Origin of the sequence: Methylobacterium sp. 190mf (genome assembly GCF_900107945.1) — a bacterium.
GTDB lineage: Bacteria > Pseudomonadota > Alphaproteobacteria > Rhizobiales > Beijerinckiaceae > Methylobacterium.
Genome location: NZ_FNVI01000019.1, coordinates 54445 through 109943 on the forward strand (window position 1 = coordinate 54445; position 55499 = coordinate 109943).

A 55499-nucleotide genomic window follows, 5' to 3' on the forward strand; every position below is an offset into this window, starting at 1 on the left:
GCCGTAGTTCCAGACGTCGCCGATCTCGGTCGGGCTGATCTTGCGATCGGGTCCGATGAGCGCGAGCAGGTACTCCTTCGGCTCGCGGCCGGCGGCGTGCGCCAGCTCCGACACGAAGGACTGGATCGCGAAGGCGTGCGGGATGTTCGACACCGAGCGGAACCAGCCGATGCGGGCATGCGCGGCGGCCTCGGGGTTTTCCAGCCGCATGTTCGGGATGTCGAGCGGCGTGTTGACCAGCCCCATCCCGAGCTCGAACGGCAGCTCGTGCTTCGGGTCGGGCGCGAAGATCGAGCCGATCGTCGGAGCCACCGAGCGGTGCAGCCACGCCACCGGCATACCCTTGTCGTCGAGGCCGGCCTCCAGCCGCTCCACCGAGATCGTGTGGTAGAAGCCGTGGTGGAGGTCGTCCTCGCGGGTCCAGGCCAGCTTCACCGGCGCGCCGTCGACGGCCTGCGAGCAGAGCGCCGCCTCGACCACGTAATCGGGCTTCGACTTGCGCCCGAACCCGCCGCCGAGCAACGTGACGTTCACCTTGACCTTGTCGTCGGGCAGCTTGAGCGCCTTCATCAGGCGGTCGTTGGCGGCCTGCGGACCCTGGACGCAGGCCCAGGCCTCGCAGAACCCGTCCTTCACCCGGGCTACCGCCGCCGGGGGCTCCATGGGGGCCTGGGCGAGGTGCGGCACGAAGTACTCGGCCTGGACCTTGGTCTTGGCCTTGGCCATGGCGCCGTCGACGTCGCCCTGCGTGCGCACGACCTTGCCGGGCTTGCGCGCGGCGGCCTCCAGCTCCTTGCGGAACGCGTCGGTATCGTAGCCGGCGTTCGGGCCGTCGTCCCAGGTGATCTTGAGCGCGTCCCGGGCCTTCAGGGCTGCCCAGGTGTTCTTGGCCACCACGGCGACGCCGCCGAGCGGCATGAACTCCGAGGGGATCGGGGTGGCGTCGATCTTGAAGATCTTCACGACGCCCGGGACCTTCTTGGCCTCGCTGTCGTCGAAGGACTTCACCGTGCCGCCGTAGACGGCCGGGCGCGCGACGACCGCGTACAGCATCCCGTCGAGCTTGGTGTCGAGGCCGTAGATCGCCTTGCCGGTGGTGATGTCGAAGTTGTCGATCAGCCCGACCTTGCCGGTGCCGATGTAGCGGAAGTCCTTGGGGTCCTTCAGCTTGACGTCGGTCGGAACCGGCAGCTCGGCGGCGGCCTTGGCGACCGCTCCGTAGCCGAGGGTGCGGCCCGACTTGGCGTGGGTCAGGGTGTGGTTGACAGCCGTCACCTCGGAGGCAGGCACGCCCCACTGCTTGGCCGCCGCCTGGATCAGCATCAGCCGCGCGGCGGCGCCGGCGTGGCGGAAGTGCTGGAAGAAGTGGCGGGTCGAGCGCGAGCCGTCGGTGTCCTGGTTGCCGAAGCGGGTCTCGTCGCCCCAGGCCTGGACCACCTTCACCTTCGACCAGTCGGCCTCCAGCTCGTCGGCGACCGTGAAGGCCACCGAAGTGCGGATGCCCTGACCCATGTCGGAGCGGTGGTTGGTCACGGTGACGGTGCCGTCCGGCGCGATCGCGACGAAGACCTTCGGGTCGTCGCGCCAGCCGTGCGGCATGCCGTCGGCGCCGAATTTCTGCTCCTTCTGCTCCTGGGTCTGGGTCTCGTCGGCCCGAGCGGGGCGGAGCGAGAGGGCCAGCACCAGGGCGCCGGCACCGCCGAGGATGCCGCGGCGGCTGACATTGTCGAGGGCCGGCCTGGTGCCGGCGGCGAGCTCAGCGGTGAGCTTGGCGTCGTGGATCACAGGCGCTCTCCCTTGCTGGCGGGCGCCGTCTGGCCGGCGGCCTGATGGATCGCGGCGCGGATGCGCGGGTAGGTGCCGCAGCGGCAGATGTTGCCGCTCATCGTGGTGTCGATGTCGTCGTCGGTGGGCTTCGGCGTGTCCTTGAGGAGGGCGGCCGCCTGCATGATCTGGCCGCACTGGCAGAAGCCGCACTGGGCGACGTTCTGGTCGCGCCACGCCACCTGCACGGGATGGTTGCCGTCCGGCGACAGACCCTCGATGGTCACGACCTCCTGGCCGGCGGCCGCCGAGACGGGCGTGATGCAGGCGCGGGTCGCCGCGCCGCCGAGATGGATGGTGCAGGCCCCGCAGAGCGACACGCCGCAGCCGAACTTGGTGCCGGTGAGCCCGAGCTCGTCCCGCAGGTACCACAGCAGCGGCATGTCGGGGTCGCCGTCGAAGCTGCGCGCAGCCCCGTTCACGGTGAGTTTGATCATCGTTGCGTCCTGTCTGGCGGCGCCGGAGCGGCGATCAGTCGGGTCCGAGCCGGGCCGGGGGCCTCGGCCGGCTTAGCCGGCTCACGTTCCCCGGTGCGGACAGGCCGCGGGGCGAACGCTCAAGCTCAGAATAATAAATATTCTAAGGCACGCGGCGGGGTGGGCGCAACGCGGGGACGCGGCCGGTCATCCCCGAGCCTCTGCGCCCCGGGCACGCCGCGTGCGGCGGCGCACATGGGCGACCATCGATGCGGAGACGCGGGCCAGTCGATTCAGGCCGGCGTTCCGGTCAGCCGCGCGCCGTGGCCGCGGTTGGTTCGAAGCGCGAACGCATCGTTACGCCCCGACATAGCGTGTCGATCCTCAGTCGTTTCGCTCGCGAGGACGGCGTTTCGCGTCCAACTCAGATCCCCTGGCACTGACCCATTCTGGTAGCAATCGAGGCACGTCGGTCGTAGACCGTCACGGCACGGTCTCCAGATCCGTCCTGCGGAACTCGTCGGCCGTGGCCAGGATCGGCGTGCGGTAGAACCGTGCCGCCGCGTAGTGGAGACAATCGCCGAGGTTGAGGCCGTGGCGGCCGGCCCGGTATCGATGCGCGGCCGACAGGGCGAGCGCCGTCGTCTCGATGGCCGGCGGCAGGTCGCAGATCTCGATGCCCCTGGCTTCGAGAAATTCGAGGACGATCGGCCCGACCGCCTCGACCGTCATGTCGAACTTGTCGGGCCGCGCGAGGGCCAGCACCGTTTCGAGGACGGCAACGGGCGACGTTCTGCACTGGCGTGCCGAGGCGAGCGCCGTGGAGATCCGCTCGGCCTCGGGCTCGTCGGCGAGCAGGGCCACGATCGCGGACGCATCCACGAACATCAGACGCTTTCCCACATCGCGTCATACGCGTCCCGCGCGAGAGGCACGCGGGCGGTCTCGCTGAGCGCGACCCCGTGCTTCTGACGCACCCGTGCGGCGGTCTCCCGCGGGGACTCCTCCCGGTGGCGGCGCTCGATCGCCTCGCGCATGGCGATGACGATCGCCTCGGTGATGCCGACTCCCACCAGGGCGGCGAACCGGCGTGTCAGCGCGTCGGCCTCGGGATTGTTGACGTTGATCGGCATGCGGTCGGCCCTCGGGCACGATGTAGATAAGCTCTTCCGCCGATCTACACCAGCGTGCGGCCCTCAGACCGTCACCTGCGTCCCGACCTCCACCACGCGCCCGGTCGGGATCTGGAAGAAGTCCGTCGCGTCGTTGGCGTTCTTGGCGAGGGTGATGAAGATCCGGTCCTGCCAGAGCGGCATGCCGGAATGCGCCGCCGGCCGGATCGAGCGGCGCGATAGGAAGAACGACGTCGCCATGATGTCGAACTTGAAGCCCTGGCGGCGCAGCAGCACCAGCGTCTTCGGGATGTTCGGCGTCTCCATGTAGCCGAACTTCATCACGACCTTGTAGAAATGCGGGCCCACCGGCTCGATCCGCACCTTGTCGGCCTCGTTCGAGCGCGGCGTGTCCACCGTCTCGACGGTGAGGATCACGTTCTTCTCGTGCAGCACCTTGTTGTGCTTGAGGTTGTGCAGGAGCGCCGCCGGGGCGATCTCGGGATCGCTCGTCAGGAACACCGCGGTGCCGCGCACGTGGTGGGGCGGGCTCTTCTCCAGCATGCCGACCAGCTCGACCAGCGGCACGTCGGTCTTGCGGGTCTTGTTGAACAGGATCGTCACCCCGCGCACCCAGGTCCACATCAGGATGATGAGGCCGCCCGCGAGCAGCAGGGGTACGTAGCCGCCCTCCACGACCTTGATCAGGTTGGAGAGCAGGAACAGGAACTCGAGGACGATGAAGGGCAGCATCACGGCGGCCGCCGCGACCGGCGACCACTTCCACATGCGCCACATCACCAGGAAGGTCAGCGAGGCGGTGAGCAGCATCGTGCCGGTCACCGCGATGCCGTAGGCCGATGCCAGCGACGACGAGGTCTTGAACAGCACGGCGAGCAGCACCACGCCGAACATCAGGAGGGCGTTGATCTGCGGCAGGTAGATCTGGCCGGCATGCGACTCGGAGGTGTGGCGGATCTCCAGCCGCGGCAGCAGGCCGAGCTGGATCGCCTGCCGGGACAGCGAGAAGGCGCCGGTGATCACCGCCTGGCTCGCCACCACGGTGGCGATCGTGGCGAGCACCACCATCGGCAGCAGGCCCCAGGCGGGCACGAGCTGGAAGAACGGATCGGCCGTGTCGGGCTTCTCCAGCACCAGGGCCGCCTGCCCGAGATAGTTGAGGGCGAGCGCCGGGAAGACGAGGCAGATCCAGGCCACCTGGATCGGCTTGCGGCCGAAATGACCGAGATCGGCGAACAGGGCCTCGGCCCCGGTCACCGCCAGGAACACCGCCCCCAGGGCGATCAGCGCGCCGCTGCCGTGGCCGAGCAGGTAGTGCACGGCGTGCCAGGGATTGAGCGCGCGGAACACCTCCGGGTGCAGGGTGATGTGCGGCAGCGCCGCGAGCGCCATGGCGAGGAACCACACGACGGTCACCGGCCCGAAGAAGGCCGCCACCTTCCCGGTCCCGCGGTTCTGCACGAGGAACAGCGCGACGATGATCACCACGGTGATCGGCAGGACGTACTCGTCGAGGGCGGGCGTGACGAGCTTCAGGCCCTCCACCGCCGAGAGGACCGAGATCGCCGGCGTGATCACCGCGTCGCCGTAGAACAGCGAGGCGCCGAGGAGCCCCAGCATGAACACGATGCGCGAGCCGCCGAGCGCCTTCCGGGCCAGCGCCATCAGCGAGAGGATGCCGCCCTCGCCGTTGTTGTCCATGCGCAGCAGGATCGCGACGTACTTGACCGTCACGATCATGAAGAGGGCCCAGAGGATCAGCGACACGGTGCCGATCACCTCCTCGGGCAGCAGGATGCCGTCGGTCCGGGCCGGGACCAGGGCCTCGCGGAACGCGTAGAGCGGGCTGGTGCCGATATCGCCGTAGACGACGCCGACGGAGCCGACCAGCAGCGTCCAGAACCCGGCATGGCCGTGCTGGGTCTCGGCCTTCTCGGGGGCGTCGAGGCTGCCGGCGGTGGCCGGCCCGTGCGTCGGCGCCGGGGCGCCGGTCTCGTCGGCGGCCTGGGCGGCCGCGCGCGCGGCGTCGGGGGCTGCGGGCGCGGGCTGGGGGGCTACGCCGGGTGCGAAGGTTTGGCTCATGCGGATGTCGGAAGCTCGGGCGTGGCCGGCGCTTCGCGGTTCGGCTCAGGGGCCAGTCGGGGCCGGGCAGAAAACGCGAAGACTCCGCCGAACCGTGCGGGCCGGCCACCGGGCCGACCGCTCGCGGGATCGTGCGGCCTTGCTATCATGCCCTCGTGCGCCCGGAAACCGTGTGCACCCGCGAAGAACGCGGAGCTGGGTCTCGGCACGGCGGGCCACGCCGCCAACGTTAACCGGACGCGCGGCGCCCCGGAGCGACGGCGGGAGGCGACGCGGTCTCCGTCTCGCGGGACCTGCGCGTCGGCCCGCCCGTCACTCGGCGGCGGTGCGGTTCCCGCCCTGGCCGAATCGGCGCTCGATGTAGTCGATCACGATCGTCTCGAAGTCCTTGGCCAGCGTCGGGCCGCGGAGCGTCATCGCCTTCTTGCCGTCGATGAAGACCGGCGCGGTCGGGGTCTCGCCGGTGCCGGGCAGCGAGATGCCGATATCGGCGTGCTTCGATTCGCCCGGGCCGTTCACGATGCAGCCCATCACGGCCACGTTCAGCCCCTCGACGCCCGGATAGGTCTTCTTCCACTCCGGCATGGAGGTGACGATCCAGTTCTGGATGTCGCGGGCGAGTTCCTGGAACGTGGTCGAGGTCGTGCGGCCGCAGCCCGGGCAGGCCGCCACCATCGGCACGAAGGTGCGGAACCCCATGGTCTGCAGGAGTTCCTGGCTGGCCTTGACCTCGACGGTCCGGTCGCCGCCGGGCTCGGGGGTCAGCGAGTACCGGATCGTGTCGCCGATCCCCTCCTGGAGCAGCACGCCGATGGCGGCCGAGGCGGCCACGAGACCCTTCGATCCCATGCCGGCCTCGGTGAGGCCGAGATGGATGGCGTAGTCCGAGCGGCGCGCCACCTCGCGGTAGACGGCGATCAGGTCCTGCACCGCCGAGACCTTGGCCGAGAGGATGATCTTGTTCTGCGGCAGGCCGAGCTCCACGGCTCGGTCGGCCGAGCTGATCGCCGAGCGGACCATCGCCTCGCGCATCACCGCCCGGGCGTCGATCGGCCGCGGCGCCTTGGCGTTCTCGTCCATCAGGTGGGTGAGCAGCTCGCCGTCCAGCGAGCCCCAGTTGGCGCCGATCCGCACGGTCTTGTTGTGCTTGATCGCCTGCTCGATGATCGCCGAGAACTGCGTGTCCTTCTTGTCCTTGAAGCCGACGTTGCCGGGGTTGATCCGGTACTTGGCCAGCGCCTCGGCGCAGGCCGGGTGGTCGGCGAGCAGCTTGTGGCCGATGTAGTGGAAGTCGCCCACCAGCGGCACGTGGACGCCGATCCGGTCGAGGCGCTCGCGGATCTTCGGCACCGCGGCGGCCGCCTCGTCGCGGTCGACTGTGATGCGCACGAGCTCCGAGCCGACCCGGGCGAGCTGGGCGACCTGCGCCACCGTGGCGTCGATGTCAGCCGTGTCGGTGTTGGTCATCGACTGGACGACGATCGGGGCGCCGCCGCCGACGGTGACCGCGCCCTCGCCCTCACCGACCGTGACGCCGACGGTGCGGTGGCGCGGGGCGGGGCCGGCGATCTCCGGTCCGCCGCCGGCCAGCGGGTTGTCGGCGGGGTTCTCGGAACGGGTGGCTTCCATGACTTCCATCGTGGACTTTCGCGGGCGCGCCTCGCGGGTGCCGGAGCCGTGACGGCTGCCGGGCCCGGTCCCGGGGACACGCCTCGCCGGAACTTCGGGGCTGCCGCGGGTTAGCTGCGGACGACCCGGCGCCGCGTCAACCCGGCGCCGCGCGGGGCAGCATCGCGCAGGACAGCATCGCGGCTGTCATGTCGTATCCGGGCGCGGATGTCGAGTTTCCTGCACGTCCCGGCGGCACCCGCCGCCGTCGCTAGCCGGTTTTCGTCGGACTCTGTTGCCGATTCGCTCAGGCCGGGACAGGTGCCGGCGCGGGGCGGGCACCCCGCCGCGATCCCGTCGCACGGTTGATGCTGCATCGCAGCATCCCATCTGTGTGGTGGATCAGGAGGCCGACATGAGCGAGCAATTCGGTGGCGCCGAGCCGCACAACCCCGCCACCGCCGTTCCCGAATCGCCCGTCACCGACGCGATCGAGGCGCAGCCGACGCAGGTGCCGGGCCCCGCGCTCGCCGGGCCCAAGTTCGAGAAGCCGGTGGCGCTCGCCCTCCAGGGCGGCGGCGCGCACGGCGCCTTCACCTGGGGCGTGCTCGACGCGCTCATCGAGGACGGCCGCCTCGGCTTCGAGGCGGTGACGGGGGCGAGCGCCGGGGCGATGAACGCCGTCGTCCTGGTGGATGGCTGGCTGAAGGGCGGCCCGGACGGGGCCCGCGAGGGTCTGGAGCGGTTCTGGCGCGAGGTCAGCCTCGACGGCGACCTGGGGCCGGCCCAGCGCAACCTCGTGAGCGGCCTGTTCAGCCTGTGGAAGGGCAACCCGGTGGCCGAGTTCTGGGCCAAGATGCTGGCGCCGAGCCCCTACGTGTCGAACCCGCTCAACATCAATCCGCTGCGCAAGGCGCTCGCCGAGCAGGTCGATTTCGACCGCCTCCGCGAGGCCGACACGGCGGGCCTGTTCGTGTCGGCGACCAACGTCTGGACCGGCAAGCTCGCGGTGTTCGAGCGCGAGCGCCTGACCGTCGACCACCTGATGGCCTCGGCCTGCCTACCCACGGTCTTCCAGGCGGTGGAGATCGACGGCGTGCCCTACTGGGACGGCGGCTACCTCGGCAACCCGCCGCTCTACCCCCTGCACCGCGGCGCCCAGACCCGCGACATCCTGCTCGTGCAGATCAACCCCGTGGAGCGGCGCGAGACCCCGCGCACGGAGGCCGAGATCCGCGACCGGCTCAACGAGATCACGTTCAACGCGAATCTGATGCGCGAATTGCGGGCGATCGACTTCCTGGACGGGCTGATCGAGGAGGGCACCCTCGGCCAGGGCCAGTACCGCCGGGTCCTCGTGCACCGGATCGACGGCACCGACGCCCTCGAAGACTATAACGCCGCCTCCAAGCTCGACGCGCGCTGGACCGTGTTCAAGCGCCTGCGCGACAAGGGCCGCGCCGCCGCGCAGGCCTGGCTCGCCGAGAACTACGAGCGGATCGGCCGGGATTGCACGGTCGACCTTCAGCAGACGTATCAGTGATGGGCCCTTCGGGCCGTGTACGAATAATTGATATCAAGACAATTTTCTGTCGAGATCTGTCAAAGATTGTCGGATCTGGCAGATTATCGGCCTGATGTTCGGTGGAAGGAAGGGAGTTTGCGTATATGTATTTTGGTCTGACTTCGAGTTAATAAAAATTTTTCTTCATAAGCGACGATGAAGCGTCTACGGGCAGAGCGCGGTTGATGAGGCGGCGACTCACTCACCGCGGGGAGAGCCCGAGACATGTCATTTCGTATGTCTGACTACAGGATCAGCATCAAGATCGCTCTTGTCATGGGCACGATGCTCATCGTTACATTGGTCGTGGCCGGCATAACCTTGCGGAACATCGGTGACATCCGGGAAGCTCAGGACCGGATCGAGCATACGCAGGCGGTGCTGGAACAGGTCGAGCGGATGAGCCTCGCGATGGTGAATCGGGAGACCGGCCTGCGCGGCTACCTGATCGCCGCGGAGCCGCGCTTCCTCGAGCCCGAGACGGCCGGACGTGAGGCCTTCGCGGCGGCCTGGTCGGAGATGCGGCGGCTGGTGGCGGACAACCCCGCGCAGCAGGCACGCTTGACGGACCTGAAGTCGCTGGCTGATCGCTGGGGCAGCGCGTTCGCGGATCGCGAGATCGCCCTGATGCGCGATGCCGCGACGCGGGAAGAGGCGCGCCGGATCATGATCTCGGGCGTCGGCAAGGCGATCATGGACGAGATCCGCGCCAAGACGGCCGAGATCGCCGACACGGAGCGCGCGCTGATGAACGGCCGGGCTCAGGCCGCGGCGACGGCCATCGCGGCGACGCGTTCAGCGAGCCTGATCGGCCTCGGCCTGATGGCCGGCATCGGGCTGATCGGTCTGGCGCTCCTGCAGATCGGCATCGCCAAGCCGGTCCGCGCCATCACGGCCGCGATGACCCGGATGGCGGCGAACGATCTCCGGACCGAAGTGCCCGGAGTCGGCCGCGGTGACGAGATCGGCGCCATGGCCGATGCGGTCCGAGTCTTCCGCGACGGCCTCGTCCGAGCCGCGACCCTCGAAGCCGAGGCTGCGCAGGCCCGTGCCGCCCTCGATGCGCAACGCAAGGCCGCGATGGTCGAGATGGCCGACGGCTTCCAGGCGGCGGTCGGCGGTGTGGTGCGGGCCGTCTCGTCGGCGGCGAGCGAACTCGAATCCACGGCCGCGCGCATGAGCTTCGCTGCGGCCGAGACGGCCGACCAGTCGACGACGGTCGCGGCGGCGGCCGAGCAGGCGGCCACGAATGTCAGCACGGTGGCTGCCGCCGCCGAGGAACTCGGCACGACCATTCACGAGATCGGCCGTCAGGTGCAGACGGCGGCCGACTTCGCCGACACGGCCGTCGCGGAGGCCGGACGATCCGCGGACCTGATGCGCAGCCTGCGGGAGAGCGCGACGCGGATCGGCGACGTGGTCGGCCTCATCTCGGGCATCGCCGGCCAGACCAACCTGCTGGCCCTCAACGCCACGATCGAGGCGGCCCGCGCCGGCGCGGCGGGTCGCGGCTTCGCGGTGGTCGCGAGCGAGGTCAAGGAACTGGCCGAGCAGACCGCCAAGGCGACCGAGGAGGTCGCCCGACAGGTCGGCGAGATCCAGTCCTGGACCGGGGACGCCTCCGACGCGATCACGCGGGTCGTCAGCCGCATCAACGAGATCAGTGCAGTGTCGAGCGGGATTGCCGCGGCGGTCGAGGAGCAGGGTTCGGCGACCCAGGAGATCGTCCGGAACGTCGGGCAGGCGGCACTCGGGACCGGAGCCGTCACCAACAACATCACGGCCCTGGCCCGCTCGGCGGAGGGGGCTGGGAGCGCCGCCGCACAGGTGCTCGAGGCGGCGTCCGGGCTGCTGGGGCAGGCTCAACAGCTCGACGTGGAAGTGGGCCGCTTCCTCGACACGGTCCGGACCGGTTGAGGCCGCCCGCCGGCCTTCCGATCCGCGGCGGTCGAGCCTGCGTCGAAACGACCGTCGCGGCGCATGAAACCGTGGCGGGTCGGGCGCGTTGCCGCGCGGAAAATCGCGCGCTCAGTGGCGCGACGAGGTCGCGAAGAGGTCACCGCCATGACGCTGCTGCGCCGCGAGGCCCTGATCCTGATCGGTGCCGGTCTCGCCGGCGGCGCCCGCGCCGCGGAGCAGCCCGCCGGCACCGCGCGGGCCACGGATTTCGCCTTCGAGACCCCGGAGGCCGCGCCGATGCCGCTCTCCGCCTACGCGGGGAAGCCGATTCTCGTGGTCAACACCGCGACAGCTTGCGGCTATGCCGGGCAGCTCACCGGGCTGCAGACGATCTGGACGCGGTTCGGCGATCGCGGGCTCATCGTGCTGGGCGTCCCGTCGCCGGATTTCGGCAACCAGGAACCCCTGGACGGCCAGGCCATCGCGGAGGCGGCGCGGAGGAATCACGGCGTCACCTTCCCGCTCACGGCCAAGACCCGGGTGAAGATGCCGGGCGCCCACCCGTTCTACCGCTGGGCGGCGGCCGAGCGCCCCGCCGAGACGCCGCGCTGGAACTTCCACAAGTACCTGATCGCCCGCGACGGCAGCCTCGCGGCGGCCTTCGCCACGCAGGTCGAGCCGACCGATCCGCGGGTGATCTCGGGGATCGCCGCCACCCTCGACCAGGCCTGACCGCGACGCCGGGCCGGCAGGCGGGATTAAACGTGCGGCCCCCGCGTTCACACATCATGGCATCGGACAAGAACAAGCGCGCGGACCTCCTCGACCTGCTGGTGCCCCTGCGGCGCTACGCGCGGTCGCTCACCCGCGACACGCTGCGGGCCGACGACCTCGTGCACGACACGCTGGTGCGGGCCCTGGAGATGCAGGGCTCGCTGCGGCCGAACACCAATCTGCGCACCTGGATGATGACGGTGCTGCACAACGCCTTCATCGACGAGCAGCGCCGCCGGCAGGTCGAGGCGCGGCACGCCGACACACTGGTCCGGATGACCGAGGACATGGCGCCGCCGGCCCAGGAGGGTCAGGTGCGCCTCGCCCAGATCCGGCAGGCCTTCCTCAAGCTGCCGGAGGAGCAGCGCGCGGCGCTCCACCTCGTCACCCTGGAAGGCATGGCCTACGCCGACGCGGCGGCCGTCCTCGGCATCCCGATCGGCACGCTGATGTCCCGTCTCGGCCGCGGCCGGGCGGCTCTGCGGGCCTTCGAGGAGGGGACGCGGACCGACCGCAGCTCCGACGAGGCGGAGCCCGCCAAGACACCCGAGACGCGGCGCGGACCGCCCTCCACCCTCCGGCTCGTCGTGTCCGACGAGCCGCGGGAAAGGTCCGCCTGGCCTCTGCGACGCGCCGTCGGAGAGAGCTGAGCGCGGAGCTGATGAAGGACCGGCACCCGCGGGCGCCGGTGCCGACTGACGATTGCGACCGGCGGATCGCCTCCGGGCACGCTGGATTCGAGGACTTCACGATGATCGATCCGATCACAGACGACGATCTCATCGCCTTCGTCGACGGCCAGATCGACCCGATGCGCCGTCTCGACGTCGAGGCGCACCTCGCGGCCAATCCCGAGGCCGCGGCCCGGGTGATGGCCGAGATGCACGATCGCGACGCCCTCAGGGCCTGCTTCGAGCGCGTTCCGGGGCCCGGGCCGGACCGGAACATGGTCCTGGCGCGCCGCTTCGACCGGAACCTGCGCTGGCGCCGCGTCGCCTCGCGCCTGAAGCGGGCCGCCGCGATCGCGGTGCTCGTGGGCGCGGGCTGGCTGGCCCACGACGAGATCGGCCGCTTCGGCGTTCCCGACACCCTGGCGGCGACCCCGGATCCGGCCCTGATCGCCGACGCGCGGCAGGCCCGGGTCGTGGCGCAGCTGCGCAAGAGCATCGGTGGCCAGGCCGACGATCCGGTCTACGACCGGGCGCGGCTCCGCTCGGCGACCGGCATCGACCTGCCGGCCCTGCCGGACGGCTGGCGGGTGCGCGACATCCAGGTCTTCCCCGCCCGGCACGGCACCGGGATCGAGGTCGCCTTGGAGACCGAGCGCTTCGGCGAGGCGTCGCTGTTCGCCACCCGCGGCATCCGCGGCGGACCGACGACGCTCATCACCGGCTCGGACGACGGCGACGTCGTCTCGTGGAACGCGGGCGACACCGCCTACGCCCTGAGCGGCCCGCGCAGCGACGCGGACCTGCGTCAGGCGGCGAGCCTCCTCGGCGCCGGTCCGGCGACCCGCTGAGCGCCGCGCCGGACTCCCGCCCGGGGCCTCGACAGGGCGCCCCGGCGGGTGCCAAAGATCGGCCATGCAGGCCGCGGATCCAGCACGGGACCCAGCACGGGACGATGACGGGCTCGCAGCCCTGTTCGAGGCGGCGCGCGCGGTGCGCGCGCACGCGCACGCGCCCTATTCCCGCTTCCCCGTCGGGGCCGCGCTGCGCGACGAGCGCGGCGCGATCCACGCCGGGTGCAACGTCGAGAACGCCGCATACCCGGTCGGGACCTGCGCGGAGGCCGGGGCGATCGCCGCCATGGTGGCGGCCGGCGGCCGGCGCATCGCGGCGATCCTGGTCTGCGGCGACGGCAACGGCCTGGTGACGCCCTGCGGCGCCTGCCGCCAGCGCATCCGCGAGTTCGCCCGGCCGGACACCCCGATCCACGCCGCCGGTCCGGGCGGGGTCGCCCGCACCTTCACGCTGGCGGAGCTGCTGCCGGAATCCTTCGGCCCGGAGACGCTCGGTGAGTGAGGCGGCCGCCCGCGACGCCCTGCGCGCCGCCGGCTTCGCGGGTCCCTACGCCTGCGCGGTGGTGACCGGCACCGGCCTCGGCGGGATCGCGGCGGCCCTCACGGACGCGCGCGCCGTCGACTACGCGGCGATCCCCGGATTTCCGGGGCCCGGTGTCAGCGGCCACGGCGGCCGGCTGCATCGCGGCCGCCTCGCCGGGCGGCCGGTCCTGATCTTCGAGGGGCGGGCCCACGCCTACGAGCGCGGTGACCCGGCGGCGATGCGGGTGCCGCTCGCTTGCGCCCGGCACCTCGGCGCCCGCCGCCTGCTCCTCACCAACGCCTCCGGATCGCTGCGGCCCGCGACCGGGCCCGGCTGCCTCGTGCTGCTCGCCGACCACATCAACCTCTCCGGCCTGAGCCCGCTGATCGGCGAGGCCAGCGACGCCCGGTTCGTGCCGATGACCGAGGCCTACGACCCGGACCTGCGGGCGCGGCTCCGCGCGGCGGCCGGGGCCTGCGGCGTGCCCCTGGGGGAGGGAGTCTACGCGTGGTTCTCGGGCCCGAGCTTCGAGACGCCCGCGGAGGTGCGGATGGCCGGCATCCTGGGCGCCGACCTCGTGGGCATGTCCACCGTGCCGGAGGTGATCCTCGCCCGGTTCCTCGACCTGCCGGTGGCGGCGGTCTCGGTGGTGACGAACCTCGCGGCCGGCATTGCCGGCGGCGCGCCGCACCACGCGGAGACGAAGGAAGTCGCGGCCCGGGCCGCGGAGGATCTCGGCCGCTTGGTCCGGGCGTTCGTGGCCGGCCTGCCCGACGGAGAGACAGCCGATGACTGACCCCGAAGCCGGCGCGGTCGCACGCCGGGCCCTGCCGCTCCTCGACCTCACCGATCTCGGCGAGACCTGCACCGAGACCCGGATCGACGTCCTCTGCCGGGACGCGAAGCGCGGCGGCGTCGCGGCGATCTGCGTCTGGCCGCGCTTCGTCGCGCAGGGCGCGCGGGCGCTCGCGGGCACCGCGATCCGGATCGCCACGGTGATCAACTTCCCCGCGGGCGGCGAGGACTGCGCCCGCGCCACCGACGACACCGCCGAGGCGCTGCGCGACGGCGCCGACGAGATCGACCTCGTCCTGCCCTACGGCGCGCTGCTGCGGGGCGAGGCGGCGGTGGCCCGCGACATGGTCGAGGCCGTGCGCGACACCTGCGGATCCGCGACCCTGAAGGTGATCCTGGAGACGGGTGCGCTCGCCGAGCCGGAGCGGATCCGGGAGGCCAGCCGGATCGCCCTGGAGGCGGGCGCCGACTTCCTGAAGACCTCCACGGGCAAGAGCCCGGTCTCGGCGACCCCGGAAGCCGCCGAGGCGATGCTGGCCGAGATCCGCGCCGGCGGCCGCCCCGCGGGCCTGAAGGTCTCCGGCGGCCTGCGCAGCGTCGCCGACGCCGCCACCTACCTCGACCTCGCCGACCGGCTGATGGGTCCCGGCTGGGTGAGCCCGAGAACCTTCCGGCTCGGGGCGAGCAGCCTGTTCGAGACCCTGATGCGGGCGCGGACGCTGTGAGCGTGCGGCTGCCTCAGGAGACGATCCGGGCCAAGCGCGACGGCCAGCCCCTCGATCCGGACGAGATCGGGGCCTTCATCCGCGGCCTCACCGACGGCACGGTCGGGGAGGGGCAGGCGGCGGCCTTCGCCATGGCGGTGTTCTTCCGCGGCCTGTCGCTGCCGGAGCGGGTGGCGCTCACCCGCGCAATGGCGGAATCGGGCCGGATCCTCGCCTGGGACCTGCCCGGGCCCGTCCTCGACAAGCACTCCACCGGCGGCATCGGCGACGCGGTGAGCCTGCCGCTCGCCCCGATGGTCGCGGCCTGCGGCGGCTACGTTCCGATGATCTCGGGGCGCGGCCTCGGCCATACCGGCGGGACGCTGGACAAGCTCGGCAGCATCCCGGGCTACGACGCCACGCCCGGGCTCGACGCGTTCCGCCGGGTCGTCGCGGAGGTCGGCTGCGCCATCATCGGCCAGACCGCCGAACTCGCGCCCGCGGACCGGCGCCTCTACGCGATCCGCGACGTCACCGGCACGGTCGAGTCCCGCGACCTGATCACCGCCTCGATCCTGTCGAAGAAGCTCGCCGCCGGGCTCGACGGGCTCGTGATGGACGTGAAGCAGGGCTCCGGCGCCTTCATGGCGGGCGTGCCTGAGGCGCGGGCGCTGGCCCAGAGCATCGTCACGGTTGCGGAGGGGGCCGGCCTGCACACCGCCGCGCTGATCACCGACATGGACGCGCCGCTCGCCAGCGCGGCCGGCAACGCCGTCGAGATCGCCTACGCGCTCGACTACCTGACGGGCGCGCGCCGCGAGCCGCGCTTCCACGCGGTCACGGTGGCGCTGGGCGCCGAGATGCTGGTCGTCGGCGGCCTGGCGCCGGACCGCGATAGCGCCGCGGAGCGGCTGGAGCAGGCCCTCGCCTCGGGCCGGGCGGCCGAGGGCTTCGGCCGCATGATCGCGGCGCTCGGCGGACCGGGCGATCTCCTGGAGCGGCCGGAGGCGCATCTGCCCGCCGCGCCGGTGCGCCGGGCGGTCCGTCAGGACGGGACCGTCGCGGGGATCGCGACGCGGGCGCTGGGCCTGGCGGTGATCGGGCTCGGCGGCGGCCGCACCCGGCCGGAGGATCCGGTCGACCCGCGGGTCGGCTTCACGGATCTCGCCGGTCCCGGATCGTCCGGCGGGCTGCTCGGGATCGTCCACGCGGCCGACGAGGCCGCCGCGGACCGGGCGGAGGCCGCGCTGCGGGCGGCCTACCGAATGGGCAACGCGCCGCCGGAGCGCCCGCCCGTCCTCGAGCGGGTGGGCGCCGGCTAGCGGGCGCGCCCGGCCATCACGGAGCCGTGGCCGGGCGCGGCGGGCTCGGAGCCCTTACCAGCGGCCGTAGCCGTGGCGATGGCCCCAGCCGCCGTGGTGATGGTGACGCGGGCCGAAGCCGCGGTGCCCCCAGCCGTGATGGTGGCCCCGGCCCCAGCCGTGGTGGTGATGGCGCGGGCCGTAGCCGCGGTGACCCCAGCCGCCGTGGCGGTGCCCGTAGCCGTAGCCGTACTGGACGGTCTGGACGTCGCCGGCTTCCGCCTGCAGGCCGGCATCGCGGCCGAGGGGCGCGGCCATGGCCGGCGCCGCGAAGGCGAGTCCGCCGAAGGCCAGGGCGGCGGCCAAACGGGTCCGTGCGGTCTTGGTGAACATCGGCGTTCTCCTGATCCACGCCGGTCGCCCTGTGGCGTCCGGCCGTGTCCCAGGTGTGCGCCTTTCCAGTTGACGCAAACGTGACCTGTTCGCTCAGGCGGTGTTCAGGTCAGGGTCGGCGGTAGACCCAGACCCGCGCCGGCGGCAGGTTCAGCCAGACCCGGTTGGAGCGGTCGGCGGTGTAGCTGCCGGCCTCGCAGCGGGCCGGGATCGGCGGAACGACCGCGTAGGTGAACTGCACGAAGGGCGCGCCCGGCCGCATCAGGTCGTGGGCGGTGTTGAGCAGGTCGAGCCGCTGCTCCAGCGGCTTGGTGAACAGCGGCAGGCTCGAGATCGTCGCGGCGGCGGGCTCCGTCAGCACGTCCTGGAGGCTCGCGCGCATGTTGTAGGCGTCGCCCTGGATGACCCGCACGCCCGGGAAGCGATGGGTCAGGAGGCGGCAGAAATCGGGGTTGAACTCCACGAGGATCAGCCGCTCCGGCGCGACGCCGCGCCGGATCAGCGCCTCGGTCACAGGACCGGTGCCGGGGCCCAGCTCGACCACGGGCCCTTCGAGGCGCGGGTCGACGTAGGCCGCCATGGTCCGGGCGAGCATCTTGCCCGAGGGCGTCACGGCCCCCGTGACCAGGGGGCGCTCAAGCCAGGACCGCAGGAATCGGGCCTCGTCCTCGAGGGGGTCGCGCCGCGGCCCGAAAATCGCGCTCCTGCCCGCAGGAGCCTTCGCGTTGGGACGGCGGAGCGGCGGCAAGTCCTGGATTCCTTGATGCCGGATGAGAATGAATGGCTAGGGACGGCGCTGTCTTACAGTCAAGCCGGCGCCGCGCCTAGGGGATGCAAGCCACGCCGGCCGCTTGCATAACGGGTCTTCCCGGGATTCGGATCCGGCCTCACGGCCGGACCGCGCCCCCGAAGAAGTCCCGCACCTTCGAGAAGAAGCCCGCGGACTCCGGATGGTTCTCCGGGGAGGCCGACTGGTCGAACTCCTGGAGCAGCTCGCGCTGGCGCTTGGTCAGGTTCTGCGGGGTCTCGACGAAGACCTGGATGTAGAGGTCGCCGACCTCCCGCGAGCGCAGCACCGGCATGCCCTTGCCCTTGATGCGGAACTGCTTGGCGGTCTGCGTCCCCGCCGGGATGCGCACCTGCGTCTGCGAGCCGTCGATCACCGGCACGGTGATCTCGCCCGAGAGCGCGGCCGTGACCATCGAGATCGGCACCCGGCAGAACAGGTCAGCGCCGTCGCGCTGGAAGAACTCGTGCTGCTTGATCGACAGGAAGACGTAGAGGTCGCCCGCCGGCCCGCCGCGCAGCCCGCTCTCGCCCTCGCCGGCGAGCCGGATCCGAAGCCCGTCATCGACGCCCGCCGGCACGTTGATCGAGAGGGTGCGCTCGCGGTTGACGCGCCCGGCGCCCTGGCAGGCGGTGCAGGGGTCGTCGACGATCTCGCCGCGGCCGTGGCAGTTGGGGCAGGTCCGCTCGATGGCGAAGAAGCCCTGCGCCGCCCGGACCCGTCCGTAGCCCGCGCAGGTCGGGCAAGTCCGCGGCTTCGAGCCGGGCTTCGCGCCGGACCCGTCGCAGACCTCGCAGGTGATCGAGGTCGGGATCTTGATGGTCTCGGCCTTGCCGGTGAAGGCCTCCTCCAGAGTGATCTCGAGGTTGTAGCGCAGGTCGGCCCCGCGCTCGCGGCCCGGCGTGCCGCCGCGTCCGCGGCCACCGCCGGCGGCCCCGCGGCCGTCGCCGAAGAAATTGTCGAAGATGTCCGACATGAAGTCGCCGAACTCGTTGCCGAATCCGGGACCGCCGGCCCCGCCCTGGCTGAAGGCCGCGTGGCCGAACCGGTCGTAGGCGGCGCGCTTCTGGCCGTCGGAGAGGCACTGATAGGCCTCGTTGATTTCCTTGAACTTGATCTCGGCGTCCTTGTCGCCGGGATTCCGGTCGGGATGATAGGTCATCGCGAGCTTGCGGAAGGCGACCTTCATCTCGCCTTCCGTGGCGGTCTTGGTGACCCCCAGGATCTCGTAGTAGTCCCGCTTCGACATCCCGCCCTCAGGTGCCTTCCCGTCCCGTCCCGTACCCCGGGCCGCGACGCTTCTCTACCACCGCGCCGCCGTTCCGGGAGGCCGCGACGAGCCCGGAAACCGGAGGCGCCGACGACGCGGATCCGCGATCGGCCGGCGGCTCCCGGTTCCGGGCCCCGCAGGCCCGGCATGACGGAGCTTCTGAATACGCTTCTCACGCAAAGGCGGGGCCGGATCGCTCCGGCCCCGCGCGGTCGTATCAGATCCGCGCCTCAGGCGCGCTTCTTCTGGTCCTTCTCGTCGACCTCCTGGAAGTCGGCGTCGATGACGTCGTCCTTCTTCTCGGAGGCCGCCGCCTCGGCACCCGCATCCGGGCCGGCCGCCTGGTTGGCGGCGTACATGGCCTCGCCGAGCTTCATCGAGGCCTGCATCAGTTCCGTGGTCCGGGCCTTGATGGTCTCGACGTCGTCGCCCTCCAGCGCGGTCTTGAGCGCGGTCATCGCGGTCTCGATCGCGCCCTTGTCGGCGGCCGGGACCTTGTCGCCGTACTCGGTCACCGACTTCTCGGTGGCGTGGATCAGGCTCTCGCCCTGGTTCTTCACCTCGACGAGCTCGCGCCGCTTCTTGTCGGCCTCGGCGTTCGCCTCGGCGTCCTTCACCATCCGGTCGATGTCGGCGTCCGACAGGCCACCCGAGGCCTGGATGCGGATCTGGTGCTCCTTGTTGGTCGCCTTGTCCTTGGCCGTCACGTTAACGATGCCGTTGGCGTCGATGTCGAAGGTCACCTCGATCTGCGGCATGCCGCGGGGCGCCGGCGGGATGCCGACGAGGTCGAACTGGCCGAGCAGCTTGTTGTCGGCCGCCATCTCGCGCTCGCCCTGGAAGACCCGGATCGTGACCGCGTTCTGGTTGTCTTCCGCCGTCGAGAAGGTTTGGGACTTCTTGGTCGGGATCGTGGTGTTGCGGTCGATGAGCCGGGTGAACACGCCGCCCAGCGTCTCGATGCCCAGCGACAGCGGGGTCACGTCCAGCAGCAGCACGTCCTTGACGTCGCCCTGGAGCACGCCGGCCTGCACGGCGGCGCCGATGGCCACGACTTCGTCGGGGTTCACGCCCTTGTGGGGCTCCTTGCCGAAGAAGGACTTCACCACCTCCTGGATCTTCGGCATGCGGATCATGCCGCCGACCAGCACCACCTCGTCGATCTCGGAGGCCGACACGCCGGCATCCTTGAGCGCCTTGCGGCAGGGCTCGATCGTGCGCTGCACCAGATCGTCGACGAGCGACTCGAACTTCGCGCGGCTGAGCTTCAGCGCGAGGTGCTTCGGGCCGGTGTTGTCGGCGGTGATGTAGGGCAGGTTGATCTCGGTCTGGGTGGCCGAGGACAGCTCGATCTTCGCCTTCTCGGCGGCCTCCTTGAGGCGCTGGAGGGCGAGCTTGTCCTTGGTCAGGTCGATGCCCTGTTCCTTCTTGAACTCGGCCGTCAGGTACTCGACGATCCGGTTGTCGAAGTCTTCGCCGCCCAGGAAGGTGTCGCCGTTCGTCGACTTCACCTCGAAGACGCCGTCGCCGATCTCCAGGATGGAGACGTCGAAGGTGCCGCCGCCGAGGTCGTAGACCGCGATCGTGCCGGACTTCTTCTTGTCGAGGCCGTAGGCGAGCGCCGCCGCGGTCGGCTCGTTGATGATGCGCAACACCTCGAGGCCCGCGATCTTGCCGGCGTCCTTGGTGGCCTGACGCTGGGCGTCGTTGAAGTAGGCCGGGACCGTGATGACCGCTTGCGTGACCGGCTGGCCGAGATGCGACTCGGCAGTCTCCTTCATCTTCTGCAGGGTGAAGGCGGAGATCTGCGAGGGCGAGTACTTCTTGCCGTCCGCCTCGACCCAGGCGTCGCCGTTGTCGCCGCGGGCGATCTTGTAGGGCACGAGGCCCTTGTCCTTCTGGGTCATCGGGTCGTCGTAGGTCCGGCCGATGAGCCGCTTGATGGCGAAGAACGTGCGCTCGGGGTTCGTGACCGCCTGGCGCTTGGCCGGCTGGCCGACGAGCCGCTCGCCGTCGTCCGTGAAGGCGACGATGGACGGCGTGGTGCGCGCGCCTTCCGAATTCTCGATGACCTTGGGCTGCGTGCCTTCCATCACGGCCACGCAGGAATTGGTGGTGCCGAGGTCGATGCCGATAACTTTACCCATGGTGGGATCCCTCTTTGTGTCGCGTTCAAGCAGACCGCCGAGCCCCGAAGCAGCTCGGCCCATGGCGGTGTCGGGGGTGATGTGAGTATGGGACCCGGGCCGGATCAAGGGCCGTGAACGGCTGAAACCCAGCGCGCAATCCCGCGTCGAGGGCGATATAAGAAGCCCGTTCCGGGCCCGCAAGGCGAAGCCTGCGCGGCGGGATCGGCCCCGCGGATCCGCGCCATCCCCTTGGCATTCCGGCAGGATCTCGCCGCACCGCCGGCGCCGGCCCGGTGGCGTGGCTGCATTTTGTTGCTCCGCTGCCACGTCGGCGCCATCGACGGCGTGTTAACGTTTCGACAAGGGGTTGCGCGTGGCCCCGCCACTTCGTGTCCCCGTCGTAGAGTCCGATGCGCCCGACCCGCAGCCTCCTGCTCCCGATCCTGGCGGTCGCCGTCGCGGCGCCCGGGATGCTCACCGCGCCCCCCGCGCGGGCCCAGAACTTCTTCGAGCGCCTGTTCGGCATCAAGCCGGAGCGGCCGCCGACGCCGCCGCGGGGCCTGCCCGAACCGGCGCCCGGCCCGGCGGCGCCGGGCGAGCCGGGACCGCCCGCGGCCCCCGAGGCGCCCCGGCCCGCCCCAGTCCCGGCCCGCCCGGTCGTGCTGAAGACGCCCTCTGAGGACGGCGTGATCGGCCAGGAGCTGCAGCTCAACGGCCTGTCCGGGTCCCTGAAGCTGGAGCGCTCCGGCACGGCCGTCACGGCGCGGATCAAGCTGCCCGGGACCAAGATCTCGCAGCCGGCGGATTCGTGCACCGTCCCGCTCGCGGGCGGCAATCCGGTGCCGCTCACCGCCGAGGGCAAGCCCGAGGGCGTGCCCCGCTTCGAGGCCGCCGGGGCCGAGTGCCCGCTGCGCTTCGACGTGACCGACGGCGGCGTCCTGGTCTCGAGCCTGGGTTCGGGCTCGGTCTGCACCTTCTCGGCGGCGGATTGCGCGACCACGCCGGTCGGCCTCTGGGGGCCGGGCGCCGCCACCCTGATCCCGCGGGCCGGCGAGTTCGACACGGCCCGGGGCGTCGCCGACAAGGCCGTACGGGACAATTACAAGCTGATGACCCAGCGGGCCCGGCGCGAGGACGTGCGGCCGATCGTCAGCGAGCAGGCGGCGTTCTCCTCGGACCGGGAGCAGCTCTGCCGCACCTACGCGCGCGAGGGGACGCACGGGTTCTGCCATCTGCGGGTGACGGAGAACCGCGCCCTGGCCCTGGCGACCCGGCTCGGCGCCAACACGGCGACGCCCACCGCCGCCGTGGCCCCCCGGCGGCCCCGGCCCAAGCCGGCGGTCGAGGGCATGAACCCGGACGCGGTCGGCGGCGGCGACGCCGTTCCGGAGTAAGACCGCCCCGTAACGGCCCGGCGCAACCGTCTTTGCGAACGGAGCGAAGCAGCCCAGGGTAGCGCCAGGCTGGACGGCGTAGCGTTCCTGGATCGCTTCGCTCCGCTCGCAAAGACGGCGTGCCGCCCCGGCGAGCGCGGTCGGGTCAGGCCCGGCCGGCGGTCATCGACAGCATCGCCGGGTCGATGCCGTTGGCCCGCAGGGCGAGGTCGTACTTGGCGTCGAGGTCGGCGTTGAAGATCAGGGCCGGGTCGGCCGGGCAGTTGAGCCAGCCGTTGGCCATGATCTCGCTCTCCAGCTGCCCGGCCTGCCAGCCGGCGTAGCCGAGCGCCAGCACGGCGCTAGCCGGCCCCTCGCCGCTGGCGATGGCGCGAAGGATCTCCACGGTCGCGGTCAGGCAGATGCCGTCGTCGATGATCAGCGTCGATTGCTGGATGTGGAAATCGTCGCTGTGGAGCACGAAGCCGCGCCGTCCCTCCACCGGGCCGCCCATCAGGACCGGCATGTGGCCGACCCGCTCGCGCAGGCGGATCGCGTCCGCCTCGGGCGCCACGTCGAGCTGGACCAGCAGGTCCGGCATGCTGATGTCGGTCGCCGCCTTGTTGACGATGATGCCCATGGCCCCGTCGGCGGAATGGGCGCAGATGTAGATCACCGAGCGCGCGAAGCGCTCGTCGGCCATGCCGGGCATGGCCACGAGGAACTGCCCGTCGAGGAAGTGCGGGCCCGCCAGCTCCGTGCGGAGCGGCGCCGCCTTCCCGGCCTGGGACGACGCTGCCGACATGGGATCGGGCCTGCGGTGCGGAGGGTGCGCCATGCGTCCATGCTACGCCGCGCCCCTCCGTTGTCCAGCGGGCAAAAGGGACGCAGCAAGCCTCCCCCAAGCTTGTGCGGGTCTCAATCCCTGTCCCACAATACCCGGGTCGGTCCGCGTCGCGGCCGTCGCGGTCACCGTTGAGGCTCGCTGGTCATGGCGGATGTCGCACCCGCTCCCACCTTCGACATCGAGGAGCAGCGGGCGCGGATCGAGCGGTCCCAGGAGGAGACCCGCAAGTTCGTTGCTGAGCAGCACAAGCTGATCGCCGAGCAGGCGAAGCTGCTGGCCGAGCAGGCCAAGCTCGGCCGTGACCGGGCCCTGGCGCCCTGGCAGGTGGCCCTCTCGGGCATGGCGGCGGGAGCGGCCTTCTTCGGGGCCGGGGCGGCCTTCATCAAGCTGATCGGCCCGTGAGGGCGGTGCAAGCCGGAGCTGGCCGCATCCTCGACAGGCACCCCCTGCCACGCTAGGTCAGGCGCGCTGCTCACGCGCGCCATCCCAGCGCGCGACAACGAGGGACCCGCGATGATCCAGGTCGGCGACCACCTGCCCCAGGCCACCTTCCGGGTGATCGGCCCCGAGGGCCCGATCGCGCGCACCACCGACGACGTGTTCAAGGGCCGGCGCGTGGTCTTGATCGGCGTGCCGGGCGCGTTCACCCCCAGCTGCCACCGCAACCACCTGCCGGGCTTCGTCACCCACAAGGACGAGATCCTCGGGCGCGGTATCGACGCCATCGCGGTGACGAGCGTCAACGACGTGTTCGTGCTCGACGCGTGGTCGAAGGCGAGCGGCGCCGAGGGGCTGGAATTCCTCGCCGACGGCAACGCCGATTTCGCCAAGGCCCTCGGCCTGGAGATGGACGGCACCGGCTTCGGCCTCGGGATGCGCTCGAAGCGCTACTCGATGCTGGTCGAGGACGGCGTCGTCCGGATCCTCAACGTCGAGGAGACGCCCTCGAAGGCCGAGGCGTCCGGCGCCGAAGCACTGCTGAAGGTCCTCTGAGGACGCCGCCGGCCGCAGATCGGCCCTCTTAAGGCCACGTTCCGTCCGCTTGTGTCGCCGGGCTCTGCCCGGAGACCGGCCCGAGGACCGCATGGCCTTCCTGAACGACCTGCCCATCGCCGACCTGATCGCGAATTACGGATACATCGCGATCTTCGTGATCATCACCCTCGAGAGCGCCGGCGTGCCGTGCCCCGGCGAGACGGTGCTGATCTCGGCCGCCGTCTACGCCGGCAGCACTGGGAACCTGAACATCGGACTGGTCATCGCCGCGGCGGCGACGGCCGCGATCCTGGGCGACAATGTCGGCTACTGGGCAGGGCGGCGCTGGGGCATGCCGCTGCTGCTCCGCTACGGCCATCTCATCGCCCTCGACCACGGGCGGCTCAAGCTCGGCCAGTACCTGTTCCGCCAGCACGGCGGGAAGATCGTGTTCTTCGGCCGCTTCACCGCGATGCTGCGCGCCTACGCGGCCCTGCTCGCCGGGGTCAACCGCCTGGACGCGCGCCGCTTCTTCGCCTTCAACGCCCTCGGCGGCATCGTCTGGGCCGGCAGCATGGGCATCGGCTCGTACTATTGCGGGCGCCAGATCGAGCACATCGTCGGCCCGGTGGGCCTGACCCTGCTCGCCCTGGTGGTGTTCGGCGGCCTGGCCCTGTGGCTGTTCGTGCGCCGCCACGAGGCGCGCCTGCTCAGCGAGGCGGAGATCGCCATCCCCGGCCCGCTCGCCTGACGGGCATCACGTCTCCGCGAGGTCGAACGCCTCGATCGCCTCGAGGGCGTCGTGGTGCAGGAGGAGGACGCCGGTGGCCGTGGCGAGCCGGCGCGCCGCCGGCGTGAAGCCGGCGTTCGACACCACGGCGGCCCGGTCCCCGTCCCAGTAGCGCAGGGCCGCGGCGGCTTCCTGCACGGCGGCGTTGCCCACGGGCTTGCTCAGCCGCTTGCACTGCACGACGAGGCGCAGCCCGTCCCGCACCGCCACGATATCGGCGCCCTGGTCGCCGCTCGCCGGCGTCCGGTGCGCCCGCCAGCCCGCCCGGACCAGGCGCTCGGCGCAGTAGCGCTCGTAGTCCAGCCCGTCCCCGGGCGCCTCGTCCTCCTCCGGGAGCGCGACGGCGGCGGCCTCGGCCTCGACGATCGCCAGCATCCGCGCGTGCTCCGCCTCGGCGAGGTCGGCGAAGCGCGGGCCGAGCTGCGGAAGGACGGTCCGCTCGAGGAAATAATCGCGCTCGCGCAGCCAGCCGTCCTCGATCCGGTTGCCGTAGGGGTCGGTGTAGCTCTCCTGCCGCCGCCGCAGCGCCAGCGTCTCGGCATGGGCGCGGGCGATCCGGCGCACCCGGGCCCGGAACCGGCGCGGGCGCCCGAGATGCCGCAGCAGGACGAGCGCGAGGGCGAGTCCCGTCGCGGCGAGCGCCGGCCGGCCGTACCAGAGCCCGAAGGGGAGGCCGATCACGGCCGTCCAGAACAGGCGGGCGACGAGGCTGGGCTTGCCGGGCATCGGGTCTCGGGGGCGCTGACGGGCTCCCGACCCTCGCAAGCGCGGCTTGCCCGATGCCTAACCCGCCTCCGAAAGCTGTGGACGCGGGCGCGGATGAGAGCGCCGCGCCGTCAGCCCTTCCGGCGCTGGTGGCCGAGGCCCATGCTCTTGGCGAGGCTGGACCGCGCCGCGGCGTAGTTCGGCGCCACCATCGGGTAGTCGGGCGGCAGGCCCCACTTTCCCCGATACTCCTCGGGCGTCAGGTTGTAGTGCGTCCGCAGGTGGCGCTTCAGCGACTTGAACTTCTTGCCGTCCTCCAGGCAGACGATGAAGTCGGGCTGGACCGAGCGCCGGACCGGCACGGCCGGCCGCAGCTGCTCCGCCGGCGGGGCGGACGGCTCGCCGAGCCCGTGCAGCGTCGCGTGGATGGCCGCAATCAGCCCGGGCAGTTCCGGCGCGGGGACCGGATTGTTGCTCACGAAGGCCGACACGATGTCGACGGACAGCGTGAGATAGTCCGGTTGCCCTTCACCCGTGGCGTCCATCCCGTAACCTCCAATCGATCCCAGCTGGCCACCGACGCCGGCCGGGATCTGTCTCTGCTCGACCCGATACAGGGTAGTTAATGGGCAGTTACTATGGTGGTGTGAATTCAATAGCAAGTCCAATCCACACATGCCCACAAGTGCCGTCTTAGAGTGGATAAATGGCGCCCGATATTGAACAAAAGGAGGTCTGGAGACCGCGCTCGCGTCGACCACGCGATTTCCGGCCGGCGCGTGCCGACCGGGCGTTGCAGGCGCGCCGGATCGCGCCATCTGGGAGGGCAGCGGGCGCTCCGGCGCCTCGTCCGTTCGGACGTGAGCGAGAGGCCAGATGCGTGCCGCCAGGAACGGCCTGCGGGACCGCGTCCCGTGACGATGTCGTGAGCCGCCGGTCGTGAGCACCTACCGGTTCGACAAGCTGCTGGCGCCCCGCTCGATCGCCCTGGTCGGGGCGGTGGGGCGCGAGGGCTCGCTGGGGCGCAGCGTGCTCGACAGCCTGCGCGCCGCGGGCTTTCCCGGCGCGATCATGCCGGTCCAGCCCGACCAAACGACCGTCGACGGGCTGGCCTGCGTGCCGCGGGTCGCGGATCTGCCCGCCGCCCCCGACCTCGTCCTGATCGCGGTGCCGCCGCCGAGCGTGCCCGAGGTCGTCGCGCAGGCCGCCGCGATCGGCGCCGGGGCGGCCGTGATCCTCACGGCACGGCTCGGATCCGGGCCGGGGGATCCCGGTCCGGTCGCCCACGGGATCGCCCGCGCCCACGGCCTGCGCCTGCTCGGGCCCGACAGCGCCGGCTTGGCGGTCCCGGGCGCGAGGCTCAACGCCAGCCTGTTCGCCCAGGCGCCCGAGGCCGGCGACCTCGCCCTCGTCTCGCAATCCGGCACGGTCGCGGCCGCCATCGTCGCCTGGGGCGCCCGCCACGGCACGGGCTTCTCGGCGGTGCTGTCGCTCGGCAGCGTCCTCGACATCGGCGTGGCCGACTGCCTCGACCACTTCGCCGCCGATTTCCGCACCCGCGCGATCCTGCTCTGCCTCGACCGGGTCGCGGATGCCCGCCGGTTCATGTCGGCCGCCCGCGCCGCGGCCCGGGCTAAGCCCGTCGTGGTCCTGCGGGCGGGCCGGCACCGGCCCGACACCCGCGCCGCCGTCACCCATACCGGCGCCCTGGCCCGCCCGGACGCGGTCTACGCCGCGGCCTTCCGGCGGGCCGGCCTGCTGGCCGTGCCGGACCTCGACGCGATGTTCTCCGCCGTGGAGACCCTGGGGCGGCAGCGGCCGTTCCCCGGTCACCGGCTGGCGATCGTGTCCAACGGCCGCGGCATCGGCCTCCTCGCGGCGGACCGGCTGATCGAGCGGGCCGGGACCCTGGCGGCGCCCGCCGAGGCGGAGGGCCGCGCGCCGGGAAACCCCCTCGACCTCGGCGTCGACGCCGCCGGTCCGGCCTTCGCGTCCGCGCTGACGCCGCTGCTGACGGATCGGACGAGCGACGCCGTGCTGGCGATCCACGTGCCGACGATCCGCTCGGAGGCCGGCGCGGTGGCCGAGGCCGTCGCCGCGACGGTCAAGGCCGCCCGCGCCGGCCAGACCCGCAAGAAGCCGGTCTTCGCGGTCACGCTGGGCGACGCGGAGGCGGCGCGCGAGACCTTCGCGCAGGCCGGGATCCCGCATTTCACCACCGATTCCGAGGCGATCGAGGGCTTCCTGCACCTCGTGCGCTACCGCGAGGCCCAGGACGACCTGATGCGCACGCCGGACTCGCTGCCGCGGGACTTCTCCCCCGACACGGCGCGGGCCCGCTCGATCGTCGCCGGCGCCCTGCGCCAGGGCGCCGCGTGGCTCGACCCGGTGGCGGTGAACGGCCTCCTGCAGGCCTACGGGATCCCGACCGTCCCGATCACGCTCGCCCCCGACACGGACGCGGCCGCGGCGGCCGCGTGGCCGATCATCGCGGCGGGCGGGACGGTGGCGCTGAAGGTCGTCTCGCCGGACATCGTGCACAAATCCGACATCGGCGGCGTCCACCTCGACCTGACCAGCGAGGCCGACGTCGCGGAGGCCGCCCGCAGCATCCTGGCCCGCGCGCGCCGGGAGCGGCCCGACGCCCGGGTCACCGGCTTCGCCGTGCAGCCGATGGTCCGCCGCGGCCAGCGCCGGGAGCTGATCGCCGGGCTCGCGGAGGACGCGGTGTTCGGCCCGGTGGTGGTGTTCGGCCGGGGCGGGACCGCCGTGGAGGTGATCGACGACCGCGCCCTCGGCCTGCCGCCGCTCGACCTGACCCTGGCGCGCGATCTCATTGCCCGCACCCGGGTCGCGCGCCGCCTGGAGGCCTACCGCGACGTGCCGGCGGCCGATCTCGGGGCGATCGCGCTGACGCTGGTGAAGCTGTCCCAGCTCGCCGCCGACCTGCCGCAGGTGCGCGAGCTCGACATCAACCCGCTCCTGGCCGACGAGACCGGCGTGCTGGCCCTCGACGCCCGGGTCCGGATTGGGCGCGCCGAGCGTGGCGACTACGGCAGCGCCCACGGCCGCGGCCACCCGCGCTTCGCGATCCGGCCCTATCCGGCCGAGTGGATCCGCACGCTCAACCTCAAGGACCGGACCGTGCGGGTGCGGCCCGTGCGCCCGGAGGACGAGGGCCTCTTCCTGGCCTTCTTCAAGGGTCTTGATCCGGAGGACCTGCGGCTGCGGTTCTTCGGGCCGGTGCGCGAGTTCAGCCACGCCTTCCTGGCCCGCCTGACGCAGCTCGACTACGCCCGCGCCATCGCGTTCGTGGCCACGGAGATCGGGCCGGGCGGCGGCGAGCGCATGCTCGGTGCGGTCCGGCTCCACGCCGACGCCAACCACGAGAGCGGCGAGTACGCGATCGCGGTGGGCCGCGACGCCCGCGGGACGGGCCTCGCCTTCGCGCTGATGCGCCTGATGATCGACTGGGCGCGCTCCGAGGGGATCGGCCGGGTCGAGGGCACGGTGCTGGCCGAGAACCGACCGATGCTGGCGGTGTGCCGCCGCCTCGGGTTCACGCAGGGGCGCGACCCGGACGATCCGGGCCTCGTGAAGGTGCACCTCGATCTCGCAACCGGCTAGCGGCGCGGCGAGGCCCGACCCGGCGCCGGCCGCGCCGGTGCCGGGGCGCGCGGCTCAGTGGCCGCTGTCGGTCGCGTTGCGGGTGGTCTCGTAGAGGAACCACGTCCGCTCCTCGGACTGGTCGATCCACTCCTCGAGCTGCGAGGTGGTCGCCACGTCGCCGGCCTCGTCGGTGACCCCGTGGAGCGTCCGCATGTTGGCGGTGAGGGCCTTGTTGTCGTCGCGCAGCTCCTTGAGCATGTCGAGGGGCGAGACGTACTCGGCATCGTTGTCGGCCACGCGGGTCAGGCTCTTGGCCTGGCCGAGCGAGCGCAGGACCGTGCCGCCGATCTTGCGGGCGCGCTCGTTCACCGCGTCGATGATCTCGAAGATCTGGGCCGACTGCTCGTCCAGCAGCAGGTGGTAGTCGCGGAAATGGGGCCCGCTCATGTGCCAGTGGAAGTTCTTGGTCTTGATGTAGAGGGCGAACAGGTCCGAGCTCAGGACGGTCAGGCCCTCGGCGATCGTCCGGACGTCGCTCGGATCGAGGTCGGTCGGGGTGTTGAGGCGCGCACTCTCGATGCGGCTGCTCGGCTTGGCCTTGGCCATGGTCGTCTCCAATGCGATTCGCTGGCTCGGCGCGCCGCTCCGTCACTCCGCGGAGGGGCGGACGCGCTTTCTGCAGGCCAATGGCCGGCCCGCCGGGATGTTCCGGCGTGCCGAGAATCGCATGGCTGGGTTGGCTTTAGCGGATAGGTTCGACGGATTCCAAACTGCGGTGCTCGGTGGCGGGCCGCTCCGGCGACGGCTTCGCCGGTGCGGGCCTGACCGGCGGAGGTCCGACCGTCGCGGGCTTGGCCGCGGCAGCCCGCGCGGGAGCCGGCTTCGCGTCGTGGGCCGCACCGGGCCGGGGCGGGACCGGCGCGGGGGCGGGGGCCGGCTTCGCGGCGTCCGCGCCCGCCGCGGGCGGGATCGCGCCGGTGGCGGCGGGCTCGGGCGCCGGCGTGTCGAGGTTGTAGATGTCGTCGCGGAAATGCGCCTTCCCGTCCGGCGTGGCGAAGCCGGTGAGGTACACGAAGGTGACCGGGATCGGCTTGGTGAGCTTGATGTCGCGGCGCTCGCCGTCGGCGATGCCGGTCTCGATCTCGATCGGCCCCCAGTTCGTGCCGGGCCCGTTGGGGCCGTCCGTGCCCTGCAGCAGCCAGCCGACCAGCTCCTTCACCTGTCCGACCCGGACGCAGCCGTGGCTGTGGAAGCGCACGCTCGCGGCGAAGAGCGACTTCGCCGGCGTATCGTGCATGTAGACGGCAAAGCGGTTCGGCATGTCGATCCGCACCTGGCCCAGCGAATTGTCGAGGCCGGAATCCTGGCGCAGCGTGTAGTTGACGGCCTTCTGGCCCGCCCAGTCGATCCGGGTCGGGTCGACCTCGCCCGCCGGGCCCAGGATCCGGATGCGGTTCTTGGCGAGGTAGCCCGGGTTCTTGCGCATCGCCGGGATGATCTCGTTCTTCACCACCGAGGCGGGGACGGTCCAGGTCGGGTTGAAGTTGATGTCGGTGATCCGCGTCTCGACGGACGGCGTCGCCTTGTCGGGGGAGCCGACCACCGCGACGTAGCGGCGCGTCACGGCGCCGTTCTCCACCGCCTCCACGGCGGCGGACGGGATGTTGACCACCACGTAGCGCTCGCCGAACGGGAATTTCGAGCCCATCAGCCGGGCCGCGGAGGCGGCGAGCTGACGCTGGCGCACCGCGGCCGGCACGTTGAGCGCGTTGATCGTGAGCCGGCCAAGGATACCGCTGTCGGGCAGGCCGTGACGGGCCTGGAACGCCGCGATCGCCGCCACCAGGGGCGGGTCGAGGCGGTCGTTCGGGGGGGCATCCGCCGGCAGGTCGCCGGTCAGCGTCAGGTGGTGGCGCAAGGCGGGGATCGCCGGGTGGCGCTCGCCGGGCTTGAGGCGCGCGAGATCGTCTGGCAGCCGCTCCCAGCCCCCGGCCTCCGCGAAGGCCGCGTAGCGCTCGGCCGCCCGGAGCGTGTCGAGGAACGTCCGCGGCGTCAGCGTCGGGTTCGGGTCGGCGGAGACCTTGGCGTAGACCAGCGGCGCCGGCTCGCGGGACCTCTTCGCCGCTTCCTGAGGCTTGGCCGGCTGGGACTTGGTCTCGGCCGATCGGGCGTCGGACGCCTTGCTCTCCGACGCCTTGCTGTCCTGGGCCTTCGCGTCCTGTGCCTTCGCGTCCTGCGCCCTGGCATCCTGCGCCTTGCCCTGCGCCGGGACTGACTCCGGCGCGGCCTCGGTCGCCCGGGGCTCGGCCGGCCTGGTCTCGGCCGGCCTGGTGTCGGCCCGCTTGGCCTCCGCCGGCTTGCCGGCCGCGCCCTTCGCCTCACCCTTCGCCTCCGGTGCGCGGGGCTCCTGGCTCCTCGCGGTCTCGCCCGCGGCGGGCGGCACCGCGACCGGCGCGGCGAGCGGCGGCACCGGCGCGGGGCCGCCCTGCGCCGCGCCGGTCCCCTGCGCCAGGGCGACGCCGGGCGCTCCGAGCAGGGCCAGCAGGGACAGGCCCGCACCCAGCGCGGCGTGCGGGCGGGCGTGACGGCGGGGCTGGACCGGGACCATACGCAACACTCCCGACGCGCTCAGGCGGCGCGACCGGGCCGGATGATGGGCCGGCGTGGTTACCAATCTCCTCCGACCCTGAAAGCTGGCAGGATCGGGATTCACGATCCCGCAATTGACTCCTCCGCGCGTGACGGCGCGGATGTCGGTCGGCGTGAACGTCGCGCTCATACATTCATGCGTTGCTGGCTCCGGCGCCCACGTCTTTGCGCGCGGAGCGAAGCGATCCAGACGGCGCGACGCCGCCCGTCGTCGCGCTGCCCCGGGTCACTTCGCTCCGCCCGCGATGACGGAGTAGGACACCTTCATCGAAGCGTTCCGTCGGACACCGCGTGGCCGGGCCGCCACGGCTGCCCAGGCCCGGACAGGAGATCGGTCCCCAGCATGCCGGATTCCGGTGATCCGATCCCGAGGACGATGCCCTACCTGCCGCAGCTCGACGGGGTGCGGGCGCTCGCCATCCTGATCGTGTTCGCGGCCCATTGCGGCTACGGCCACGTGGTGCCGGGCGGCTTCGGCGTGACCGTCTTCTTCTTCCTCAGCGGCTACCTGATCACCACGCTCCTGCGGATCGAGCGGGCGCGGACCGGAACGGTGTCGCTTCCCGCCTTCTACCTCCGGCGGAGCCTGCGCATCCTGCCGCCCATGTACCTGACCCTGCTCGCCTCCGGCGCGCTCTACGCGGCGGGGTGGCTCGACTGGATGCCGGTCGCGCCGGCGGCGGTCCTCGGGCAGGCGACCTTCCTGACGAACTATCCCGGCCTGTTCGGCACCGAGGCGGTGCTGCCGGTGCCGCTCTGGAGCCTCGCCATCGAGGAGCACTTCTACCTCGTCTTCCCGCTGGTCTTCCTGCTCTGGCTCGGGCGCCTGCGGCCGCGCCGCGCGGCCCTGGCCTGCCTGGGGCTCTGCGCGGCCGTGCTGGCGATCCGGTGTGTCAACGTCTGGCGGCTGCCGGATTACAGCCTGAACTACAGCTGGACCCACACCCGGATCGACGCGATCCTGTTCGGGTGCTGCCTCGGGCTGTGGAACAACCCGGTGATCCCGGCCGACCGCGCGTGGCGCCCCGCGCCCTGGCACGTCGCGGCGAGCCTCGCGGTGATCCTCGGGACCCTGGCGGTCCGCGATCCCGCCTTCCGGGAGAGTCTGCGCTACACGCTCCAGAGCGCCGCCCTGTTCGTGCCCTTCGCGTACCTGCTGCACGGCGAGGGACCTCTGGTGCGGCTGCTGGCCAGCCGGCCGATGCGCCGGCTCGGTCTCTGGTCCTACAGCTTCTACCTCGCGCACATGACCGTGGTGGCCCTGGTGCTGCACCTGCGGCCCGGGCTGCACGGCGTCGGCCTGATGCTGGCGGCCTTCCCGGTGACCCTGCTGTGGTGCTGGGGGATTTACGGCCTCGTCGAGCGCCCCTGCGCGCGCCTCCGCCGCCGGCTCCTGGCGGACCGGCCGCCGGAGCCGAGCCTGGCCGAGGACGGCCGCCGGGCCGGCGTCACGCCCGCCTGAGCTTCTCGCGGGCGGCCCTGTGATCGGGCGCGGCCTCGAAGGCCGCCTTCATCGCGTGCCACAGGGGCTTGCGCCGGAACTGCGCGTCGAGCGGCAGCGCCCGCTGCGGCAGGCCGTCGGGCCGCTTGCGGTAGGGGTGGTCGTTCAGCCACGTGTCCGGGTCGTAGATGTCCCAGGTCAGGACGTCGAGGCAGGCGGGCTCGTCCAGCACCACGTCGAGGTAGCGGCGGGCGTAATCGGCCACCATCCGGTCGCGGGTCGCCACGTCGGACGGGAAGGCGCGGTCGTCGATGTCGAGCTCGGTGATCTCGATGCCGAGGCCCATCTGGCCGATCTCCCGCAGGAAGCGCCGCAGCTGGCCCTGGTCGATCGGGATCGTGCTGGTGAGGTGCGATTGCAGCCCGAAGCGCCGGATCGGCACGCCCCGGGACCGCATCGCCTCCAGGCGGCGCAGGACCTTGGTGCGCTTGGCCTCCATCCAGGGCGCGCCCTGCTCCACCGCGTCCTCGTTCCACGTGCCGGCCGCCGCGGGGTCGGTCTCGTGCAGGATCCGGAAGGCGAGGTCGACGTAGCCGGGCCCGATCGCGGCGAGCCAGGGCGAGTCGCGCAGGCCGCCGCCGCGGTCTGGGTCGGACTCGTTGCCGAGGATCTCGTTGACCACGTCCCAGGCGACGATCTGGCCGCGGTAATGGCCCGCCACCGTCTCGATCCAGCGCCGCATGAAGTCCTCGGCCTGGACGGCGCTCGCCCGGCCGAGCAGCGGTCCGACCCAGGGCGGCAGCGCCGCGTGCCAGACGAGCGTGTGGCCGCGCATGCGCTGGCCGTTTCCCCTCGCGAAGCGCAGGATGGCGTCGCCGCGGGCGAAGTCGGTCTTGCCCGGCGCCGGCAGGACCTCCTCCATCTTCATCTCGGTGCCGCAGACGAGGATGCCGCATTCCCGCGCCACCGCCTGCCGGTAGGCGGGCGTCGCGTCGAAGCGGTGGAACGGCACCTCGCAGCCGTATGTCAGGCCCTTGGCGGCCGCGGCGGCCTGGAGGCTGTCGGCCGACCAGGACGGCCGGCCGAGGGGACCGAACCCCGCCGGGCCGGCCGCGCGCGCCGCGCCGGCGAGGCCGAGGGCGGCCGCGCCGGCGAGGATCGACCGGCGGTGCGGGAGAGGGGGCATCCGGGTGCTTCGTTCCGTGACGTGCCCGCCACCCTAGCAGAAGCCGCCGCGGCGGCGATCCGCTGGTTCTGCCGGGGCGGCGCGGGACTGCGGCGCGAACTCGCCTTCCGCCCGGGGCGCCCCATCTGATGGGCGCCCGTCAGCCGAGGATCCGTCATGAGCCAGCACCCCGCGATCAGCCCCGGTCGCAGCGCGGTCGTCACCGGGGCTGCGAGCGGCATCGGGCTCGCCGCCGCGCAGGCCTTCGCCCGGGCCGGCATGAACGTCTGGCTCGCCGACCTGCCGGGGCCGGCCCTGGACGCGGCCCGGGCCGCCGTCGCCGAACTCGCCGCCGTCGAGGTGCGCGCCGTGCCCACCGACGTGTCGGACCGGGGCGCCGTCGAGGCCCTGGCGACCGCCGTCTCCAAGGGCGGGCCGCCCGCCCTGGTGATGCTGAATGCCGGGATCGAGGCCGGCGGAAAACTGTTCTCCGACGCCGACACCTGGACGCGGATCCTGGGCACCAATCTCGGCGGCGTGGTCAACGGCATCCACGCCTTCGCGCCCGGCATGATCGAGGGCGGCAAGCCCGGGGCGATCATCGTCACGGGTTCGAAGCAGGGCATCACCACCCCGCCGGGCAACGCGCCCTACAACGTCTCGAAGGCGGGCGTGAAGGCGGTCACCGAGGCGCTCGCCCACGAGCTGCGCAACCGGGAGGGCTGCCACACCACGGCCCACCTGCTGATCCCGGGCTTCGTCTACACGGGCCTCACGAAGGCCCGCGGCGTCGCGGAGAAGCCCGCCGGGGCCTGGACGCCCGACGAGACCGTGGCCTTCCTGCTGGACCGGCTCGCCGCCGGCGATTTCTACATCCTCTGCCCGGACAACGAGACCACCCGCGCCCAGGACGCGAAGCGGATCGCCTGGGCGTCCGGCGACATCGTCGAGAACCGGCCCGCCCTCTCGCGCTGGCATCCGGACTACGCCGAGGCGTTCAAGCGGTACATGGCGGGGTGACCCGCGCGGCCTCGCGCTGCCCTGGGTCACTTCGCTCCGCTCGTGATGACGGAGTGTGTGAAGGCGGCCTGGGGGGCCGCGATGAGCCAGACAACGCCGTCTTTGCGAGCGCAGCGAAGCAATCCAGGGATCCGCGACGCCGGACCCGTTCACGCGAGATCGGGATACAGGTCGTTCCAGTCCGGATTCATCGCCTCGATCAGGGCGAGCTTCTTCTTCCGTGAGCCCGCCTTGATCTGCTTCTCGCGGGTGATGGCCTCATTCATCGTGGGATAGCGCTCGTACCAGACGAGGCGTTGGCAAGCGTAGCGGCTCGTGAAACCGGGAAGCAGCCCCTCCCGGTGCTCGTGGACCCGCCGTGCGAGGTCCGAGGTCACGCCGGTGTAGAGCGTGCCGTTGCGGCGGCTCGCCATAATGTAGACGGCCGGCTCGCGCATCGTGCTGTCCTTCGGCGCCGCCGCGCTGCCCTGGGTTGCTTCGCTGCGCTCGCAAGGACGGAGCGTGGCAGCGTGGACTTGCCCGGATCTGTCCCGGCCGCCCCCTGAACCGGACAGCGCTGGCCTGCGCCCCTCGTCTGGCGAAGCCCTTGCACACGGGCTAGGTCAGTGCGACGCAGCCGCCGCACGAGACCAGCGCACGACACCCGGGAGCCGCACTTGGCCACGATCATCCCCGTCGCTTCCTTCGACTGCGTCGTGTTCGGCGCTACCGGCGATCTGACCGCGCGCAAGCTCCTGCCGGCCCTGTTCTACCGATTCCGCGACGGCCAGATCCCCGAGACCAGCCGGATCATCGGCGCCTCGCGCTCGGAACTGTCCCTCGACGCCTTCCGCGAGCACGCCCGCGACGCGCTCAAGCGCTTCGTGCCGGCGGCCGACCTGTCCGACGACATGCTCCACCGCTTCCTCGACCACGTCGACTACGTCGCGGTGGACGGGGCCGGCGACAGCGGCTGGACCGACCTCGTCGCCAAGCTCGACGAGCGGCCCGACCAGGTCCGGCCCTACTACCTCGCCACCTCGCCCGACCTCTACGGCTCGATCTGCCGCAACCTCGCCGCCCACGGGCTCGTCGGCGAGAAGTCCCGCGTCGTGCTGGAGAAGCCGATCGGCAAGGACCTGAAATCGGCCCGGGCGATCAACGACGCGGTCGGCGAGGTCTTCCCCGAATCGCAGATCTTCCGGATCGACCACTATCTCGGCAAGGAGACGGTCCAGAACCTGCTCTCGCTCCGCTTCGCCAACACGATCTTCGAGCGGCTCTGGACCTCCGACGTGATCGACCACGTCCAGATCACGGTCGCCGAGACGGTGGGGGTCGAGGGCCGGGCCGGCTACTACGACACGTCGGGCGCGATGCGCGACATGCTGCAGAACCACATCCTGCAGCTCCTCTGCCTCACCGCCATGGAGAGCCCGCTCAATCTCGAGGCGAACTCCGTCCGCGACGAGAAGCTCAAGGTGCTGCGCGCCCTGAAGCCGATCACCAGCCAGGACATCCCGCTGGTGACGGTGCGCGGCCAGTACGTGGCGGGCGCCGTCGACGGCAAACCGGTCGAGGGCTACCTCGCCGAGCTCGGCCACGAGAGCCGGACCGAGACCTTCGTGGCCATGAAGGTCGAGATCCAGTCCGGGCGGTGGGCCGGGGTGCCGTTCTACCTGCGCACCGGCAAGCGCCTGCCCCAGAAGCTCTCCGAGATCGTGGTGCAGTTCCGCGCCTCGCCGTTCTCGATCTTCCCCGAGGAGGCCTTCGGCCGCGAGCCCAACCGCCTCGTGATCCGCCTGCAGCCGCAGGAGGGCATGAAGCTCGAGGTGATGACCAAGGATCCGGGGCCCGGCGGCCTGCGGCTGCGCCCGACCGACCTCGACATCTCCTTCGAGGAGACCTTCAAGCAGCGCTACCCCGACGCCTACGAGCGCCTGCTGATGGACGTGGTCCGCGGCAACGCGACGCTGTTCATGCGCCGCGACGAGGTCGAGGCGGCCTGGGCCTGGGCGGACGGCGTGCTCAAGGCCTGGGCCGACCGGCCCGAGGCGCCGCGGCCCTACCCGGCCGGGAGCTGGGGCCCGACCGCCGCCATCGCGCTGATCGAGCGCGACGGCCGGACGTGGCACGAGGAGCTGCGGTAAGGACGTTCGGCGGCCCACGGCCAAGCTGCCTTGATACCGTCAAGCCGGATGTGAAATCTGTCGGCGCTGCCGGCGACCGCCCCGCCAGAGGGTGGAGACGGCGCAGCACGAGGGATCATCACATGCTGGACCATCATCGGGACGCGGCCGTCCAGGCCGAGCGTCGCCTGGAGCGTTCGGTCGCCGCCGCCCTGCGCGTCATCGCGGCCGCCCACGACGAGCGGCAGGCCCCGCCGGTCAGCGCGGCCCGCCGCCGCCTGAGCGAGGTCTACGGCGCCACCCGCCTGGCCCGGCGCCTGGAGCAGGAGCGCCGGACCGCCTGAGACACGCCGTCTTCGCGAGCGCGGCGACGCGATGACGGAGCCTAGACGGCGGCGTCCCAGGTCTCGCTGAGGGGGACGGTTCCGCGGACCAGCCGGGCGCGCAGCACGACGTCGCCCGGCGGCACCGGCTCCGGCGGGCGCCACTCGACGTAGATCCGCCAGCCTCCGGTCTGCGGCACGAAGTTGGCCACCGGATCGTGCAGCGTGCCGGCGCTGGCCGAGACCTCCGCGGCGACCGCGTCGTCGGGACCCTTCGGCAGGCCCGGACCCTCGAAGTCGATGACGCAGAGCCGCCGCCGCGGGTCGGGCGGGTTCGACGGGCGCAGGCGCTCCGCCGAGCCGAGCCGCGTCGACGTCACCCGGGCGAGGGCGGTCTCCGGGATCGCCGGCACGGGCTCGGCCCCCACCGTGGTCAGCCCGTAGCTGACGTGCAGCGGCGCGCCGGGCTGCGCCGGGGCCGCCGGCACGAAGGCCGCCACGATGTTGTCCAAGTACTCCTCGCCCGACGGGATCTCGAAGAGCTGCACGGCGCCGTCCGCGAAGGCGCCCCCGGCGGAATCCGGCGCCACCCACAGGCCCGGCCGCGCCTCGTGGCGCGCCTCCACGTCGAGGTAGGCCGCGAAGCTCCGCTCCCGCTGCAGCAGCCCGAAGCCGGCGAGCGGCCGGGCCGCGAAGGCGGAGATCTGCGGCTGCGCCCGCCCGTTGACCAGGGGGCGCCAGATCCGGTCGATCCGCGCCGGGTCGGCCCCGGCCGCGACGCAGAGCCCGTCGGAATCGTGCACCTGCGGCCGGAAATCGTCGAACGGCTTGGCGCCCCGGGCCCCGGGCCCATTCTGGCCGTACAGGAACATGCTGGTGAGCGGCGCCAGCCCGAGCTTCGGGAGCGCCCGGCGCGGGTGGAGCGCTGCCGTGACGGCGATCCGGGCCGGGTCGCCGGGCGCGATCTCGAACCGGTAGGCGCCGGCCACGCTCGGGCTGTCGAGGAGGGAGAGCACCGTGAGGGTGCGCGCCTCCGGCTCCGGCTCGCAGATCCAGTGGGCCACGAAGTCGGGAAATTCCTCACCCTCCGGCGCGCCGGTGCCGATGGCGAGGCCCCGGGCCGAGAGCCCGTATTCCTGGTTGGCCGCGCGCAGGCGGAAGTAGGAGGCGCCCAGGAAGACGAGGAACTCCTCCTGGAAACCCTTCGGCCGCCAGGCGGGCGTGTCCGGGAAGGCGTAGTGCAGGCGGAAGCCCGCGAAGCCGAGATCCGCCGGGAAGCCCTGGCCGGCGAGCCGCGTGCCCAGGTCGAACAGCCCCGTGTCGTAGGGGATCGGCCGCGCGGGCCCCCGGAGCGGCTGGAGGTGCAGCGCCACGCGCCGGCGCTGCAGGAAGCCGCGGTGGAACAGCTGGGCGCTGAAATGCGCGCCGAGCCGCAGGCCCGCGTCCGGCCGGAAGGTGATCGCCCGGTAGCCGTCGTAGTCGAGGGCGGCGAGCGCCGGCGGCAGGTCCTCGGGCGGCGGGGCGTAGGGCGCTGCGGCGCGCCGCGCCGCCTCGGCCGAGAGGGTCTCGAAGGTCATCGCGTCGCCCTGCGGCGGAAGCGCCGGCCCGGCCCACGTTCTGGACCCATTCAGATCCGTCGCGCTAGGTAGAACCGTGCCGGCAGCCGCGGCCAGGACTGTTCGAAGAACGCGGCGCCGGGAGGGGGGATTGATCCGTTCGGCTTCCGGCGGCCTGGGCTGCCGGGTCGGCTCCGTATCCTCACCCCGCACATCGGTATCCACGGTCATCGGTTCCCGGCCCCGCACGGCCGGGCGGCCGGCAGCCTTCCACGGTCGAGTTCCTCGCGCCATGTCGTCACGCGTCACCTCCTCCGCCGAGCGGTCGCACCGGAACGCGGCTCCCGCCATACCCGATCCGTCGGAGAACGCAGCCTGCCGCGAGGTCTGGACCGACGCGCCGCGCGGCGCCCTGCGCGCCCGCCGCCTCGCCCTGGCCGTCCCGAGCCTCGCCACCGCCGGCGGCCTCGTCTGGCTCGCCGCGCTCGCCTACCCGGCGGGTGTCAGCCCGCTGGCCTGGGCGGTCCTGGTGCTGTTCGGCCTCGTGATGGGCTGGCAGGCCTTCGTCGCCTGCCAGTACGTCTACGGGTTCGTCGCGGCCCTCCTGGGCGACCGGGCGAAGTCCGCGCTGGAGCGCCGCTCCGAGCAGGCGGGCGCCGTGCCGGCCGGGGCCGGACGCACCGCCGCCGTGGTGGCGATCCACGCCGAGGACGCGGTCGCGGTCTTCGCCCGCCTGCGGGTGATGGCCCGGTCGCTCGCCCGCGCCGAGGCGCGGGGCATCGACATCTTCGTCCTCTCCGACACACGGGACGGCGCGATCGCCGCCGTGGAGGAGCACGAGTACGCCCGCATCCAGGCCTGGGCGGCCTCCGACCCGGCGCTGCCGCGGATCCGCTACCGGCGCCGGACGGAGAATGTCGGCCGCAAGGCCGGCAATATCGGCGAGTTCTGCCGCACCTACGGCGGCGAGTACGCCTTCATGATCGTGCTGGACGCCGACAGCCTGATGACCGGCGCGGCCATGGGCCGGCTCGTCGGGCTGATGCAGGCGAGCCCGCGCACCGGCCTGATCCAGACCGTCTCGTACGCGGCCGGCCGGGACACGCTCTTCGCGCGCATCCAGCAATTCGCCGTCCGGCTCTACGCGCCGCTGGCCCTGCGCTGCCTGGAGACCTGGCAGGGCCCGGAGGGCAGCTACTGGGGCCACAACGCGATCCTGCGGGTCGAGGCCTTCGCGGAGAACGCGCAGCTCCCGAAGCTCCCGGGCCGGGAGCCGCTCGGCGGCGAGATCCTGTGCCACGACATCGTCGAGGGCGCGCTGATGGTGCGCGCCGGCTGGGAGGTGCGGCTGCTGCCCGAGATGGGCGGCACCTGGGAGGAGATGCCCACCAACCTCGTCGACCTGCTCGGCCGCGAGCGCCGCTGGTGCCAGGGCAACCTCCAGCACCTGCGGGTGCTGCCCTGGGCGGGCCTTCACGGCGCGAGCCGCTGGCACCTCCTCGTCGGCATCCTCTCGTACGGGGTGCTGCCGCTCTGGATCGCCTTCCTGGGCCTCGCCGCGTGGCAGGCCGCCCGGACCGGCGATCTCGGCCTCCTGGCCTACGGTCTGACCGGGCAGGGCGCCGCCGCCCACGCGCTCGCCGCCCTCAGCGTCGCCGTGCTGGCCCTGCCGAAGCTCCTGAGCCTCGGCCACGTCCTCGCCTCCGCGGAGCGCCGGGCGGCCTTCGGCGGCGCGCGGGCGCTGCTCGCGAGCGCCGCCCTGGAGCAGGCGGTGTGGGTGATCCTGTGGCCGGTCCTGACCCTGTTCACCGCCGGCGCCGTGGTCTCGACCTTCTTCGGCCGGGTGGTCCGCTGGGAGACGCAGGACCGGGACGACCGGCAGGTCTCCTGGGCGGAGGCGTTCCGGCTCCAGGCCGACGCCGTGGTGGTAGGCGCGCTGATGGTGCTCGCCCTGGTCCTCGTCGGGAACCCGTGGCTCGCCCTCTGGCTGGCGCCGATCGCCCTGGCGCTGCTCACGAGCCCGGCCCAGAGCGTCTGGACCAGCCGGGCCGATCTCGGCCGCGCCGCCCGGGCGCGGGGCCTGTTCCTGAACGCCGACGACACCGCGCAGGCGCCGGAGCTCGCCGAACTCGCCCAGCTGCGCGGCCTGCCCGCCGCGCCGGCCCCCCTCCGCCCGGCCGCGCGCGAGCCGGCGATCTGGCTCGCCGCCGACGAGGCCTGACGGGGAGCGCGAACGCGCGGATCCGCGCCCGTCATCCTGGCTCTTACGGCCAAGCTGCCACAGTGTTGCCATCGAGTCACGGGCAGGCGGAACCGCCCCGGCCGGGCGGTTTCAGGCTTGGATTTGAGGCGCGAGCGTTTACCCCTTGGCGAGGATCGGCACGGCATCGTGCCGCGGTCTTCGCCGCGTTCCCGCCATAGTCCGCGCCTGCCCCGAGAGGCTTTGATGCGTCGTTTTCTCCCCGCCCTGATCGGGCTTCTCGGCGCGGCCGCCTGCGCCGCGCCGGCACTGGCCTACGAGATCGACCCGCTGACCCGCCAGCCGCTGAACGACGCGCTCACCGTGCGCGTCCGCCCGCAGGCCGTCGAGACCGTCGCGGTGCCGGTGGCCAACGCCTCCCTGAACCCCGCCGACCCGCTGAACGCCGACGCGGCGGTCCCGCAGATGTCGGCGATCCCGCGCGAGACGGTGGCCTATAACGGCCCCTACGGCGCCGGCACGATCGTCGTCTCCACCGCCGAGCGGCGGCTCTACTACGTGCTCGGCGGCGGCCAGGCCCTGCGCTACGGCGTCGGCGTCGGCCGGCCGGGCTTCACCTGGGGCGGTGTGCAGACCATCACGATGAAGCGCGAGTGGCCGGATTGGCGCCCGCCGTCGACCATGCTGAAGCGCCGGCCCGACCTGCCGCGCTACATGAAGGGCGGCCTCGAGAACCCGCTCGGCGCCCGCGCCATGTATCTCGGCGGCTCGATCTACCGCATTCACGGCTCCAACGAGCCGGAGACGATCGGCACGGCCGTCTCGTCGGGCTGCATCCGCATGACCAACGACGACGTGACGGACCTCTACACCCGCGCCAAGGTCGGCACGAAGGTCATCGTCCAGCGCTGATTCCTTTTCGGAGCTTCGACGAGGGGGCCGGCCGCGAGGTCGGCCCTGTTCGCGTTTCGTAGGGTTTCCGGTTGATGGCTTCGGCGCGGCCGTCTTTGCGAGCGGAGCGAAGCAATCCAGCGGCGCCACGCCTGCAGAGGTCGCGCTGCCCTGGGTCACTTCGCTTCGCTCGTGATGACGGGATAGGCACATCAACCGAAGCGTTCAAACGGAAACCGGATCAGGGCAGGGTCACCAGCGCGTCCGGACGCTTCACCTCGATCTCGACGAACGCGATCGGGTGGTCGGACCCGTTCATCACGTCGTGCCGAATGCCCGCCGGGCGCATGTAGGATTGCCCGGCCGCGAGGGCCGTCTCGCTGACCGCCGCGCCGTCGTGGACGCGCAGGATCCCGTCCACCAGCATCACCACGAAGTAGGGCCAGCCGTGCTCGTGCCAGCCGGTCACGCCGCCGGGCGGGAAGTCCCAGCGGGTGATGCGCACGGCGGCGTCGTCCTGCTGGATCGTGGGCGTCGCGGGGATGGTGCAGGCGAAGGCCATGGCGGCTCCGAAGGTGGTGGGCTGACGGGTGCGCGATGCAAGCCGCCGGCCCACTCAGCGGCTCGACGCCGTCATCGCGAGCGCAGCGAAGCGACCCAGGGGTGCGCGACGCCGAAAATCGTGGCGCCACTCTGAATTGCTTCGCTCCGCTCGCAAAGACGAGGCTCGGGGCCGGGGTAAGCGGGAGCAGCTGCCCTCAGTGGCAGCCGCACGAGCCCGACCCGCAGCCCCCGCCCTGCTTCACCGGGGCGGTGCGCGCGGTCTCGCGGTCCAGGCCGCGCTCGGCGAGCTCGCCGAGATAGGTGTTCCAGCGCGTCTCGTACTCGCGGCCCAGGGTGTGGAGGTAGCCCCAGCCGTAGATGCCGGTGTCGTGCATGTCGTCGAAGCCGAGCTTCACCGCGTAGTTGCCGACCGGCTCCACCGCCAGGATCGCCACGGCGCGCTTGCCGCCGATCACCTTCCGCTCCTGCGGCGAGTGGCCCTGCACCTCGGCCGAGGGGCTCGACACGCGCAGGTACTCGGCCGGCAGGGCGTAGCGCGCACCGTCCTCGAAGGCGACGCTGAGCACCCGCCGGTCGGCCGACAGGCGGATCTCGGTCGGCCACAGATCCTCGGTCACGGGTCACACTCCTCACGCAATCTGGGGCTGCGGCGCGGGATCGGCTTGCCCGCGACCGCCGGTGGCATCATATGCCGGACGATGCTCGATGACAGCTCCCTGACGCCGCAGACGTCCGCTCTCGGCGCGACCGCCGGGCCGGCGCCGCTGATCGACCCGTTCCAGCGGGCGATCTCGTACCTGCGCATCTCGGTGACGGATCGCTGCGACCTGCGCTGCGCCTACTGCATGTCCGAGCACATGGAGTTCCTGCCCAAGCGCGACCTGCTGACCCTGGAGGAGCTGGACCGGCTCTGCGGCGTGTTCATCGCCCGCGGCGTGCGCAAGCTCCGGATCACGGGCGGCGAGCCGCTCGTGCGCCGGGACATCATGCACCTGTTCCGCCGGCTCTCGCGCCACCTCGATTCGGGGGCGCTGGAGGAGCTGACGCTCACCACCAACGGCACGCAGCTCACGCGCTACGCCGACGAGCTGGCGAGCCTCGGCGTGCGCCGGATCAACGTCTCCCTCGACACCCTCGACCCGGACAAGTTCCGGGCGATCACCCGCCGCGGCGACCTCAAGGTGGTGCTCGACGGCATCGCGGCGGCGCGGGCCGCCGGGATGAAGGTGAAGATCAACGCGGTGGCGCTGCGCGACGTCAACGCCGACGAGATCCCCGGCATGATCGCCTGGGCCCACGGCCTCGGCATGGACATGACGCTGATCGAGGTCATGCCGCTCGGCGAGATCGAGGCCGACCGGACCGACCAGTTCCTGCCCCTGTCGGTGGCCCGGCAGCGCCTGGAGACCCGCTACACCCTCACGCCGCTGCCCGACCGCACCGGCGGCCCGGCGCGCTACGTGCGGGTCGAGGAAACCGGCGGGAAGCTCGGCTTCATCACGCCGCTGACCCACAATTTCTGCGAGAGCTGCAACCGGGTTCGCCTGACCTGCACGGGCCAGCTCTACATGTGCCTCGGCCAGGAGGATTCGGCCGACCTGCGCGCGGTCCTGCGCGCCTCCCAGGACGACGCGGTGCTGGCCGCGGCGGTGGTAGAGGCGATCACCCGCAAGCCCAAGGGCCACGACTTCGTCATCGAGCGCCAGCGCCCGGCCGCCGTGCCGCGGCACATGAGCGTGACGGGGGGCTGACCGCCTCCGTCCTAGCGAGCGCAGCGAAGCAACCCAGGGCAACGGGCCCTTCCCGACCGTAGCGCATCCCTGGATTGCTTCGCTCCGCTCGCAAGGACGGACGCGCTCACATCTCCTCGTCGGCGTAGCGGGCCGGCTGCCGCCCGCGCTGGCCGGATCCCCGCCGCGGCGCGCCCGCGCTGATGCCCGCCACCAGGTCGGCGATGTGGCGCAGCGTCTCCACGGAGAGCGCCTTCTCGCCCTCGCCGCGGCCCTGCGGGATCAGCGCCTTGGCGAAGCCGAGCTTCTGCGCCTCCTTCAGCCGGGAGCCGGCCTGCGCTACGGGCCGGATCGCCCCCGACAGGCCGATCTCGCCGAAATAGACCGTCTCGGGCGGCAGCACGGCCCCCGACAGCGACGAGACCAGCGCTGCCGCCACCGCCAGATCCGCTGCCGGCTCGGTGATGCGCAAGCCTCCGGCAACATTCAAATAGACGTCGTGGCTGCCGAGCCGGATGCCGCCGTGGGCTTCCAGCACGGCGAGCACCATCGACAGCCGGTTCGGGTCCCAGCCGACCACGGCGCGCCGGGGCATGCCGAGCGACGAGGGCGCCACCAGCGCCTGGATCTCCACCAGCAGCGGCCGCGTGCCCTCCATGCCGGCGAAGACCGCGGTGCCCGCCGCCTGGTGGTCGCGGCCGGCCAGGAACAGCGCCGACGGGTTCGGCACCTCGCTGAGGCCGGCGTCGGTCATCTCGAACACGCCGATCTCGTCGGTCGGCCCGAACCGATTCTTCACGGCGCGCAGGATGCGGAAATGGTGGCCCTGGTCGCCCTCGAAGGAGGCGACCGCGTCGACCATGTGCTCCACCACCCGCGGGCCGGCGATCTGCCCGTCCTTGGTGACGTGGCCGACCAGGATCACCGCCGTGCCGGTGGTCTTGGCGAAGCGAATCAGCGCCTGGGCCGAGGAGCGGACCTGCGTGACCGTGCCGGGGGCCGATTCCACCGTCTCGGTCCACATGGTCTGGATCGAGTCGATGATCGCCAGCGCGGGCGGGCGCCCCTGGCTCAGGGTCTCGACGATGTCCTCGACGTTGGTCTCGGCGGCGAGCTGGACCGGGCGCGCGCTCAGGCCCAGTCGCTCGGCCCGCAGGCGCACCTGCCCGACCGCCTCCTCGCCCGAGATGTAGGCGACCCGCTCGCCCGTGCCCGCCATGGCGGCCGAGGCCTGCATCAGCAGGGTCGACTTGCCGATGCCGGGATCGCCGCCGAGCAGGATCACCGAGCCGCGCACGAAGCCGCCGCCGGTCACCCGGTCGAGCTCGCCGATCCCCGAGGGGATGCGCGGCGCCTCCTTGGCCTCGCCGGTCAGGCCCTCGAGGGGGAAGACCCGGCCGCGGTTGCGCGACGGCCGGGTCGCCGCCGGCCCGGACTGGCCGGGGGCCGAGGGCGCCTCCTCGACGATCGTGTTCCAGCCGTTGCAGGCCTCGCAGCGCCCGCGCCAGCGGTTGTAGACCGCCCCGCAGGACTGGCAGACGAAGGTCTGGTGGATCTTGGCCATACGGGTCCGGGCGCCGGCGGTCCGGCGTGTCAGGGTGGAGTCGCGTCAGCCTACATAAGTTCGAACATACCGAGAACCCAGCCCGGTCAGGATCTCGTAGCCGATCGTGCCGGCGGCGCGGCCGACCGCGTCGATGTCGAGGCTGTCGCCGATCAGCACCGCCTCCGCCCCGCGCCGGGCCGCGGGCGCCGCCGTGACGTCGAGGATGATCAGGTCCATGGAGACGAGGCCCAGGATCGGGCACGGCACGCCGCCGACCAGCGCCTGGCCTCGCTCGCTGATCGCCCGGGGGAGGCCGTCGGCGTAACCGAGCGAGAGGGTCGCCAGCCGGCTCGGCGCGGCGGCGGTCCAGCGGCCGTTGTAGCCCGCGGTGGCGCCGGCCGCGACGCCGCGCACCTGCACGATCGCCGCCTCCAGCCGCACCACCGGGCGCATCGGGTTCGCGGCGCCCGGCGTCGGGTTGCCGCCGAACAGGGCGTAGCCCGGCCGCAGCAGGTCGTGCCGGGCCCCGTCGAGGAAGATGCCCGACGAGTTCGCCAGCGAGGCCCGGAGCCCGGGATAGGCCGCCCGGACCCGCGCGAAATCGGCGATCTGACGGGCGTTGACCGGGTCCTCCGGCTTCTCGGCGCTGACGAAGTGGCTGAGCAGCAGGTCGATCCCGGCGGCCGCGATCCGCGCGTCCCCGGCGAGGTCCAGCGCCTCGGGCACCGACAGGCCGAGCCGGTTCATGCCGGTATCGACGTGCAGCGCCGCGGGCGGGCGGTTCCCCGGGAACGCCGCCCAGTCCGACAGCTCCTCGACGCTGCCGAGCACCGGGCGCAGACCGTGGGCCGCGAAGGCCGCCGCGGCGCCCGGGGGCAGACCGTTCAGGACGTAGATCGCGGCGTCCGGCAGGGCGGCCCGGGCGGCGACGCCCTCGGACAGGTGCGCGACGAAGAAGGTCCGGCAGCCGGCGGCCCACAGGGCCGGCCCGACGCGGCCGACGCCGCAGCCGTAGGCATCGGCCTTCACCACGGCGGCGCAGTCGACGCCCGCGCCGCGGGCCGCCAGGAACCGCCAGTTGGCCGCGATCGCCCCGAGGTCGATCGTCAGCCGGGCGCCGTGGGCGCCGATCTCCGTCACAGGTCCGGCCTCGGACACGCGGAACGCCTCCATCCATTCGCCACCGGGAGTCCGGACGCGCGGACCGGACCCCGGGCGCGACCCATAGCACCGGGACGGTGCCCGGGTGGAGCCGAGCATTCCGCGCGGCGGGTCGCGCCACGGTGATCGGCGCGTCCGATGCACGGTCTGATGCATGGACGGCACAGGCGCGCGATCAGGCGGGCGCGCCAGGGTGACGGCCGAGGTCGGGCTTGGTATAAATCCGCCGCGGTCCGGGGGAGCCGCACGGCCGACGCGCCATCCCCGCGGGTACCAAAAAGCTCAACGATGCCGTTTACCGTCCTGGATCTCGCCGTGCTCGGCATCGTCGCGGTCTCCGCGCTGCTCGCGGCCGTGCGTGGTGTGACCCGCGAGGTCCTGGCGATCGTCGCCTGGGTGGCGGCTGCCGCCGTCGCGTGGACGCTCCACCCCATGCTGCTGCCCACCGTGAAGCAGCACGTGAACAGCGACACCGTGGCGCTGGTGGCGTCGATCGCGGCGATCTTCCTCGGCACCCTGATCATCGTGTCCATCATCACGGTGAAGATCTCCGACGTCGTGCTCGACTCGCGGATCGGCGCGGTCGACCGCTCCCTCGGCTTCCTGTTCGGCGCGGCCCGCGGCTTCCTGATCTGCGTGATCGGCTGGGTGTTCCTGTCCTGGCTGGTGCAGGGCAAGGTGCCGGACTGGGCCGCCCAGGCCCGCACGCGCCCGATGCTGGAGAAGTCCGGAGACGCCCTGGTGGCGCAGCTGCCCGAGAATCCGGAAGGCTTCCTCAAGCAGTTCAAGAAGCCGAAGACCGGCGCGCCGCCGAGCGACTCCGCCGACGCACCGGCCGAGACCGACGCCGCGCCGCAGCGCCGGACCGAGACCGCGCCGACCCCGACGCGACGCTGATCTGCGGTATTCGCCGTAGGTCTCATCGCGCGGAACGCCTAGATAGCGGTTCCGGTGGTGTACGGATTGCTTCCGCGACGACCGGCGCGCCGGCCCGTCGCCGCCGGGATCTGTGAGTGATCGACAGCCCCATGTCACACGCCGCCGCCACCACCGACACCTTCGATCTCGACCTCGACGGCGACACGCTGCGCGAGGAGTGCGGGGTCTTCGGGATCTTCGGCCATCCGGACGCCTCCGCGATCGTCGCGCTGGGCCTGCACGCCCTGCAGCACCGGGGCCAGGAGGCGGCCGGCATCGTCTCCTTCGACGGCTCCGTCTTCCACTCCGAGCGCCGCCCCGGCCTCGTCGGCGATTCCTTCTCCGACGGCGACACGATCGCCCGCCTCAAGGGCCGCGCCGCCATCGGGCACGTGCGCTACTCGACCACCGGCGGCACGATCCTGCGCAACGTCCAGCCGCTCTTCGCGGAGCTCGCCAGCGGCGGCCTCGCGGTCGCCCACAACGGCAACCTCACCAACGCCCTGTCGATCCGCCGCGACCTCGTGCGCGACGGCGCGATCACGCAGTCGACCTCCGACACCGAGGTGATCCTGCACCTCGCGGCCCGCTCGCGGAAGCCGCGGATCATCGAGCGCTTCATCGACGCCCTGCAGGCGATCCAGGGCGCCTACGCGATCGTGGCGCTGACCAACAAGAAGCTGATCGGCGCCCGCGACCCGCTGGGCATCCGCCCGCTGGTGCTGGGCGAGCTCGACGGCCGCTACATGCTGGCCTCCGAGACCTGCGCGCTCGACATCATCGGCGCCCGCTTCGTGCGCGACATCGAGAACGGCGAGATCGTGGTGATCTCCGAGGAGGGGATCGAGTCGATCCGCTTCGCCGACGCCGTGCCGATGCGGCCCTGCATCTTCGAGTACATCTACTTCGCCCGGCCGGACTCGGTGGTGAACGGCAAGAGCGTCTACGCGGTGCGCAAGGCGATCGGCCGGGAGCTGGCCCGCGAGGCCGCGGCGCCCGCCGACATCGTCGTGCCGGTGCCGGATTCCGGCGTGCCGGCGGCGCTCGGCTTCTCGCAGGAGACCGGGATCCCGTTCGAGATGGGCATCATCCGCAACCACTATGTCGGCCGGACCTTCATCCAGCCGACCCAGTCGGTGCGCGAGCTCGGCGTCCGGATGAAGCACTCGGCCAACCGCGCGGCGATCGAGGGCAAAAGCATCGTCCTCGTGGACGACAGCCTCGTGCGCGGCACGACCTCGGTGAAGATCGTCCGGATGATGCGCGAGGCCGGCGCCGCGGAGGTCCATTTCCGGATCGCCTCTCCGCCGATCACCTACCCGGACTTCTACGGGATCGACACGCCCGAGCGGGAGAAGCTGCTCGCCGCGACCCACGATCTCGAGGCCATGCGCAAGTATATCGGCGCCGATTCGCTGGCCTTCCTGTCGATTCCCGGCCTCTACCGGGCGATGGGCGAGGAGGCGCGCAACGCGGCCTGCCCGCAATACACCGACCACTGCTTCACGGGCGACTACCCGACCGGCCTGACCGACCTGTCCATCGCCGGCCCGAAGCGCTTCGCCATGCTGGCCGAGGCCGACTGAGCCTCTCCGGAAGGGCGCGACCGGCAAAGCAGAGACACGGCTTCGGCACAGCCGTCTTTGCGAGCGGAGCGAAGCAATCCAGGGTAGCGCAACATCGGTGAGCATGGCGCCGCCTGGATTGCTTCGCTGCGCTCGCAAAGACGCGGGTCGGGGCCATCGACCGAAAGTGGTCGAAAGGGCCCGGCTACTGGCCATTTGAAACCGGACTCCTCGACCCTTGGCGCGGGAATGCGCTACGTGCTCCCCATGGCTGACTCCCAAAGACCCCTGGAAGGCCGCGTCGCGGTCGTCACCGGCGCGTCCCGCGGCATCGGGCGCGCCGCCGCCCTGGCGCTGGCCGGGGCCGGCGCGCACGTCATCGCGGTGGCCCGGACCGTGGGCGCCCTCGAGGAGCTCGACGACGCCGTCCGGGCGGCCGGCTCCAGCGCCACCCTGGTGCCGTTCGACCTCGCCGACTACGACGCGATCGACCGCCTGGGCGCGGCGATCAACGAGCGCTGGAAGCGCCTCGACATCCTGGTCGCCAATGCCGGCATCCTCGGCGCGCTCATGCCGATCGGCCACATCACCCCGAAGATCTGGGGGCAGGTGATGGACGTGAACGTCACCGCCAACTGGCGCCTGATCCGCTCCCTCGACCCGCTGCTGCGCATGTCGGACGCCGGCCGGGCGATCTTCGTCTCGTCGGGGGCCGCCTCGAAGTGCCGGCCCTACTGGGGGCCCTACTCGGTCTCGAAGGCGGCGCTGGAGGCCCTGGTGCGGACCTACGCGGCCGAGAACGAGAGCGCGGCGATCCGGGCCATGCTGCTCAATCCCGGCCCCCTGCGGACCGGCATGCGCCGCTCGGCCATGCCCGGCGAGGACCCCGAGACCCTCCGGACGCCCGAGGAGCTCGCGCCCCATTTCGTGCGGCTCGCGTCCCCGGACTGGACCGAGACCGGCAAGCTCTACGATTTCCCCACCGACCGGGTGCTGAGTTTCCGCGCACCCGAGTGAGCCCCTGCGCTGTTATTCGAACGCACATCCCACCGCCTGCCTCATCCTGAGGTGCCGGAGCGAAGCGGAGGCCTCGAGAGAACGGCCCGGAGGTCGCGCGATCCCTGGCGCCCTCCTTCGCGGTCCGCTCGCGCGGGCATCTCGGGATGAGGGGTTGTATAGGACGGGCCTGATCTTCCTCTCTGAGTTCATCACGATGATCGACGTCCGCTGCATCTGCGCGATCGGCCTGCGAGGCCAGCTCGGCCTCAACGGCCACCTGCCCTGGGAGGGCAACACCGACCCGCTCTTCGTGGAGGACGTCACGCGCTTCTTCGCCCTCACCATGGGCCACGTGCTGATCGCCGGGCCGAAGACCGTGGCCTCGGTGCCCGAATTCGCCTTCAAGGACCGCACGATCGACGTGATCCGCAGCCACGAGGATCCGGAGGCGGTGCTCAAGCGCTATCCCGGGCGGCGGATCTTCGTCGGCGGCGGGATCGCGGTGTGGAACGTCTACGCGCGGTACATCCAGAACTGGGACATCACGCGCCTGCCCTACGACGGCGAGGCCGACCGCTGGTTCGACCCCGCTTGGCTGGTCGGCGGGCCGCTGCGGACGCCCTGAGCGGCACCTTCGTCCCCGCCGGCGCGTTGGCGCGCACGCGTCGCGTTTTCCGGAGATCACGATGAGCACCCCGAGCTACCGCTTCGGCATCGAGGAGGAGTACTTCCTGGCCGATGCCGAGACCCGGGGGACGCCGCGGGGCGACCTCGCCGCCTTCCACGCGCGGGTCAAGGCGGAGCTCCCCGAGACGGGCCGCGAGCTGGTCGCCGCGCAGGTCGAGGTCTGCACGCCGCCGCTCACTGACGCGGCGGCCGCCCGGGAGAATCTCGGCGGCCAGCGGCGGCAGCTCGCCGGGATCGCGGCCGAGAACGGCCTGCGGCTGCTGGCCTGCGGCACGCACCCCCTGGCGCGCTGGTCGCGCCAGACCGCCACCGACGGCGCGCGCTACAAGGGCATCCTGTCGGATGTCGGCATCGCGGCGCGGCGGGCCCTGATCTGCGGCATGCACGTCCACGTCGAGGTTCCGGACCCCGACGCCCGGGTCGACCTGATGAACCGGCTGCTGCCGTTCCAGCCGCTGCTGCTCGCGCTGTCGGCCTCCTCGCCGTTCTGGCAGGGCGAGGCGACGGGCCTGCGGGCCTACCGGCTCAGCGTCTTCGGGGAATTGCCGCGCACCGGCCTGCCGGAACTGTTCACTGACTCGGACGCCCACGCGCGGTTCGTCGCCATCATGACCCGGTCGGGCGCCATCGCGGACGCGAGCTTCCTGTGGTGGTCGCTGCGGCCCTCCATCAAGTTCCCGACCCTGGAGCTGCGCATCGTCGACGCCTGCACGCGCCTCGACGATTCGCTCTGCGTCGCCGCGCTGTTCCGCTGCCTCGTGCGCCTGTGCGCGCGCCGGCCGGACCTCCATGCCGGGCTCGACGGCGTCTCGCGGGCGCTGGCCTCGGAGAATCTCTGGCGCGCCCAGCACAGCGGCGTCGCCGCGTCCCTGATCGACGAGGCGCGCGGCGAGGCCGTGCCGTTCGCCGAGGCGCTGGAGGCGGTGCTCACGCTGGTGGCCGAGGACGCGGACGCTCTCGGCTGCGCGGCGGACGTGGCCCGCGCGCGGGCGATCGTGGCCGAGGGGACCAGCGCGGACGGGCAGATCGCGGCCTACGAGGCCGCGCTCGCCGCGGATCAGGACGAGCGCGCCGCGCTGGCGGCCGCGGTGGACTGGATCGCCGACGCGGCGCGCTGAGCACTGCCGCATCCGCGCCGTCATCACGAGCGGAGCGACGTGACCCGGGGTGCCGCGACCTCGACCAGCGCGGCGCGACACTGGGTTGCTTCGCTCCGCTCGCAAGGACGACAGGAGCTCGGATCAGCCCTTGTCGAACGGGTTCTGCGAGGTGCGCAGGGACAGGCGGATCGGCGTGCCCGGCAGGTCGAACGCCTCGCGCAGGCCGTTCACGAGGTAGCGCGTGTAGGATTTCGGCAGGGCGTTGAGCTGGTTGCCGAACAGCGCGAAGTGCGGTGGCCGGCTCTTCACCTGGGTAGCGTAGCGGATCTTGATCCGCCGGCCCGACACCGCCGGCGGCGGGTTGCGGGAGGTGGCCTCGTTCAGCCAGTCATTGATGCGCGAGGTCGAGACGCGCCGGTCCCAGACCTCGGCGGCCTGCACCACCGCCTGCATCAGCTTGTCGACGCCGTCGCCGGCGAGACCCGAGAGCGGCACGACACCGACGCCGCGCACCTGCGGCAGCAGCCGGGTGCAATCCTCGCGGAGCTGCTTGAGCAGGCCCGGCTGGTCGGCGACCAGATCCCACTTGTTGAGGCCGATCACCAGGGCGCGGCCCTCGCTCTCGACGAGGTCGACGATGGTGAGGTCCTGCTTCTCGAACGGGATCGTCGCGTCGAGGAGCACCACCACCACCTCGGCGAAGCGCACCGCGCGCAGGCCGTCCGAGACCGCGAGCTTCTCCAGCTTGTCGTCGATCCGGGCGCGGCGGCGCATCCCGGCGGTGTCGTGCAGCTTGATCCGCCGCCCGCGCCACTCCCAGTCCAGGGAGATCGAGTCGCGGGTGATGCCGGCCTCGGGGCCGACGAGCAGCCGGTCCTCACCGAGCATGTTGTTGATCAGGGTCGACTTGCCGGCATTCGGGCGGCCCACGATCGCGACCTTCAGGGCGCGGCCGCCGGGGGCGTCGTCGTCGGCCTCCTCGTCCTCGTCGCGCTGGGGCAGGGCGCCCTTGAGCGCCTCGTGCAGCTCGCCCAGGCCCTCGCCGTGCTCGGCGGAGAACGGGATCGGGTCGCCGAGCCCGAGGGTGAAGGCCTCGTAGGCGCCGGCGAGGCCGGCGCCGCCCTCGGCCTTGTTGGCGATCAGGATCACCGGGCAGCCGGCGCGGCGCACCAGCTCGGCGAAGGGCTGGTCGGCCGGAAGCACGCCGGCGCGGGCGTCGATCACGAACAGGACCACGTCGGCGGCGAGGATCGCCGCCTCGGTCTGCATCCGCATCCGGCCCGTGAGGGTCTTCTCGTCGGCCTCTTCCAGGCCGGCGGTGTCGATCACCCGGAACTGGAGGCCGCCGAACGCGACGTCGCCCTCGCGCCGGTCGCGGGTCACGCCCGGGCGGTCGTCGACCAGCGCGAGCTTCTTGCCCACGAGGCGGTTGAACAGGGTCGACTTGCCGACGTTCGGCCTCCCGACGATCGCGACGGTCGGCATATCCATGGTGGTTCTCGAGACAGTCCGGACGATGAAATCAGCGCGTGATCGGCGGCGGCGGCGCGGCGGGCTCGGGCTTGGCCGCGGTCACCGTCACGGGGCCGCCCGCGACGATCGCCGCGTAGACCTCGATCCGCTCGCGCAGGTTCCGCGGCGTGTCGGGATCGGCCACGATCTGGTCGAACCAGCGGCTGGCGTCCTCGTAATCGCCCTTCTTCAGGGCGGCGAGGCCCAGCATCTCGCGGGCCGTGTGGCGGAACGGCGTCCCGGCGGCGAGGCCCTGGAGGTTGGCGAGCGCCGGATCCGGGTTCGCTCCGTCGAGGCGCAGCAGCGCGGCGCGCAGGCGCGCGAGGTCGCGCAGGCCGTCGCCGAGGCCGGTATCGTCGGCGAGCTTGTCGAACTCCGCGGCCCCGGCCGCCGGGTCGCGCTTGCCGGTCTCGGCCGCCGCCCGGAACCGGGCGAGCAGGCGGTAGCCCGCCGGGCCCTGCGCCTCGAGGGCGTCGAAGGCCTTGTCGGCCTCCGCGACCTTGCCGTCCTTGGCGAGGCGGTTGGCGTCGTCGAACTGCACCGAGGCCACCTCGGCCGCCGCGCGCTGCTGGGCCTGCCAGTAGCGCCAGCCCGCGACGCCCGCCACCAGCAGCACGGCGAGCGCGATGATCACGCCGCTGTAGCGCTTCCAGATCTGGAGGATCCGGTCGCGGCGGTAATCCTCGTCGACTTCGCGGAGGAACTCGTTGTTCTCGGCCATTCTATCCCGGCCCGCATGATCTCAGCGGGCCACCTCGTCGCGTTCGGGCCCCGCGCCTAACACACGGGCGCCGGGTTGGCGACAGGCCATGTCTCGGGGCCGCCTCGGGTGTCGTCTCGGGGGCCGGCTCAGGCCGGGGTACCCGGCCAGACCGGCACGCCGATCACCGGGTAGTGCAGGTAGCGGGCGAAGACGAACCATGCGGCCGTGCCGATCACCAGGGCCAGGACGTCGTTGCGCCAGCCCAGCGGGGCCGCCGCCGGACCGCCGTGCTGGGCCGCGACCGCCCCCGGGGCGAGGCCCCGGCGCTTGGCGCTGATCCGGGCGGTCACCGCCCAGGCAAGGAAGCCGCCGAACAGCAGCATCGAGCCGAGATCGCCGTTGGCGAGGAGGTGCGCCGTCGCCCAGATCTTCACGGCGAGCAGCATCGGGTGCTTGGCCTTGGCGCGGATATGGCCCGGCAGGTAGGCGGCCGCGAGGCACACGAAGGCGGCCCAGACCAGCGTCAGGGCGAGGTGGCGCGTCCAGACGGGCGGGTCCCAGACCGGGATATAGCCGGCGAGCCGGTAATCGTGGAAGCCGATCCCGATCAGCACGAGCCCGAGCAGCGACAGGGCGGT

General features: G+C 72.2%; 51 protein-coding genes (2 of these 51 only partly in view). 26 read left to right on the top strand and 25 right to left on the bottom strand.

Annotated elements, in window-relative coordinates; all coding sequences use genetic code 11:
* The 6 genes from C4T42_RS21365 to ispG all read right to left on the bottom strand — a co-directional run.
* A protein-coding gene (locus C4T42_RS21365; RefSeq protein ID WP_103985843.1) for a xanthine dehydrogenase family protein molybdopterin-binding subunit crosses the window boundary here: on the bottom strand, positions 1 to 1785 show its 5' portion. The gene continues 546 nt to the left of window position 1, outside the view; the window shows 1785 of its 2331 coding nt (coding positions 1-1785); the start codon lies at positions 1783 to 1785; its stop codon lies beyond the left edge, outside the window.
* Positions 1782 to 2261 (bottom strand): (2Fe-2S)-binding protein, encoded by a 480-nt coding sequence (locus C4T42_RS21370; protein WP_020093844.1) that lies wholly within the window; start codon positions 2259 to 2261, stop codon positions 1782 to 1784. The genes C4T42_RS21365 and C4T42_RS21370 overlap by 4 nt, the downstream gene beginning before the upstream one ends.
* Positions 2262 to 2723: 462 nt before the next feature.
* On the bottom strand, positions 2724 to 3128 hold the full coding sequence (locus C4T42_RS21375; RefSeq protein WP_103985844.1) for a type II toxin-antitoxin system VapC family toxin: 405 nt from the start codon (positions 3126 to 3128) through the stop codon (positions 2724 to 2726).
* Positions 3128 to 3373, bottom strand: coding sequence for a type II toxin-antitoxin system VapB family antitoxin (locus tag C4T42_RS21380; RefSeq protein ID WP_103985845.1), 246 nt, complete (start codon positions 3371 to 3373; stop codon positions 3128 to 3130). Before C4T42_RS21380 ends, C4T42_RS21375 begins: the two co-directional genes overlap by 1 nt.
* A gap of 63 nt (positions 3374 to 3436) precedes the next feature.
* Positions 3437 to 5455, bottom strand: a complete 2019-nt coding sequence (locus C4T42_RS21385; protein WP_056523636.1) for a potassium transporter Kup — start codon at positions 5453 to 5455, stop codon at positions 3437 to 3439.
* A 312-nt stretch (positions 5456 to 5767) separates the two neighbouring features.
* Positions 5768 to 7093, bottom strand: a complete 1326-nt coding sequence (ispG, locus tag C4T42_RS21390) for a flavodoxin-dependent (E)-4-hydroxy-3-methylbut-2-enyl-diphosphate synthase (protein WP_026605032.1) — start codon at positions 7091 to 7093, stop codon at positions 5768 to 5770.
* 385 nt (positions 7094 to 7478) lie between these two features.
* Between ispG and C4T42_RS21395 the strand changes: the two genes are divergently transcribed.
* The 9 genes from C4T42_RS21395 to deoA all read left to right on the top strand — a co-directional run bounded on the left by C4T42_RS21395 (position 7479) and on the right by deoA (position 16166).
* The gene (locus C4T42_RS21395) at positions 7479 to 8606 is read left to right on the top strand and encodes a patatin-like phospholipase family protein (protein WP_103985865.1); all 1128 of its coding nucleotides are present in this window, start codon (positions 7479 to 7481) and stop codon (positions 8604 to 8606) included.
* Positions 8607 to 8864: 258 nt separating this feature from the next.
* Positions 8865 to 10544, top strand: coding sequence for a CHASE3 domain-containing protein (locus C4T42_RS21400; RefSeq protein WP_244603255.1), 1680 nt, complete (start codon positions 8865 to 8867; stop codon positions 10542 to 10544).
* A gap of 147 nt (positions 10545 to 10691) precedes the next feature.
* Complete coding sequence (locus C4T42_RS21405) at positions 10692 to 11258, top strand: glutathione peroxidase (protein ID WP_020093838.1); 567 nt, start codon at positions 10692 to 10694, stop codon at positions 11256 to 11258.
* A gap of 56 nt (positions 11259 to 11314) precedes the next feature.
* Positions 11315 to 11950, top strand: a complete 636-nt coding sequence (locus C4T42_RS21410) for a sigma-70 family RNA polymerase sigma factor (protein WP_020093837.1) — start codon at positions 11315 to 11317, stop codon at positions 11948 to 11950.
* A 101-nt stretch (positions 11951 to 12051) separates the two neighbouring features.
* Complete coding sequence (locus C4T42_RS21415; protein ID WP_026605029.1) at positions 12052 to 12819, top strand: anti-sigma factor; 768 nt, start codon at positions 12052 to 12054, stop codon at positions 12817 to 12819.
* A gap of 64 nt (positions 12820 to 12883) precedes the next feature.
* Entirely contained in the window at positions 12884 to 13324 is a 441-nt protein-coding gene (locus C4T42_RS21420; protein WP_020093835.1) for a cytidine deaminase, read from the top strand.
* On the top strand, positions 13317 to 14141 hold the full coding sequence (locus C4T42_RS21425; RefSeq protein ID WP_020093834.1) for a purine-nucleoside phosphorylase: 825 nt from the start codon (positions 13317 to 13319) through the stop codon (positions 14139 to 14141). The genes C4T42_RS21420 and C4T42_RS21425 overlap by 8 nt, the downstream gene beginning before the upstream one ends.
* Positions 14134 to 14865 carry a deoxyribose-phosphate aldolase gene (gene deoC / locus C4T42_RS21430; RefSeq protein ID WP_020093833.1) on the top strand — a complete coding sequence of 244 codons (732 nt, stop codon included), beginning with the start codon at positions 14134 to 14136 and terminating at the stop codon, positions 14863 to 14865. The genes C4T42_RS21425 and deoC overlap by 8 nt, the downstream gene beginning before the upstream one ends.
* A 2-nt stretch (positions 14866 to 14867) precedes the next feature.
* On the top strand, positions 14868 to 16166 hold the full coding sequence (gene deoA, locus C4T42_RS21435; protein ID WP_103985847.1) for a thymidine phosphorylase: 1299 nt from the start codon (positions 14868 to 14870) through the stop codon (positions 16164 to 16166).
* 54 nt (positions 16167 to 16220) lie between these two features.
* Here the strand turns inward: deoA and C4T42_RS21440 are convergent, their stop codons facing one another.
* The 4 genes from C4T42_RS21440 to dnaK all read right to left on the bottom strand — a co-directional run bounded on the left by C4T42_RS21440 (position 16221) and on the right by dnaK (position 20742).
* A complete protein-coding gene (locus C4T42_RS21440; protein WP_020093831.1) occupies positions 16221 to 16538 on the bottom strand; it encodes a hypothetical protein in 318 nt (105 codons plus the stop codon).
* Between the two features lie 109 nt (positions 16539 to 16647).
* Positions 16648 to 17286: a phospholipid N-methyltransferase gene (locus tag C4T42_RS21445; protein ID WP_020093830.1), complete on the bottom strand. Its 639-nt coding sequence runs from the start codon at positions 17284 to 17286 to the stop codon at positions 16648 to 16650.
* A gap of 139 nt (positions 17287 to 17425) precedes the next feature.
* Positions 17426 to 18574, bottom strand: a complete 1149-nt coding sequence (gene dnaJ / locus C4T42_RS21450; protein ID WP_020093829.1) for a molecular chaperone DnaJ — start codon at positions 18572 to 18574, stop codon at positions 17426 to 17428.
* Between the two features lie 251 nt (positions 18575 to 18825).
* The gene (gene dnaK, locus C4T42_RS21455) at positions 18826 to 20742 is read right to left on the bottom strand and encodes a molecular chaperone DnaK (protein WP_020093828.1); all 1917 of its coding nucleotides are present in this window, start codon (positions 20740 to 20742) and stop codon (positions 18826 to 18828) included.
* Positions 20743 to 21134: 392 nt separating this feature from the next.
* On the opposite strand from dnaK, the gene C4T42_RS21460 reads away from it, so the two are divergent.
* Positions 21135 to 22118 (top strand): hypothetical protein, encoded by a 984-nt coding sequence (locus C4T42_RS21460; RefSeq protein WP_103985848.1) that lies wholly within the window; start codon positions 21135 to 21137, stop codon positions 22116 to 22118.
* Between the two features lie 145 nt (positions 22119 to 22263).
* Here C4T42_RS21460 and C4T42_RS21465 read toward each other — a convergent pair whose 3' ends face one another.
* The gene (locus tag C4T42_RS21465; protein WP_091979976.1) at positions 22264 to 22902 is read right to left on the bottom strand and encodes a YqgE/AlgH family protein; all 639 of its coding nucleotides are present in this window, start codon (positions 22900 to 22902) and stop codon (positions 22264 to 22266) included.
* Positions 22903 to 23088: 186 nt separating this feature from the next.
* Between C4T42_RS21465 and C4T42_RS21470 the strand changes: the two genes are divergently transcribed.
* From C4T42_RS21470 to C4T42_RS21480, 3 genes are all read left to right on the top strand, one after another.
* Positions 23089 to 23346, top strand: coding sequence for a hypothetical protein (locus tag C4T42_RS21470; RefSeq protein WP_020093825.1), 258 nt, complete (start codon positions 23089 to 23091; stop codon positions 23344 to 23346).
* Between the two features lie 111 nt (positions 23347 to 23457).
* The gene (locus tag C4T42_RS21475; protein WP_091979978.1) at positions 23458 to 23937 is read left to right on the top strand and encodes a peroxiredoxin; all 480 of its coding nucleotides are present in this window, start codon (positions 23458 to 23460) and stop codon (positions 23935 to 23937) included.
* 91 nt (positions 23938 to 24028) lie between these two features.
* Complete coding sequence (locus tag C4T42_RS21480) at positions 24029 to 24670, top strand: DedA family protein (RefSeq protein WP_056523681.1); 642 nt, start codon at positions 24029 to 24031, stop codon at positions 24668 to 24670.
* 6 nt (positions 24671 to 24676) lie between these two features.
* Here C4T42_RS21480 and C4T42_RS21485 read toward each other — a convergent pair whose 3' ends face one another.
* Together C4T42_RS21485 and C4T42_RS21490 are read right to left on the bottom strand one after the other, a co-directional pair.
* Positions 24677 to 25435, bottom strand: a complete 759-nt coding sequence (locus tag C4T42_RS21485; protein WP_020093822.1) for a restriction endonuclease — start codon at positions 25433 to 25435, stop codon at positions 24677 to 24679.
* A gap of 110 nt (positions 25436 to 25545) precedes the next feature.
* A complete protein-coding gene (locus C4T42_RS21490) occupies positions 25546 to 25959 on the bottom strand; it encodes a MucR family transcriptional regulator (protein ID WP_020093821.1) in 414 nt (137 codons plus the stop codon).
* A gap of 394 nt (positions 25960 to 26353) precedes the next feature.
* Here C4T42_RS21490 and C4T42_RS21495 point away from each other — a divergent pair, with 394 nt between their 5' ends.
* Entirely contained in the window at positions 26354 to 29041 is a 2688-nt protein-coding gene (locus C4T42_RS21495) for a bifunctional acetate--CoA ligase family protein/GNAT family N-acetyltransferase (protein ID WP_103985849.1), read from the top strand.
* 54 nt (positions 29042 to 29095) lie between these two features.
* On the opposite strand, the gene C4T42_RS21500 is transcribed toward C4T42_RS21495, so the two are convergent.
* Positions 29096 to 29629: a DNA starvation/stationary phase protection protein gene (locus C4T42_RS21500; RefSeq protein WP_020093819.1), complete on the bottom strand. Its 534-nt coding sequence runs from the start codon at positions 29627 to 29629 to the stop codon at positions 29096 to 29098.
* A gap of 136 nt (positions 29630 to 29765) precedes the next feature.
* Positions 29766 to 31631, bottom strand: a complete 1866-nt coding sequence (locus C4T42_RS21505; RefSeq protein WP_020093818.1) for a L,D-transpeptidase family protein — start codon at positions 31629 to 31631, stop codon at positions 29766 to 29768.
* A 384-nt stretch (positions 31632 to 32015) separates the two neighbouring features.
* Between C4T42_RS21505 and C4T42_RS21510 the strand changes: the two genes are divergently transcribed.
* A complete protein-coding gene (locus tag C4T42_RS21510; RefSeq protein ID WP_020093817.1) occupies positions 32016 to 33134 on the top strand; it encodes an acyltransferase in 1119 nt (372 codons plus the stop codon).
* Here C4T42_RS21510 and C4T42_RS21515 read toward each other — a convergent pair.
* Entirely contained in the window at positions 33121 to 34299 is a 1179-nt protein-coding gene (locus C4T42_RS21515; protein ID WP_103985850.1) for an endo-1,4-beta-xylanase, read from the bottom strand. The two genes, C4T42_RS21510 and C4T42_RS21515, sit on opposite strands and share 14 nt — an antisense overlap.
* Before the next feature lie 156 nt (positions 34300 to 34455).
* On the opposite strand from C4T42_RS21515, the gene C4T42_RS21520 reads away from it, so the two are divergent.
* Positions 34456 to 35298, top strand: coding sequence for an SDR family NAD(P)-dependent oxidoreductase (locus tag C4T42_RS21520; protein WP_020093815.1), 843 nt, complete (start codon positions 34456 to 34458; stop codon positions 35296 to 35298).
* Positions 35299 to 35447: 149 nt separating this feature from the next.
* Here C4T42_RS21520 and C4T42_RS21525 read toward each other — a convergent pair whose 3' ends face one another.
* Positions 35448 to 35735, bottom strand: a complete 288-nt coding sequence (locus C4T42_RS21525) for a GIY-YIG nuclease family protein (protein ID WP_020093814.1) — start codon at positions 35733 to 35735, stop codon at positions 35448 to 35450.
* Positions 35736 to 35954: 219 nt separating this feature from the next.
* Between C4T42_RS21525 and zwf the strand changes: the two genes are divergently transcribed.
* Both zwf and C4T42_RS21535 read left to right on the top strand, forming a co-directional pair.
* Complete coding sequence (gene zwf / locus C4T42_RS21530; RefSeq protein WP_020093813.1) at positions 35955 to 37427, top strand: glucose-6-phosphate dehydrogenase; 1473 nt, start codon at positions 35955 to 35957, stop codon at positions 37425 to 37427.
* A gap of 122 nt (positions 37428 to 37549) precedes the next feature.
* Complete coding sequence (locus C4T42_RS21535) at positions 37550 to 37750, top strand: hypothetical protein (protein ID WP_020093812.1); 201 nt, start codon at positions 37550 to 37552, stop codon at positions 37748 to 37750.
* Positions 37751 to 37791: 41 nt separating this feature from the next.
* On the opposite strand, the gene C4T42_RS21540 is transcribed toward C4T42_RS21535, so the two are convergent.
* Positions 37792 to 39306: a glucan biosynthesis protein gene (locus C4T42_RS21540; RefSeq protein WP_103985851.1), complete on the bottom strand. Its 1515-nt coding sequence runs from the start codon at positions 39304 to 39306 to the stop codon at positions 37792 to 37794.
* 271 nt (positions 39307 to 39577) lie between these two features.
* Here C4T42_RS21540 and mdoH point away from each other — a divergent pair, with 271 nt between their 5' ends.
* Both mdoH and C4T42_RS21550 read left to right on the top strand, forming a co-directional pair.
* Positions 39578 to 41506, top strand: coding sequence for a glucans biosynthesis glucosyltransferase MdoH (gene mdoH, locus C4T42_RS21545; RefSeq protein ID WP_020093810.1), 1929 nt, complete (start codon positions 39578 to 39580; stop codon positions 41504 to 41506).
* 225 nt (positions 41507 to 41731) lie between these two features.
* Entirely contained in the window at positions 41732 to 42397 is a 666-nt protein-coding gene (locus C4T42_RS21550; RefSeq protein WP_020093809.1) for a L,D-transpeptidase, read from the top strand.
* 220 nt (positions 42398 to 42617) lie between these two features.
* On the opposite strand, the gene C4T42_RS21555 is transcribed toward C4T42_RS21550, so the two are convergent.
* Complete coding sequence (locus tag C4T42_RS21555) at positions 42618 to 42938, bottom strand: cupin domain-containing protein (RefSeq protein WP_020093808.1); 321 nt, start codon at positions 42936 to 42938, stop codon at positions 42618 to 42620.
* Positions 42939 to 43134: 196 nt separating this feature from the next.
* Positions 43135 to 43557, bottom strand: a complete 423-nt coding sequence (locus C4T42_RS21560) for a DUF971 domain-containing protein (protein ID WP_020093807.1) — start codon at positions 43555 to 43557, stop codon at positions 43135 to 43137.
* A gap of 81 nt (positions 43558 to 43638) precedes the next feature.
* Here C4T42_RS21560 and moaA point away from each other — a divergent pair, with 81 nt between their 5' ends.
* On the top strand, positions 43639 to 44691 hold the full coding sequence (moaA, locus tag C4T42_RS21565) for a GTP 3',8-cyclase MoaA (RefSeq protein ID WP_020093806.1): 1053 nt from the start codon (positions 43639 to 43641) through the stop codon (positions 44689 to 44691).
* A gap of 106 nt (positions 44692 to 44797) precedes the next feature.
* On the opposite strand, the gene radA is transcribed toward moaA, so the two are convergent.
* Positions 44798 to 46234 (bottom strand): DNA repair protein RadA, encoded by a 1437-nt coding sequence (radA, locus tag C4T42_RS21570; RefSeq protein ID WP_020093805.1) that lies wholly within the window; start codon positions 46232 to 46234, stop codon positions 44798 to 44800.
* Between the two features lie 45 nt (positions 46235 to 46279).
* Positions 46280 to 47389, bottom strand: coding sequence for an alanine racemase (alr, locus tag C4T42_RS21575; RefSeq protein WP_020093804.1), 1110 nt, complete (start codon positions 47387 to 47389; stop codon positions 46280 to 46282).
* A gap of 276 nt (positions 47390 to 47665) precedes the next feature.
* Here alr and C4T42_RS21580 point away from each other — a divergent pair, with 276 nt between their 5' ends.
* From C4T42_RS21580 to C4T42_RS21600, 5 genes are all read left to right on the top strand, one after another.
* Positions 47666 to 48274: a CvpA family protein gene (locus C4T42_RS21580; protein ID WP_020093803.1), complete on the top strand. Its 609-nt coding sequence runs from the start codon at positions 47666 to 47668 to the stop codon at positions 48272 to 48274.
* A gap of 131 nt (positions 48275 to 48405) precedes the next feature.
* Complete coding sequence (gene purF / locus C4T42_RS21585; RefSeq protein WP_026605025.1) at positions 48406 to 49881, top strand: amidophosphoribosyltransferase; 1476 nt, start codon at positions 48406 to 48408, stop codon at positions 49879 to 49881.
* Positions 49882 to 50127: 246 nt separating this feature from the next.
* On the top strand, positions 50128 to 50877 hold the full coding sequence (locus tag C4T42_RS21590; protein WP_026605024.1) for an SDR family NAD(P)-dependent oxidoreductase: 750 nt from the start codon (positions 50128 to 50130) through the stop codon (positions 50875 to 50877).
* A gap of 196 nt (positions 50878 to 51073) precedes the next feature.
* Positions 51074 to 51484 (top strand): dihydrofolate reductase, encoded by a 411-nt coding sequence (locus tag C4T42_RS21595; protein ID WP_012320823.1) that lies wholly within the window; start codon positions 51074 to 51076, stop codon positions 51482 to 51484.
* 61 nt (positions 51485 to 51545) lie between these two features.
* A complete protein-coding gene (locus C4T42_RS21600) occupies positions 51546 to 52664 on the top strand; it encodes a carboxylate-amine ligase (RefSeq protein ID WP_020093799.1) in 1119 nt (372 codons plus the stop codon).
* Positions 52665 to 52787: 123 nt separating this feature from the next.
* Here the strand turns inward: C4T42_RS21600 and der are convergent, their stop codons facing one another.
* The 3 genes from der to C4T42_RS21615 all read right to left on the bottom strand — a co-directional run.
* Entirely contained in the window at positions 52788 to 54137 is a 1350-nt protein-coding gene (gene der, locus C4T42_RS21605) for a ribosome biogenesis GTPase Der (RefSeq protein WP_020093798.1), read from the bottom strand.
* A gap of 31 nt (positions 54138 to 54168) precedes the next feature.
* Positions 54169 to 54879, bottom strand: coding sequence for a tetratricopeptide repeat protein (locus C4T42_RS21610; protein ID WP_020093797.1), 711 nt, complete (start codon positions 54877 to 54879; stop codon positions 54169 to 54171).
* A gap of 128 nt (positions 54880 to 55007) precedes the next feature.
* Positions 55008 to 55499 carry the 3' portion of an NnrU family protein gene (locus C4T42_RS21615; RefSeq protein WP_020093796.1) on the bottom strand. Its footprint extends 120 nt past the window's final position, so 492 of the gene's 612 nt are visible here — the last part of the coding sequence; its start codon lies beyond the right edge, outside the window — the gene reads right to left on this strand; it ends in the stop codon at positions 55008 to 55010.

Coding starts and splice junctions, on each gene's coding strand:
- C4T42_RS21510 (WP_020093817.1), top strand. CDS start 32,016: ATGCCGGATTCCGGTGATCCGATCCCGAGGACGATGCCCTACCTGCCG.
- dnaK (WP_020093828.1), bottom strand. CDS start 20,742: ATGGGTAAAGTTATCGGCATCGACCTCGGCACCACCAATTCCTGCGTG.
- C4T42_RS21420 (WP_020093835.1), top strand. CDS start 12,884: ATGCAGGCCGCGGATCCAGCACGGGACCCAGCACGGGACGATGACGGG.
- C4T42_RS21395 (WP_103985865.1), top strand. CDS start 7,479: ATGAGCGAGCAATTCGGTGGCGCCGAGCCGCACAACCCCGCCACCGCC.
- C4T42_RS21505 (WP_020093818.1), bottom strand. CDS start 31,631: ATGGTCCCGGTCCAGCCCCGCCGTCACGCCCGCCCGCACGCCGCGCTG.
- C4T42_RS21400 (WP_244603255.1), top strand. CDS start 8,865: ATGTCTGACTACAGGATCAGCATCAAGATCGCTCTTGTCATGGGCACG.
- C4T42_RS21375 (WP_103985844.1), bottom strand. CDS start 3,128: ATGTTCGTGGATGCGTCCGCGATCGTGGCCCTGCTCGCCGACGAGCCC.
- C4T42_RS21540 (WP_103985851.1), bottom strand. CDS start 39,306: ATGACCTTCGAGACCCTCTCGGCCGAGGCGGCGCGGCGCGCCGCAGCG.
- C4T42_RS21480 (WP_056523681.1), top strand. CDS start 24,029: ATGGCCTTCCTGAACGACCTGCCCATCGCCGACCTGATCGCGAATTAC.
- deoC (WP_020093833.1), top strand. CDS start 14,134: ATGACTGACCCCGAAGCCGGCGCGGTCGCACGCCGGGCCCTGCCGCTC.
- C4T42_RS21490 (WP_020093821.1), bottom strand. CDS start 25,959: ATGGACGCCACGGGTGAAGGGCAACCGGACTATCTCACGCTGTCCGTC.
- der (WP_020093798.1), bottom strand. CDS start 54,137: ATGGATATGCCGACCGTCGCGATCGTCGGGAGGCCGAACGTCGGCAAG.
- purF (WP_026605025.1), top strand. CDS start 48,406: ATGTCACACGCCGCCGCCACCACCGACACCTTCGATCTCGACCTCGAC.
- C4T42_RS21590 (WP_026605024.1), top strand. CDS start 50,128: ATGGCTGACTCCCAAAGACCCCTGGAAGGCCGCGTCGCGGTCGTCACC.
- ispG (WP_026605032.1), bottom strand. CDS start 7,093: ATGGAAGTCATGGAAGCCACCCGTTCCGAGAACCCCGCCGACAACCCG.
- C4T42_RS21405 (WP_020093838.1), top strand. CDS start 10,692: ATGACGCTGCTGCGCCGCGAGGCCCTGATCCTGATCGGTGCCGGTCTC.
- dnaJ (WP_020093829.1), bottom strand. CDS start 18,574: ATGTCGAAGCGGGACTACTACGAGATCCTGGGGGTCACCAAGACCGCC.
- C4T42_RS21410 (WP_020093837.1), top strand. CDS start 11,315: ATGGCATCGGACAAGAACAAGCGCGCGGACCTCCTCGACCTGCTGGTG.
- C4T42_RS21470 (WP_020093825.1), top strand. CDS start 23,089: ATGGCGGATGTCGCACCCGCTCCCACCTTCGACATCGAGGAGCAGCGG.
- C4T42_RS21385 (WP_056523636.1), bottom strand. CDS start 5,455: ATGAGCCAAACCTTCGCACCCGGCGTAGCCCCCCAGCCCGCGCCCGCA.
- C4T42_RS21555 (WP_020093808.1), bottom strand. CDS start 42,938: ATGGCCTTCGCCTGCACCATCCCCGCGACGCCCACGATCCAGCAGGAC.
- alr (WP_020093804.1), bottom strand. CDS start 47,389: ATGGAGGCGTTCCGCGTGTCCGAGGCCGGACCTGTGACGGAGATCGGC.
- C4T42_RS21535 (WP_020093812.1), top strand. CDS start 37,550: ATGCTGGACCATCATCGGGACGCGGCCGTCCAGGCCGAGCGTCGCCTG.
- C4T42_RS21460 (WP_103985848.1), top strand. CDS start 21,135: ATGCGCCCGACCCGCAGCCTCCTGCTCCCGATCCTGGCGGTCGCCGTC.
- radA (WP_020093805.1), bottom strand. CDS start 46,234: ATGGCCAAGATCCACCAGACCTTCGTCTGCCAGTCCTGCGGGGCGGTC.
- C4T42_RS21465 (WP_091979976.1), bottom strand. CDS start 22,902: ATGTCGGCAGCGTCGTCCCAGGCCGGGAAGGCGGCGCCGCTCCGCACG.
- C4T42_RS21370 (WP_020093844.1), bottom strand. CDS start 2,261: ATGATCAAACTCACCGTGAACGGGGCTGCGCGCAGCTTCGACGGCGAC.
- C4T42_RS21595 (WP_012320823.1), top strand. CDS start 51,074: ATGATCGACGTCCGCTGCATCTGCGCGATCGGCCTGCGAGGCCAGCTC.
- C4T42_RS21515 (WP_103985850.1), bottom strand. CDS start 34,299: ATGCCCCCTCTCCCGCACCGCCGGTCGATCCTCGCCGGCGCGGCCGCC.
- C4T42_RS21520 (WP_020093815.1), top strand. CDS start 34,456: ATGAGCCAGCACCCCGCGATCAGCCCCGGTCGCAGCGCGGTCGTCACC.
- C4T42_RS21440 (WP_020093831.1), bottom strand. CDS start 16,538: ATGTTCACCAAGACCGCACGGACCCGTTTGGCCGCCGCCCTGGCCTTC.
- C4T42_RS21525 (WP_020093814.1), bottom strand. CDS start 35,735: ATGCGCGAGCCGGCCGTCTACATTATGGCGAGCCGCCGCAACGGCACG.
- C4T42_RS21550 (WP_020093809.1), top strand. CDS start 41,732: ATGCGTCGTTTTCTCCCCGCCCTGATCGGGCTTCTCGGCGCGGCCGCC.
- C4T42_RS21580 (WP_020093803.1), top strand. CDS start 47,666: ATGCCGTTTACCGTCCTGGATCTCGCCGTGCTCGGCATCGTCGCGGTC.
- C4T42_RS21415 (WP_026605029.1), top strand. CDS start 12,052: ATGATCGATCCGATCACAGACGACGATCTCATCGCCTTCGTCGACGGC.
- mdoH (WP_020093810.1), top strand. CDS start 39,578: ATGTCGTCACGCGTCACCTCCTCCGCCGAGCGGTCGCACCGGAACGCG.
- C4T42_RS21600 (WP_020093799.1), top strand. CDS start 51,546: ATGAGCACCCCGAGCTACCGCTTCGGCATCGAGGAGGAGTACTTCCTG.
- C4T42_RS21485 (WP_020093822.1), bottom strand. CDS start 25,435: ATGCCCGGCAAGCCCAGCCTCGTCGCCCGCCTGTTCTGGACGGCCGTG.
- C4T42_RS21475 (WP_091979978.1), top strand. CDS start 23,458: ATGATCCAGGTCGGCGACCACCTGCCCCAGGCCACCTTCCGGGTGATC.
- C4T42_RS21500 (WP_020093819.1), bottom strand. CDS start 29,629: ATGGCCAAGGCCAAGCCGAGCAGCCGCATCGAGAGTGCGCGCCTCAAC.
- C4T42_RS21610 (WP_020093797.1), bottom strand. CDS start 54,879: ATGGCCGAGAACAACGAGTTCCTCCGCGAAGTCGACGAGGATTACCGC.
- moaA (WP_020093806.1), top strand. CDS start 43,639: ATGCTCGATGACAGCTCCCTGACGCCGCAGACGTCCGCTCTCGGCGCG.
- C4T42_RS21380 (WP_103985845.1), bottom strand. CDS start 3,373: ATGCCGATCAACGTCAACAATCCCGAGGCCGACGCGCTGACACGCCGG.